Genomic DNA, 54657 nt, shown 5'->3' with positions numbered 1-54657 from the left:
CGCCGCCCGTGCCGCTACCCGCACCGCCGGTTCCGCCGCCCGCGCCGCCTGCCGCACCTGCGCCGCCCGCTCCACCCGGCGAACTCGAGCTCACCGTCGAACTGCCGCCGCCGCGTGCATTGCCGCCTGCGCCACCTGCGCCACCTGCGCCGGAGTCACCGCCGTTGCCGCCTACACCGCCGCCACGACCACCCGCGAAACCGCCGGCCGCGAGGCTGCCGGCCGCGCCGAGCGCGCCCCTGCCGGTGCCGTTGCCACCCTGCGTGCCGCCCGCGTGCGCGGAACCGCCGCGTGCGCCGTTGCCTGCATTGCCGTCGCCGGCCACTGCGCCCGCGTTGTACGCGTCGCCCGCCGTCGCGCCGCCATTGGTCGCGCTGCCGCCGTTGCCGCCGCTACCGCCAGCGCCACCTGCGCCACCGTTGCCGCCCACGCCAATGCCGCCGAAGCCCGCGGCGCCTCTGCCGCCACGTCCGCCCGCCGCACTGCCGTAGTTCGTCGCGACGTTACCGATGTTGGTGACACCGACATTGCTCACGGTGCCATCGAGCCGGCTCAATGCAACGACCTTGGTGCTGTTGTAGGAGTCCTGCCACAGGTTCGCACCGGACGCGATTTCATTAGCATTGCTACCCGTCGCCGTCTGCGTCGCTGCTGCTGTACTCGTCAGCGTGTTGCTGCCGCCCGCGGCCGTCTGGTCGCACGACGAGTCATTGCTACTGCATGGGTTTGCCATCGCGTAACCGCTGAAGCCGAGGGCCAGGGCTGCAGCGGTCGCCAGTAAAGTTTTTCGCATGGGATCCTCCTCAAAGGATGGGGGGCGGCTTGGCAGCACTACGCCAATCCGCGACACTTCCTGCATAGGCGGTGCCATGCGCGCAAACGTTTGACTGAAAAGGGTAAAGCCGCGCTTTTTCGATACGCTCTGTAATTTTTTTAGGGTTTACGCCCGTGTTTTATGTTTCCACTCTGAAACACCCAAATCGACATTGCACCGCAAAATTATTATTTCGCAATCTTTTAATTGATTTAAATTCAATTGCTTGCAATGCTTTTCCGGCCGCTATTCACTAATAAAAAAACGTTTCTCTTTTGTTGGACGGGTCCCCCGTTTCGCCCGGCATGCACCACATCAAAGCGCATACTCTCCTTCACGACGCCTTTCCTGACAAGCCTTCATGGCCGCGCGTACGGATTACCGCGCGAACGCCGAGTCATCTGGCATGCTTCTGAAAACGTATCTTTTACGACTTCCTTAAAATCATGCGGATTCAAAGCAGAATATATTTCTATCCGCCTCGAAGTCTTGCACACTGATATTACAAAGTAAGCATCCTGTGCAAAGTACGCCACCGCACAAACGATAACAATCCTTTAAAAATTCGTTAGTTAACGTTGTTTAATTTCTATTAAAAATGTTAGCATTCGTTTTCGAGAAAATGACATAAATGTGAATGGCAAATTGACGCATCGAATTAATTTCGCGGTACGCCGGGATGAAAAGCCGAGTGCCGCCAATCGTCGCTACCGGAAGCCGTCACGCACCTGTTCGACGACCCACGTCGGGTCGTCGTGCGGCAGATCGTGACCGGCGGATGCATGTTGTCGATGCGGCGCGTGCCACGCCGCCGCGACGCTCGCGGAACAGATCGGATTCACGAGGCCGTCCGCGGCGGATGACAGGATCAACGCACGGCACCGCGGCGGCTGCGGCGCGGCGCGAAACGAAGCCGCTGCCAGCAGCTGGCGCAACGCGTTGATGCGGCTCACCGGCGCGCTGCGGCGAATGTCGACCCATATGTCGAGGTCGTCCGCGAGTGTCAGCCGGTTATTGCAGGTCAACGCGTGAATCGCGCTTTCCACGCCGAGCGGGTCGCGCCAATGCGCGGCGATGCGCATCAGCTGCGGCCATGCTTGCGGCCGCAACCGTTCTTGCGGCGGGTTGAACGGACGCATGCTCGTGTTGATCAGCACGAGCGACTCGATTTCATGCGGATGCCGTTGCGCCCAGTCGGTTGCGACCATTCCGCCGAGCGACATGGCGAGTACCCGGTACGGTCCTGGAACGCCGCGTTCGAACGCGACCAGGCGCGCGAAGCCCACCATATCCGCCACACTGCGATACGAGCGCAATGCGGCAAACTCGCCGTTGCCGGGAAGATCGACCGGCAGCACGCGCGCCCCGCCGAATGCCTCGGTGAGGCGTTGCGGCAGCGTCCCCCAGTGCCGCGATTCGCGCGTGAGCCCGCGCAGCAAAATCCATGCGCTCATACGCGCTGGGTCCGATACCAGAAGTCGAACGCGCGCTGCAGTAGCTGCTGGCGCGCCGCCCCTTGAGGCAGCCAGCGCTGCGGCGAGTAGGCGGCACGCGTCAGGAAGTCGAGCAGGTTCGCATGCCGGCGCAGCACACGCGCCGTGCGATGTGCCTTCACCGGATTAAACATGCCTTGCCGCGAGAAAAGCTGCCGCGGGTTCTTCTTGATCCATATCCACGAGCCCAGTTCGAGCGTCAGCGGCAGAAAGATGCTCGTTGGGGGACGTCGGTCGTAGGCGCAATCCCACAGGTCGCCGTGCAGCAGATACTGATGGCTTTGCGGCTCGAACAGATAGCCGTGATGAGGATGGGCATGCTCGAACATCATCTTTAGCGCGAACATTTCCGGCAGGTTTGGCATCGCGCGACGCGTGCGCGCATAAGGAAACCAGATACTGTCGCGCCAGCCATAACCGGAATGGCAGTCGAGCGCGATGCTGAACGGACGCGACGCCAGTTCGCTTGCCACCACGTGCAGCAACGCAGCCGCTTCCGGCTCCATCGGCGCGCCGCGCCGGCCGCGATACCACGGCAGCCACGCGCCGAGCCGCTGCCCACCGGCAAGCCACGGCACATGCTCGTCGGCATCCTGCGGTCCGTTGCGCATCAGGTCGACCCCATTCGGATTCGCGCGCGTGGCGGCCCACATGCCACCTGGATTGACAATCGGGACAAAGATCAGACGAATCGATTGCAACTGGCGGACGAGCAGTTCGTCCCATTCGAGACGGCCCACCAGCGATCGCATGTAATCGAGCACCAGTTGTGATCCGATGCGTTCGAGCCCGTGAATGCCGCCGAAAAATCCGATCGTGGGCGCAAGCGGATCGGTCGAGCCGATACTCGCTGTGAACACGGCGAACGACCTGCCCCGCACCCTCGTCTCGCATGCGGTTCGAATCTCAAAGAGGGCACTGCCGCCTTCGAGGATAGCCTTCAGCTCTTCGTATTCCGCGAATGAGTCGGGCAAAAAGCTGAGAACCTTTTGCATGGCGGCGCCTGCGTGAAAGGCTGCATTATTGGGGACGACTCATGCACTGACCCCTTCAAATATAGCCTGTTCAGCGCGCGGTTACATGACAGTGATGCGACGCATGCAAGACGCTGTCATGTGATTGACACATGCGTACGAACGGTACGTCGTCAGGCCGTATTCACATTCTGATACATATAGTCGTCTAGACGTTGCGACAGCTTTCACTCAACCGTCATAGTCGCTTCCTAGAATGTGGCCGAACGTTCCGGCGAAAAGCTGGCGTCATTGACAGGACATCTATGGAAGCCATCCGCATCGAACGTTTGAGCAAGACGTTCAGTAACGGCCGCAAAGCGCTCGACGAAATCGACTTGCGTGTCGAGCCCGGCGAAATGGTCGCGCTGATCGGTGCGTCCGGTTCGGGCAAATCGACATTGCTGCGGCATATCGCTGGCTTCACGGCCTCTGATGCGCAACCATCGCAAATCGAAATTCTCGGCCGGCCGATCCAGCAGAACGGCCGCATCGTGCGTGAAGTGCGGCGCATCCGGCGCGATATCGGCTTCGTCTTCCAGCAATTCAATCTTGTCGGCCGCATGACGGTCGAAACCAATGTGCTGGTCGGCGCCCTTGCGCGGCTGCCGTTGTGGCGGCGACTGACGGGCATGTTTCCGCGCGGCGAACGCGAGCTCACGCTAGCCGCGCTGCGTGAAGTCGGTATTGGCGACCACCTGCGCGAACGCGCGAGCAATCTGTCCGGCGGCCAGCAACAACGCGCGGCAATTGCACGCACCCTCGTGCAGCAGGCGCGCATCATCCTCGCCGACGAACCGATCGCGTCGCTCGACCCCGAATCGTCGCGCCGCGTGATGGATATGCTGCGCAAGCTGAATACCGAGCATCGGCTGACCGTTCTCGTCTCGCTGCATCAGGTCGATATCGCGATGCAGTACTGCCCGAGAACGATTGCGCTACGGCGCGGCAAGGTTGTCTACGACGGCCCGTCGGCCAACCTGACGCCGGCGCTGTTGAAGCAGCTGTACGGCGACGATGCGCGCGAACTGCTGGAAGAACCTGCCGATGACGATGTGCCGCACGCGCCGCGGTCGTACTCCTTTGCGCTCGATCCAGCGCATTCAACGTGATGCCGCACCAGCGGACACACGATTCCAAGCTGTTTTATACCGACCCAAACCAACCGGGATTCTGAACTCATGAAATTCTTGCGCTCACTGATCGTCGGCGTAGCTACCTTTGCCTGCGTCGCCGCTCATGCTGAAGACCTTAATTTCGGCATCATCTCGACCGATGCATCCAGCACGCTGCGGCAGCGCTGGCAACCGCTGATCGACGATCTGAACAGGAAGACCGGCCTGCACGTGAAGGCGTTCTTCGCGACGGATTACGCGGGCATCATCGAAGCGATGCGCTTCAACAAGGTTCAGATCGGCTACTTCGGCAACGCGTCGGCGATGGAAGCGGTGGACCGCTCGAACGGCGAAGTGTTTGTGAAGTCTGTCAATGCGAACGGTGTCGGCGGTTACTACTCGGTGCTGATCACGAACGTGAACAGCCGCTTCAAGACGCTCGACGACGTATTCAAGAACACAAAGGACGTGAACCTCGGCTGGGGCGATCCGAACTCGACCTCCGGCACGCTGATTCCCGGCTACTACCTGTTTGCGAAACGTGGCGTGCCCGTGACGTCGGTGTCGTTCAAGACGGTGCTGCCGTCGAGCCACGAGGCGAACCTGCTGGCGGTGATCAACAACAAGATCGACGTCGCGACCAACAACACGCAGGAACTCGACCGCCTGCAAACGCAGCACCCGGACAAGTTCGCGCAGGTGCGCGTGCTGTGGAAGTCGCCGCTGATTCCGAGCGACCCGCTCGTGTACCGCAAGGATCTGCCGCAAGAGACAAAGGAGAAGCTGCGCGACTTCTTCGTCAGCTATGCGAAGACCGATCCGCACGAGAAGGAAGTGATGAAAAACCTGACCAACTATAGCGGCTTTGCAGCGTCGTCGGACGCACAGCTTGTGCCGATCCGCCAGGTCGCGTTGTTCCAGCAGAAGCAGAAGCTCGAGGCTGACACGAGCCTCTCCGATGCGGAGCGCAAGACGCAGGTCGCCGCGATCGATGCCAAGCTGAGCGCACTCAACGACGCGGCCGCGAAGCAATAATGAATAGCGCAGACATCGCCAGCGAACGCGGCACACGGCAGTCGAAAGCAGTCGCGGCGCCGGACGCCGCGGCCGCCGGCAAGCGGAGCTGGGGCTCGACGTTCGGCTGGATCGCATTGATCGCGGTACTCGGCCTGTCGTGGCGCGCCGCGGATATGCGCCCGCTCGATCTGTTCGCGGATGCGGGCAACATGGGGCAGTTCGCGAAGGACTTCTTCCCGCCGAACTTCACCGACTGGCGCATCTATACGCAAGAACTGCTGGTGACGCTTGCGGTTGCGGTGTGGGGTACTGCACTCGCGATTGTCTGCGCGATTCCGTTGGGACTGATGTCCGCGCACAACATGGCGCCGGTCTGGGTCGTCCAGCCGGTGCGGCGCGCGATGGATGCGTGCCGCGCGATCAACGAGATGGTGTTCGCGATGCTGTTCATTGTCGCGGTCGGCCTCGGCCCGTTCGCGGGTGTGCTCGCGCTGTGGGTGCATACGACCGGCGTGCTCGCCAAGCTGTTCGCGGAGGCGGTCGAAGCGATCGACCCGCGCCCGGCCGAAGGCGTGCGCGCAACCGGCGCGACGAGTCTTGACGAGATCATCTATGGCGTGCTGCCGCAGGTGCTGCCGCTGTGGATCTCGTATACGTTGTACCGGTTCGAATCGAACGTGCGCTCGGCGATGGTGGTCGGGATGGTCGGCGCGGGCGGGATCGGCGTGGTGCTCTACGAATCGATCCGCTCGTTCGACTATGCGCAAACGACCGCGGTGCTGCTGATGGTGATCGTGGTGGTGACGGTGATCGATGTGTTGTCCGCGAAATTGCGTGAGCGGGTGATCTGATGGGTGGCATGCTGGAGTAGTCAGTGCCGCAGACGTTGCACCATCTCCCTGATCACGATGTGGCAAATCGCCCGCAAGCACCGCATCTCGCCGCCGAAGGTGGCGGCGAGATGCGACCGCTCAGCGAGTATCACTGCGTTTTCCGCGCTAACCTCAGCAAGCAGCGCGTCCGCCTCGACGGGAATACGCCGAAGCAAATCGTCGATCTGGCGTAATGCGGTCACACGCGTCAGACCCAGCGCGACGCCGGCCTGCACAAGCAGGTCCGCTGTAAAGTCCGCGTAGCGTTGCACGCCTCCTATCGGCCTCGTGAACTCCACAAGGTCCGGCCAACGGCCGCGCGCAGCCAACGGAACATGCGAAGCCGCGCAGTCGCGGGGGCGCGACAGTGGCCAACCAATTCGGACAATGCTTCGAGCGACCAGCCGGAATATTTCATCGTCGCGGCCAGATTGAGCAGTTGGCACCCATCGATTGCGTGGTGCCGTGTCACCGTGCCGTCCTCGCTGAGCTCGCGGTCAAACCGCTTGATCAGGTACACCGGTGCAGGCACATAGCGCCGCTCGATGTCCGGCACATCCAGACCAACGCGGCGCGCGAGCTTCATCACGAACCATTCGTTCACCACCGAATGGGGATAGTCCTGCGGTTGCGGGTGGTTCGGTTTGAGAATATGCGTAGACAATGCCTGCCCACCAGGCTCGAAGATTTGCCCGTCTCGCAGCACGACGGCGAGCTTGTGCTGTGCGCCGGCAAGCGACATTTTTTTGGGTGCGCTATGGGTGAGCGGCACCGCAGGCAGATTGCGGATGCGCGCGTCCAGCTCGGCGTCGCCAAGCAGCCGCAGGCTGCAATCGACATCCGCTGAATCGTCGGCTGCGCGAAGCGTGATTGACCCCGCGGACTCCCGGCCATAGTGTTCAAGAAGCGCGAACGCGTCAGCGATATCGGGTAGTCCCGCATCAGCCGCAAGTAACGCACGGACGCTTTCTTCCGGTAACAGATTGTCGAAATACCATTGCACCGGACGCGTGCTGGCGCCGTCATGCAGCGCGGCGTTCTGAAGCGGCAGATGGGGACTCAGCGGAAAACTGGCCGCGCTGTCGCACCACGACTTCGCGTAGGTGAACGCCCAAAGGTTCTGGTTCTCGTGCAGCGTACCGATCGCCTGCCCATCGAGCGATGCAAAAAGGAGGCGCCCGCTCATACCGGATCTCCCCGGCCGGAGCGCTTGCTGATCCGCCCTGCTTCGGCGGCGGGCAAGCGACGTTCGGCCGCGCGCTGCCGCCTCGCCTCGGCGCGATGCCTTGCTTTAGCCGATTGCGCGTCTAGCAGTTCAGGACCCGCATCGGGAATATCCACGGCCACCTGCACACCCAGCCCTTGCAGGATCTGGAAGAGCTTCCCCCATTGGACGGTTACCGCGCCGCGCTCGGCCTTCACCATGAAGGATTCGCTCACACCGACACTGCCTGCGGCGTCATCCTGACGCAGACGCTGGGCCTTTCTTGCAGCGCGGATGATTCCGCCGATATCGGACGCCCTTTTTAGGGTGTGACGCATAAAGTTGCTCCGGCGCGATTTGTCCGCAAAATATAAGTTTTCAGGACGGATTGAGCACGTCCGGATTCAAGACGAAAACTTTACGTTCGAACAGTATTTCAGAAAATCGGCCAGATTCCAACGTAAAACTGTGCGCTCGCATAGTTTTGGCTTGTTCAAGCCAGCGAAGCAGGTAAAACTGTTCGATCGCACAGGTTTTGGCGAGATTGGAGGTTCAAAACGCCAAAACTGTGCGATCAAACAGTTTTTATGCGCGTCGCGACGATGTTGAAATGGACACCCGGTATGCGCGAGTCAAATGCCCAGCGCACGTGCTCACGTGCTCACGTGCTCACGTGCGAATCATCGTTGCGCGCGCCGCGTGTATTCGAATGTGATCCAGTTTTGTTCTCGCTCACGATTCAGGGACAGTGGTGTTCAATGCCCACCTGGTCCGCATGGTACGAAGACCTCACCAGCGGACCCGCGACCACTTCCTTGAACCCGATGCGCAATCCTTCGTCGCGCCATGCATCGAACGTCGCGGGCGGCACATACCGCCGCACCGGCAGATGAAACTGCGAAGGCGCCAGGTACTGGCCGATCGTCAACACATCCACATCGTGCGCGCGAATATCGCGCATCGTGTCCACCAAGGCCGCGTCGGTCTCACCGAGTCCGGCCATCAAGCCCGACTTCGTTAGCATGCGCGGATGCGCGCGCTTCACGCGCGCGAGCAGTTCGAGCGAGCCCTCGTAGCTCGCCCCGGCGCGCGCGGCACGATAAAGCGATGGCACGGTCTCGACGTTGTGATTGAATACGTCGGGCCATGCGGCCGACAGCGCATCGAGCGCGCGCTCAATGCGGCCGCGAAAGTCCGGCGTCAGCAGTTCGACGCGAATACCCGGCACGCGCTCGCGCAACGCCGCGACACACCGCGCGAAGTGCGCGGCGCCGCCGTCGCGCAGATCGTCGCGGTCCACCGACGTCACCACCACGTAGCGCAACCCGAGTGCCGCCACTGCATCGGCGAGTCGTGCGGGTTCGTCGTTATCGAGCGGCGCCGGCCGGCCGTGCGCGACATCGCAGAATGCACAGCGCCGCGTGCAGACGCCGCCCATGATCATGAAGGTCGCCGTGCGCTGCGCGAAACATTCGCCGATGTTCGGACACATCGCTTCCTCGCACACCGAGTGCAACCGATGCGCGCGCAGAATCGCCGCCATGCCGGCCACCGTTTCGCTCATCATGGGTTTCGCATGCAGCCATCGCGGCTTGGGCAACACGTCCGCGCGCGCAGGCGGCACGATCTTCACCGGAATGCGCGCCAGTTTGTCGCGGCTGCGCAGGCCGTGCTGCCCGAGCGCGGTCGCGCCCGGGGGCAAGGCTTCCGTGTCCCGAACGGCTGCCATTGTCACGTCGCTCCGAAGAAGTCGTTCAACAGCCGGTTCACTTCGGACGCCGCTTCCATGTGCACCATATGGCCCTTGCCGTCCAGCACATGCACGCGGATCTCGCCGGGCAACTCTTGCGCGTGCCGCGCAGGAATGACCTGATCCTGCGCGCCCCAGATCACCATCACGCGCGGTGCGAGCGTGCCGAGCCGATCGCGATAAGTCTTCTGCTGCACGCCTTCGACGAACGCCCGCCCGGCGATCTTCTGCAATGCGTCGTTGACGCCTTCGAGCCGCTTGTACTTCACGACGTCTTCGATCATCTGCCGTGTGACGAGCGTCGGGTCCGCGAACAACTGCAGCAGGTGCGGCTTCAGCGTATTGCGGCTGGTGCCCGCCACGAAGCCCTCGATGTAGGCGCGATTGATCTCGTCGCCGAGTCCCGCGCCGCTGATCAGCGCGAGCGATGCGACGCGCGCCGGCGCTTTCGCGGCGACGGTCATCGCGACGAGGCTGCCCATCGAATGCCCGGCCAGATGCGCGCGCTCGATCCCACGGTCGTCGAGAAACGCGAGCACCGCGTCCGCCAGTTCGTCGGCGCTGCCCGTGTCGACTGCTTTTCCCGACTCGCCGTGACCCGGCAGATCGAGCGCCCAGACCTCGCGGTGCGCGGCCAGGTCCGCATGGTTGAACATCCAGGCGTTCAGGTCGCCGCCAAAACCGTGGATCAATACCGCCGGCGTGCCGCCGCCGTCGCCGATCTTCAGATAGCGCACCGTGCGACCGCCAATCTGCGCTTTCTCCGGTTGCGGTCCGGTTTCGGCATCCGCTGCCGCCGCCGGCACGAAGTCGCGCTGGAATGCGGCAACCGCTTCGTCGATCTGCGCGTCCGGCGTTTCGACATCGGCCACCACGCCAAGCAGCGCCCCCACCGGCAAGGTGTCGCCCTCCTGCGCGATCTGCCGGCGCAAGGTCCCGTCGAACGCGCACTCGACACCCGACGAAATCTTGTCGGTCTCGACATCGAGCAACTCGTCGCCGCGGCCTACCTTGTCGCCGACCGCCTTCAGCCAGCCGTTGACCTGCCCCTGCTCCATCGACAAGCCCCACTTGGGCATCGTAATCATGTGAATCGGCATGGCTCGGTTCCTCGTTCAGTTGCGTGCCTTAATGACCGCGGCGGCGATCTTGTCCGCCGACGGGATATACAGATCTTCGAGCACGCTTGCGAACGGCGTGGGCGTGTGCGGCGCGGTGACAAGCTCGATCGGCGCCTGCAGCGCATGAAATGCCTTCTGCGCGACGAGCGCGGCAATATCGGTGGCAATCGAGCAGCGCGGATTCGCCTCGTCGACGACAATCACGCGACCGGTCTTCTCCGCGCTTTCGAGGATCGTGTCTTCGTCGAGCGGCGACGTCGTGCGCAAATCGATTATCTCGACGTGGACGCCGTCTTTCGCGAGCTGGTCGGCGGCATCGGTCGCGAAGTGCACCATGCGGCCATACGTGACGATTGTTGCGTCGTCGCCTTCGCGCACGATGTTCGCTTCGCCGAACGGAATCGAATACAGCTCTTCGGGCACGTCGCCCTCGCGCCCGTACAGCAGCTTGTGCTCACAGAAAATAACCGGGTCGTTATCGCGGATCGCCTGGATCATCAGGCCTTTCGCGTCATACGGCGTTGACGGACAAACCACCTTCAGCCCCGGCACGTGCGTAAAGAGCGAAGTCAGCATCTGCGAGTGCTGGGCCGCTGCGCGCAAGCCCGCGCCCTGCATCGTGCGGATCACGACCGGCGTGACCGCCTTGCCGCCGAACATATAGCGGAATTTCGCGGCCTGATTGAAGATCTGATCGAAGCAAACGCCCATGAAGTCGATGAACATCAGTTCCGCGACCGGCCGCATCCCGCAGGCCGCCGCACCGACTGCCGCGCCGATAAAGCCGCCTTCCGACAGCGGCGTGTCGAGCACGCGCCCCGGGTACTTGTGATAAAGCCCCTTCGTTACGCCGAGCACGCCGCCCCATGCATCGTGCTCGCCGGGCGCGCCTTCGCCGCCCGCGTTGTCCTCACCCATCACGATGACGCTTTCATCGCGCGCCATCTCCTGGCTCAAAGCCTCGTTGATTGCCTGTGAATAGCTGATCCTGCGTGCCATGTCTGTCTCCTAAGTGCAGTGCTGTCAGGGCCGTTCGCGCGTTACGGGTACGACACGTACACGTCGGTCAGCAGATCTTCGGCGCCCGGAAATGGGGCCGCCTTCGCGTCGCTCACCGCGCCGTCAATCAACTGCTTCACTTGTCCGTCGAGATCGCGCAGTTGCGCCATGCTTAACATCTCCGCCCGCACGACACGCTCTTCGAAGCGCTTCAGGCAATCCTTCTCGTCGCGCAGTTTCTGCACTTCGCCCGGCGCGCGATAGGTTTGCGCATCGCCTTCGAAGTGGCCGAAGTAGCGCGACAGCTTCATTTCGATCAGCGTCGGTCCACCGCCATGACGCGCGCGCTCGATCGCTTCGCCGACCGCTTCGTGCACCGCGAAGAAATCGAAACCGTCGACAATCACGCCCGGCATGCCGAAACCGCTCGCACGGTCTGCAATGTTGTCCGACGCGACCGCCCACGACGACGATGTCGACTCCGCATAGCCGTTGTTCTCCGCGATAAAGATCGCGGGCAGGCGCCAGATCGACGCGAGGTTCATCGATTCGAAAATCACGCCCTGATTCGACGCGCCGTCGCCGAAGAAGCACACACCGACGCCACCGTTCTTTTTGTACTTCGCCGCAAGCGCGGCGCCGCACACAAGCGGGCCGCCCGCGCCGACAATGCCGTTCGCGCCGAGCATCCCCTTCGACAGATCCGCGATATGCATCGAGCCGCCCTTGCCGCGGCACACGCCTGTTTTGCGACCGTAGATTTCCGCCATCATGCCGCGCACATCGACGCCCTTCGCAATGCAATGGCCATGGCCACGGTGCGTGGTCGCGACATAGTCGGCGTCGTTCAGATGCAGCATCGTGCCGACCGCGGACGCCTCCTCGCCCGCGTACAGGTGCACGAAGCCCGGAATCTCGCCGGTCGCGAACTCGACGTGCAGCCGCTCCTCGAACTCGCGGATCGTGCGCATCAGCCGATACGCGTCCAGTAGCTTGTCCTTGCTCAACTGACTCGAAACAGACATGGTGTGTCTCCTTTCCATTGGTCATACCGATCGCCGACCCTATGCGAGCGGGTGCAAAACGACGCGAAGAACGGCGGCCGGCACCGCGTGAGCAGAAGCGGCATGCACCGCGTCCGTTATCCGCGCTGCGCGGCCATCTCGCGCATCAATTGCCGCGACGCCGAGAAGCGCAGCGTGCGGCCCACGTCGACCGTCAACGGCCCGGCCCAATCCAGCGCGATCTCATAGCGGTCGTCGCGCTCTATTTCGATTTCACGTTCACCGTCGAACGCGAGCGTGCCGCGTCCCGCGTCGAGTGGCAGCCATTCGCCGATTTCGAGCCGTTCGCAGGTGCGCATCGTCACCTGCTCGACGCGGCCCGGCGCGAGCGGCGCAAAGACCGGCACGCCGGCTTCCCCGTTACGCGCGAAAGTCAGATGCAAGCCGTGCGACGCACTGCGTTCGACCGGCGCCCATGCGCCGCCGATCGACGACAGTCCGATGCCGTCGGGCGACGCGAACGTGAGAAACAGCGATTCGATATCGGCCGGCTCAGACACCGCGCGCGCACCGATGAAACGCTGCCGGCTCACGCAAACGTCGACCAGCGCAATTTCTTCGCGGCCGCGATTCGGTCCGGCGACGCAACGCACGATCAGCCGCTTGTTGCGCGTCAACGCGACGTCGGGCGGCACGACGCCGGCAGCGACCAGCGCACCGGCAAGGCCGGCGACCGTTGCTTCGCGCATCTCGGGGAACGCGTTGTTGGTGCCGGTCGATAGCGTCAGCAGCGGCACACTGCCGCAATGCGCGGCCACCGCGCGATGCGTGCCGTCGCCGCCGAGCACCGCGATCAGATCGACACCGGCATGCACCATGTGAGCGACGCCCGTGTGCGTATCCGCAACGCTGTCGGTGATCGGCAGATCGAGAAACTCGACATCGGGCCAATGCTCGGGGTTGCCGAGCGCCGCGTGCGTCTCGAGCGCACGGCGCAGCAGCGCGGCGACACCGGTCTTGTCGCGCAGCGTCAGCACGCGGCCGTGGCCCAGCATGCCAAGCCCTGCCAGCAGACGAACGACCATGTTCGCCTTCTCGGCCGTCGGGAAGACGGAAGCGTGCGTCGTGAGCCGGCGGATGTCGCGTCCGGATGCGGGGTTCGCAATCACGCCGACGGTGATAGGCGATGGCAAGGGCTTGTCTCCTGAGCCGCGTGGCGGCGGCTGCTTATCGATGCATGCGATGTGCGGCGCGATGCATCAAGCGTCGCGTCGTTTTTGACGAAGCGCATTACCGCAACACCCATGCCAAACATTCCGCGCGTCGTCCGACAGGCGCTGAACCGCACCCGCCAAGGCTCGCAGCGATTCGCGTGAGCGCATGAAGCGGTTTGCAAACGGGACATGACGCGCTGCAAGATCGCCCAGGTGTCTCACGCAGCGCGCACGCGAAGTATTCCGAACGATCTGCGATAAGCGCTGGCGTCAACACCGGGGGGCCTTTCCGGCCGGATTCGCAATGTCGCTGCTGTCTCACGCGACGCTGAGACGATCGTCTCAACTGTCGCGCGTGCTGCAATGCGAGGGTGATTGCACGGCCCGGATGTGCTACAAGAAATTCCCACTCCAGCGTGCGCCGCCTGACGGGAGCCGAGCCATGCCCTACGTCGCTCAAACGCAGCACATCGATCGTGTACGTGGCGCTATCGAAGGACGCCTGCCCGCGCCGGCCAGTTCGCCCGATGCGCAACGACTCGTGTCGTCGTGGCAGCGCTCATACGAGCAATACCGGCTTGACCCTGGCTCGGTGATCGGACCACGGGTGCTTACGTCTGCGGAATTGCGCGAGGTGCAGGGCAAGGAGGAGGCCTTTCTACGCGCGTCGGGACAGTGCCTCGCGCGGCTGCACGAGATGATTCGCGTCGCCGACTATTGCGTGATGCTGACCGACGCGCACGGCGTGACCATCGACTACCGGATCGATCGCGACCGCCGCAGCCATTTCAAACACGCGGGGCTTTACATCGGTTCATGCTGGTCGGAACAGGAGGAAGGCACGTGCGCGGTCGCGAACGTGCTGACTGATCTCGCGCCGATCACCGTGCACAAGATCGACCACTTTCGCGCGGCCTTCACGACGCTGACCTGCAGCGCATCGCCGATTTTCGCGCCGACCGGCGAACTGATCGGCGTGCTCGATGCATCGGCGGTTCAGTCTCCGGACAATCGCGACAGCCAGCGGCTCGTGTTCCAACTGGTGCGGCAAAACGCGGCGTTAATCGAGGACGGCTATTTCCTGAACCAGACCGCTCAGCACTGGGTGCTGTTTGGCCATCAAAGCCGCAACTTCGTCGAGGCGCAGCCCGAAGTGCTGATCGCGTTCGACGAATGCGGCAATATCGCCGCGTCGAATCGTAAGGCGCAGGAATGCATCGCGGGCTTGAGCGGTCCGCGGCACGTCGACGAGATCTTCGATACGTCCGCGCTTCATTTGCATGACGTCGCGCGCGGCGACACGATCGTGCCGCTGCGTTTGCGTGCGAGCGGCGCGTTGCTCTACGCGCGCATTCGCGAACCGCTGCGGCGCCCGTCACGCGCGATGCATTCGTCAGTCTGCGCAACCGGCTCCGACACTCGCGATCCCGGCCGCCACGCCGACCCGTACGCGCAGCGCGACGTCGGCGCGCTCGGACGCTTTCTGCGCAGCCGCGACGCGCGCGTCGCGCACAACGCGGAAGTCGCGCTGCGCATCGCAGGCAAGCGGCTGCCGATTCTGATACTGGGTGAAACGGGCGTCGGCAAGGAAGTGTTTGCGCATGCGCTGCATGATGCGGGCACACGGCGAGCGCGACCGTTCGTGGCCGTCAATTGCGGGGCGATTCCGGAATCGCTGATCGAAAGCGAACTGTTCGGCTATGCGCCCGGCGCATTCACCGGCGCGCGTAGCCGCGGTGCACGCGGCAAGATTGTGCTCGCGCACACCGGTACGTTGTTTCTCGATGAGATCGGCGATATGCCGCTGAGCCTTCAGACGCGTCTTTTGCGCGTGCTCGCCGAAGGGGAAGTGATGCCGCTTGGCGGCGACACGCCGGTGCGCGTCGATATCGACGTGATCTGCGCGACGCACCGCGATCTGTCGCGCATGGTCGCGGAACGCGCGTTCCGCGAAGACCTGTATTACCGGTTGAGCGGCGCGACACTGCATATGCCGCCGCTGCGCGAGCGTGCGGACGTGCTGGACGTGGTACACGAGGTATTCGAAGAAGAAGCGCAAGGCGCCGGCCATGCGGTCACGCTCGACCCGCGTCTGGCCGAGCGGCTATGCGGCTTCCGTTGGCCCGGCAATATCCGTCAGTTGCGCAACGTGTTGCGCTATGCGTGCGCGGTGTGCGATTCGGTGCGCGTCGAATTGCGCCATCTGTCGCCGGATGTTGCCGCAGTGCTGGCGCCCGGTGACGCGGCGATTCCGTCGCTGGAGAATGTCGGCGACGAGCGCGCGAGAATTGTCGACGCATTGACACGGCACCACTGGCACCCAAACGCGGCGGCGCAGGAACTCGGTATTTCGCGCGCGACGCTGTACCGTCGCATTGCAAGGCTCGGCATAGTTGGGCCGCATCGCGGCTAGCTGTTTGTTCACCGCTAGGTCGTACTTGCGTTAGCCGTGCTGCTTACTGCTCGGCCAGTTTGCTGCGACGGTAGCGGCGGCGTCCGCGTCCCACTTGCTGGGCTTCAGCGGCTTCGGCAGCGTCAGTGCTAGCGAGATCCGCGTAGCGCCCGTGGCGCGCGGCACGTTCCAGCAGCTTCTGCGGGATGGTGGTGGCGAGAAGATAAGTCGTCCATGCGCCGAACGCGACGGTCGCGATGGCCAGAAAAAGCAGTTGCATGATGCCTCCGAAACGCCGCCGCGCGTCTGCGCGGCTGTACACAATCCACCTTACAGGACCCGTGTCGCGCTGGGACGCACACTTTGTCGGATTGGCTTGAATCACAGTTCGGTTGGCAGAAAAGAGACGTATCACGCATGCCGGAGCGCCGCCGCGCGCGCTGCTCAACCGGCGTTGAGCGTCGCGATACGGTGCGCGAGGCGCCTTAGCCGCACGCGCAGTTCCGGCGGATCGAGCACTTCGACGTGATCGGCAAAGCCGAGCAGTTGCTCGGCCGCATAGTCGAGTTGCTCGACGGGCAGCGTGACTTCCTGCCAGCCTGCGTCGTCCGGCGGCATGCTTTGCGCCTGCTCGACGGCCGCGGCGCCGAGCCGGGCGAGCCGCAGCATGCCCTCCTGCGTCAACCGAAGACGCGCCACGTGCTTCAGCAGACTCTTTTCAAACGCCGCGACCGAGCCAGCCCATTCGGTGCGCAAATCGAACCCGGCCGGCCGCTCGAAGGTCTCGTCGAGCACGTTCAGATGCGTGATGTTGGCGACCTTGTAGATGCGTAGCTGCGTGCGTGCCCGCGCAACCAGATACCAGTCGCCAGCCTTCAGCACCAGACCCAGCGGCTCACGAACCCGTTCGCGTTCCGTCTCGCCGTCGCCCGGGTTCGGCGATGCCCGGCTCTGATATTGCATCGCGATCCGCTTCTGGTTCCACACCGCGCCCGCCAGAAGCGTCAGATGAGGCACTTGCGCGGGTCGCCTGTACCACCCGACCGGGTCGATATGTAGCCGCGAGCCGATCCGCGACGCATCGGGCGCCGCATCGGGCAGCGCCGTGACCAGCTTCAGCTGCGCCGCTCGCAATTGCTCGGACAACCCGAGATCGGTCGCGGCGCCGCCGAGACCCGCAATCGACAGCGTCTCGGCCTCCGCCTTCGTGATGCCGGTCAGCCGCGCGCGGTAGCCATCGAGCAGCGCGAATCCGCCGCCCGGCCCGCGGTCCGCATAGACCGGCACACCCGCCGAACTCAGTTGATCGATATCGCGGTACACCGTGCGCACCGACACGTCGAATTCTTCGGCCAGCGACTGCGCGGTCACGCGGCCTTTGACCTGAAGCAACAGCAGCATCGACACGAGCCGGCTTGGGCGCAATTGCGGCCTCCTAAAAAATTCCTGACATCGGTTGTCAGCTATTGACGAGTATAACGGGTGACATGAACGCGCGTTGGCATCTGCCCTTTTGCACTGTTAAGGAGTTGTGGCATGTCAGTGACTTACGTGATTCGTTTTCAGGTCGTCCCGGACAAGCTCGATCGTTTTATGAGCCTGCTGAACGGCGTGCTCGACGCAATGCGCGACGAGCCGAACTTCCATCAAGCGATGCTGCATCGCGATCCGGATTGTCCGCATCGGCTGATGCTCTACGAAACGTGGGAAAGCCACGACGACGTGCTGGAGGAGCAGTTGAATCGTCCGTACCGCCAGGCTTATCACGAGGCGCTACCCGAGCTGCTGGCGAAGCCGCGTGAAGTCACGATCTGGCAGGCGGTGCGTGCGGATCGCAAGCATGGAGCGTTACAGGAATGAGCGCGCCATCGGTGCCCTATGCGGGAGCGGGCCGCCTGAGCGTGATGCAAGGCGCGGCGCTCTATGTCGGCGCCGTGCTCGGCACCGGCGTGATCGCACTGCCCGCACTGGCCGCCGATGTGGCCGGGCCCGCGTCGCTTGTCGCATGGGCCGCGCTCGTGTTGCTGTCGGTGCCGCTTGCCGCGACGTTCGCCGCGCTCGGCGCGCGCTACCCCGACGCGGGCGGCGTGTCGACCTATGTGCGCAATGCGTTCGGCCCGCGCGCCGCCGCGGTGATCGGCTGGTGCTTCTACTTCGCGGTGCCTGCCGGTGCGCCCGCTGCGGCAATGTTCGGTGGCGCTTATGTGGCCGCGGCGTTCGGCGGCGGACAGGTGACGGTAATCAGTACGGCACTCGCGCTGATGTTGATCGTCACTGTCAGCAATGCGTTCGGCGTCGCCGTGTCCGGGCGTTTGCAGCTGATGCTCGCGGTTGTGCTCGTTGCGCTGCTGCTGGCGGCGATCATCGCGTCGGCCCCTCATGCGCGCGCCGCGAATGCGCAGCCGTTTGCGCCACATGGCTGGCTCGCCGTCGGTCGCGCGGCGGCGCTGCTGGTCTGGAGCTTCGCAGGCTGGGAAGCGATCACGCATCTCGCGGCCGAGTTCCGTCGCCCGGCACGGGATCTGCCGCTTGCGACCGGCATTGCCGTGTGCGTCGTCGGTGTGCTGTACATGGGTGTCGCCGCCGCAAGCGTGCTGGTGCTCGGCCCCGCAGCCGGCAAGTCGAGCGCGCCGCTTGCGCAACTGCTCGCAACCGGGCTCGGCGGCAAGGTACAAGTGCTCACGGCCGGCGCGGCGTTGTTGTTGACGCTTGGCACGATGAACGCTTACTTCGCGGGCGCCGCGAAACTGGGTGCAGCACTCGGCCGCGATGGTGCGTTACCGGCATGGCTCGCCGCAGGCAGCCGCGCGGGCGCTGTGCCGCGCCGCAGTCTGCTGGTGGTAGCCGGGCTGGCCATGGTTTCACTGTGCGCCGATGTGGTCGCCGGGCTCGGTCCGAAGCCGCTCGTCCTGCTGACGACGGGTTCGTTCGTCACGGTTTACGCGCTCGGCACCGCGGCCGCGCTGCGACTGCTGCCGAAGCGCAGTTGGGCGCGCCGCTGCGCGACCGTTGCGCTCGTCGCGGTCGCAGCACTGTGCGCGGCGACCGGTTGGTATCTGTTGTGGCCGCTTGCGATTACGGGCTGCGCGCTGCTGTATCTGCATGTGCGCCAGCGCGTGGTCGCTCGAGCTGGCAACAGCGATGCATCGCACTGCGTGCGAATTCGATAACGAGGAATTCGATGCTTCGGCCAAATTTTGTTGACAAGCCTTGCTTCGCAAGACACACTCGCGGACATGCTTACGCTCACCTCCACCGCCGTCGCAGCCGTCATTAAGAACCCAATGCGAGCCATCAATGGCGGGCAATTGGGAGCGTGTGCGCGTTAGCAGTCTGAATTAGCGAAACAGTCCCAAGGCCCCGCCGGCAACGGAAGGGGCCTTTTGTTTTGTGCATGGCTTGCCTTCTGTTCTGATCTCCGGCTCATTCGATGGAGCGCATCATGAACCAGGCAAGCCCGCAATTCACCGATCCTGTATCGGACGTCTCAACATCCGAAGTCTCGCTTGTCGGCGCAGAGAGGCTGCCAAGAGTTGTCGTTCACTTCGAAGTGCAACCGGGCGCGACGCTGTCCTGGCGGGTCGACGCACACTGTGAGCTGAATGTGAAAAGCGAGCGCGTGTGGTTGACGCGTGCCGAGTCGCCGTACGACTACTGGGTGCAGCCGGGGTATCCGATTCAGTTGCGCCGCGGTGAACGCGTATGGATCAGCACGGATGGCAATGTCGCCGCACGTCTGGCGTTGACCACGTATCCGTGCAAACGACGAGGCTCGCTGTTTCGCTGGCTTGAGCGTCTGTCACTGCTGAGCCCGGAAGTGCATGCGCCGAACTCGCGTTGAAGGCTGCCGGTGAAGATCTGCCGCGTCATGCCGCGCGGCAGCCTGGTTTCGTTGAGCTTTGTTTTTATTGCGCCGAGGCCGATGTACCGCTCGGCGTGATCTTCACTGCGGCGGCCGATACGAAGACCGCGTGCACCGTGTCGCCCACCTTCAGATCCTTCAGATCGACATCGGGCCCGACATCGAGTGTTTGCGTTTGATACGCGCCGCGCAGCGTCACGCTGCGCTTCTTGCGATTGATCTTCTCCACGGTCGCCAGCACTTCGATTTGCCGCGCCGACTGATAACCGCCCGACGCCGGCTGATAGGCCTCCGACTCGACACGTTCGCGAATACCCTTGTCGGCCCCTTTCACCTTCTTCGCGGTGACGAGCAACGCGTTCTTGTATTCCGCGTCAACGTTGTCGCCTACTTTCAGTGTGTCGAAGCCCGGCACCTGGTCGCTCACGAGGATGATTGCAGTGCGGCCGCCGGCGCCTTGCAACGTGACAGTCCGCGACGCGGCATCGATGCCGACGATCTTCGCCTGGATATGCACAGGCTGCACCGCACCGACCACGCCTTCAGCGGTACTCGCAAGCGAGTCTTGCGCCCACGCCGGCGGCACCATGCACGCCATCGCGAGCCATGCGGCTACTCCCATCGCTTTCTTCATTTGGGTTCTCCTTCAAGAGCGTTTTCAGTCACTGCCCGTATCGAAAAACAGTTCGTCATCCAGACGAAAACGCATCATAACCCGGTAGAAAGCCGATCGCGCCTACGATTTATCACATTGTGTCAATGTTTGGAATGCCGTTTGAATAGGGAGACGTGTGTGCCGCGTCAACAGCTTGCGAAGCGTCGCTCATACGCGCCGCCTCGCCCGCCGCTCCCTGTTTTGTCACACGCGTTCGAGCGCGATCGCAATGCCTTGCCCGACTCCGATACACATCGTGCACAACGCAAAGCGGCCCTGGGTGCGCTGCAGTTGATACATCGCGGTCGTGACAAGACGCGCGCCGCTCATGCCGAGCGGATGACCGAGCGCGATCGCACCGCCGTTCGGATTGACGCGTGGATCGTCGTCGGCCACGCCGAGCATGCGCAGCACAGCCAGCCCCTGCGACGCGAACGCTTCATTGAGCTCGATCACATCGAACTGATCGAGCGTCATGCCGAGGCGGCCGAGCAGTTTTTGCGTGGCAGGCGCAGGTCCAATTCCCATCACGCGCGGCGCGACGCCGGACGTCGCGATACCGAGCACACGCGCACGCGGCGTCAGGCCGAAACGCTTTGCGGTCGGTTCGTTGGCGAGCAGCAGCGCGGCGGCGCCGTCGTTGACACCCGATGCATTGCCGGCCGTCACCGTGCCGTCGGGCCGCACGACACCCTTGAGTTTCGCGAGCGCTTCAACACTGGTTTCACGCGGATGCTCGTCGCTTGACACGAGCAGCGGGTCGCCCTTCTTTTGCGGGACCGTCACTGCGATGATTTCCTGCGCGAGCGTTCCGTCACGCTGCGCGCGCGCCGCTTTCTGCTGGCTGCGCAATGCGAACGCATCCTGATCGGCGCGGCTCACGTTGAATTCCTGCGCGACGTTTTCGCCGGTCTCCGGCATCGAATCGACGCCGTACATCTGCTTCATGAGCGGGTTGATGAAACGCCAGCCGATCGTCGTATCGAACAGGTCGGCCTGCCGCGCGAACGCGCTGGTCGCTTTGCCCATCACGAATGGCGCGCGGCTCATGCTTTCGACGCCGCCTGCGAGCATGATTCCGGCCTCACCCGCCTTGATCGCGCGCGCCGCGATGCCGACCGCATCCATGCCCGAACCGCACAGCCGGTTGACCGTCGAACCGGGCACGCTCTGCGGTAAGCCCGCGAGCAGCAACGACATACGCGCGACATTGCGGTTGTCTTCGCCGGCCTGATTGGCGCAGCCGTAGATCACATCATCGACCGCGGTCCAGTCGACCTCCTTGTTGCGCTCGATCAACGCCTTGAGCGGTACGGCGCCGAGGTCGTCCGCACGGACGGACGACAGGGAACCCGCATAGCGGCCAATCGGCGTGCGGATTGCATCACACAGGAAAGCTTCGGCCATCTCGATGTCTCCAACGATGCTGCGTCAACGGCCGCTTCGACGCTGCGGCGGCCACTCTCGGCAGTGCTCGCGGCGCACTGCGCGGCGAGCGGAAGTGAAAGTGCGGCGCCCCTTGCGGACCGCCTCGATAAACTGTGTCGATCTGTCGTGTCGACCTTGCCGTTTGTTCTATATACGAACAAACGATCTTATATCGAACAATTTGAGTCATAATAGGCGTGGGCCGAAAAGCGTGTCAAGCGCCCGCTCTACGTCCCGGCGCCCGCGCCGGGACGGGTCGATCCATTGTGAACGCACGTGGGTTCGGCCGCGGCCTGCCTACCCGGCGAAGTTGGCGAATTCCGGCGCATGCGCTATCGTCACAGCTTTTCGTACCGCCTTGCCATTCCGTTGCCCGCCACATGGCCACCCATAAAGACACTCGAGCGTCGCAGCCCGCATCCGCGATGGCGGCGGAGATTCCCGACAAACCGGGCGATTCCTATGTGCAATCGTTCGCGCGCGGCCTTGCGGTGATTCGCGCGTTCAATGCGGAGCGTCCCGCGCAAACACTCACCGACGTCGCCGCCGCAACGGGTCTGACACGCGCCGGCGCGCGCCGCATTCTGCTCACGCTGCAAACGCTCGGTTATGTCGAGGCCGATGGGCGCCTGTTTCAGCTCACGCCGCGCATTCTCGACTTAGGCTTCGCCTATCTGACATCGATGCCGTTCTGGAACGTCGCCGAGCCGGTCATGGAAGAGTTGTCGGCGCAGGTCCACGAAAGCTGCTCGGCAGCCGTGCTCGATCGCACGGAAATCGTCTATGTGCTGCGCGTGCCGACGCATAAGATCATGACCATCAATCTGTCGATCGGCAGCCGTCTGCCCGCATGGTGCACGTCGATGGGACGCGTGCTGCTCTCCGCCCTCGACGAGGCAACGCTCGACGCCACGCTCGACGCGTCGAATCTGCATGCGCACACGCCGCGCACGGTCACCGACCGTCACGAACTGAAACAGGTGATCGCGCAGGTTCGCCGCCAGGGCTGGGCGATTGTCGATCAGGAGCTGGAAGAGGGGCTGATTTCGATATCGGCGCCGATCCGCAACCGGCAAGGCCGCATCATCGCGGCGATGAATATCAGCGGCAACGCGCAGCGCAATTCAGCCAGGCAGATGATGAAAACGTTTCTCGAGCCGCTGCAAAGGGCGGCTCAGAACGTGTCCGATCGGGTCGCGCTGCGCGGGTAGTCAAGCGTCGCGTCAGCGGCCGAGGTAGCGCTCCACGAGCCGTGCCCAGTACGCCGCGCCGATCGGCAGATTGCGGTCGTTGAAATCGTAGTGCGGGTTGTGCACCATGCAGCCATCCTCGCCGACACCGTTGCCAAGACGCAGGAACGTGCCCGGCCGCTGCTGCAGCATGAACGAGAAGTCTTCGCTGCCCATCAGCATGTCCGTATGCGCGACGACGTTGTCGCTGCCGACCAGTTCGCGCGCAACCTCGATCGCGAAGTCGGTCTCCGCATCCGAATTGATGACGACCGGATAGCCTTCGATGTACTCGACGTTCGCCTTGCCGCCGTAACTGGCGGCCTGGCTTTCGGCAAGCTCGGTAATGCGTTTTTTCAGCAAGGTGCGTACGTCGGCGCTAAACGACCGCACGCTAAGCTCAAGCTTCGCGGTGCCCGGAATCACGTTGTTGACGGTGCCCGCATGCATTGAGCCGACTGTCACGACAGCGGGTTGCGCCGGGTCGATGTTGCGCGCGACGATGGTCTGCAATGCCATCACGATGCTCGCTGCGATCACGACCGGGTCGACCGTCATATGCGGCCGTGCCGCATGCCCGCCGACCCCTTCAATCGTGATCACCGCCTTGTCGCCGGCCGACATGAACGGGCCTTTGCGGAACAGGAACTTGCCGGGCTCCGCACCCGGATGATTGTGCATGCCGAACACCGCATCGCAGGAAAAGCGCTCGAACAGGCCATCGTCGATCATCTTCTTTGCGCCGCTGTCGACGCCGCTTTCCTCGGCCGGCTGGAAATACAGATGCACGGTGCCGGAAAAGCGGCGCGTCGCGGCCAGATGCTGCGCGGCGCCGAGCAGCATCGTCGTATGGCCGTCGTGACCGCATGCGTGCATCTTGCCGTGTGTGCCGCTCGCATAAGGAAGGCCTGTCTGCTCGATGATCGGCAGCGCATCCATGTCCGCGCGAATGCCGATGCTGCGCGTGCCCGAACCGGCTTTCAGCGTGCCGACGACGCCCGTACGGCCGACGCCGCGCGTCACCTGCCAGCCCCACTCTTCGAGCTTGCGCGCGACCAGTGCGGCGGTCTCGACTTCTTCGTACGCGAGCTCGGGATGATGGTGAATCTGATGACGGATGTCGCGCAGCGCGGCGGCTGCGGGTTCGAGGTCGGCTACTTCGGCAAAGGGCACTGCATCGTTCATCGGCGGACTCCGTGCAATAGGCGCCGCGCAGCGCGCGGCGAACAGCATGCACTATATCAGCACCATTACTGGTCATTCCCCTTGATCAGGTCGGCCGCAACTGGTGTCAGGAAGCCGAACAGCGAGGTGGACTGTCCGCCTTGATCCAAAAACGACGTGAAGTAAAGTTCCGTGGCCGGCGCGCCCACCGCATCGAAGTTTGCCGGCGACGTATTGCCCGGTGCGATGCCGCGCAGACCCCGGATCGTCAGCGGCTTTCCGGTCGAATCTTTCAGCATGCCGTCGAATTTCCCGGTGGCGAGATCGAAGGCCGCGACCCCGCCAGCGGACTCGCTATTGTCAGTCCCCGACTGGGCGACGAGCAGTTCATGACTGAACGCGCCGAAATCGAGCGGCGCCAACGCGACGCCATACGGCGCGTCCATGAAATCGCCGTGCTCGAGACGCGTGAGCAGCACGCCCGATGTCGAAAAAATATCGACGTAACCGAGGCCGGGTCCCGATACCGGTGTCGTGCTGCTGCTGTCCGGATGCAACGCGTACGTCACGACGATATCGTTGCCGATGGCCTGCACGTTATACGGTGAATAACCGGCCGGCAGACGGTCATCGACAAACGGGCTGTTCTCCGCATAAATACGGTCGCTGTCGAAGCGCCACGGTCCCGCGTCGCCGCGCGGCAATCTGACCGCGCGGAGCGTCGAGTCATAGACGTCGATGCTGTTACGGCCGAAATTCGCTGCATACAGATAGCGCTTGCCGTTCAGAAACGCGCTGGCGATGGCGGGATAGATCGATCCGGGTGCACCGGTTGCGACAATTTCAGCGTGCGTCGAGACCGGTGTTGGGCCTGACGCCGCGCCCACATCGGGGTTCCACCCGGCAATCGCGCCATCGAGTGTGCTGAACAGGAAAGCGGCGGGCTTCCCGGCCGCGACCGGGAAGTCAGTCGGACTGTTGTTGGCGATCGTACCGGCAGGCGATCCTGTCGCCGCAGCCGATCGAGTTGCACGGGCCGGCGGAATCGTCACGACCAGCGCATTCTTCGTGCCGTCGCCGATATAAAGCGTACTGACACCGGTTTTCGAATCCGATACCCACCACTCGGTACTCGAAAAACGCGAGAGCCCTATCGGGTCGCCGAGCTGGGAATCGACCAGTTTCGCGGCTCCCGCGGAATTCGAGACCAGGTTCGTTTGTGTATAGCTTTGAGCCGAGGCGACTCCCATCCACATCGATGCGGATAGCGATGCCGCACTCAGAAGTTTTAGTTTTAGTCTTACACTCATTTAGTACTCCGTTACATTAAGGACATTCGAGGGGCGACATTAGACCGGCACGCGACGCGGCATCCGGTGCCACGCGTGCAACGTCAGATCAACTGGAACGACTGTTATTGCTGAATAACGTAGATCTGTGAGCGGACGAAGGAAGGTAGCGCGTCCGCCGGCCGATTCCAAATTAGGGAATCAAGCACCTATTTGATCAAATGCATCGGTGCGAAATACAGACCACCCGAAGAATGACCGGTCTTTTGCGAACATTGCGCGTCTCCGTATGAGACAGCGCAATGCGCCGGAAAGAGACGCCGCTGCGCCCGCCGGGCTCAGACGATCCCGCGCACGACTTGCACGAAAGCGTGTCCGGCTTCTTCGAGCGCGCCAGAATTGTCGATGCGGGTCAGGCGCGTGCCATCAGGCAGCGAAAACGGCGCGTGTCTCGCGAGCCGCGCGGCGACCTGTTCAGCCGTTTCGCGCGCTCGCGCGCCAAGCCGGGCCGCAAGAATGTGCGGCTGCGCTTCGACATGCACGACTTCCGTGTGCGGATAGCGCTCGAGCACCCGTTCCAGATGTTGCCGCGAACCGTTGACGACCACCGTGCAACCGCGCGCGAGCCACGTATCGAGTTCGATACCGATGCCATAGCGCAGCGAATGGCTCGACCACTCGAGCGCGAAGAGCCCCAATGCGGAACGCGCTTCGAACTCTTCGAGCGTCAGCGCGATATGGTTTTCGTGGCTGCCCGCGCTGCGTGTGATGTAGCGATGCGCGAACACGACCGGCGCACCGGCAACATGACTGCGCGCGAAATGCAGCAGCGAATCCTTACCCGCGCCCGATGGGCCCATTACATAGATCAAACGGCCTTTCATGCGAAGTTCACCTCCGCAGTGCTTCCGAACGCAAACCGCTGCCAGAGCACAAACGGCTCGCCCGGCGCGGGTTCGACGAAAATCGCCATGCCGTCAACGGGCAACGGACCCAGCTGCGACATGCGCGCCTGCCACCATCCGACGATCGCTGCGCGATCCTGCTCGAGGTCGAGCGAGTTCGACAGCGTCATATGAAAACGGAATTCGTCAAACACGTACGGGTATCCCCATTCGACGAGCAGCGCACGCTGCCGCTCAGAGAGCGGCGCAGCGAGACGTCGCTCGAGATCCGCTGCCGGCGGCTTCGCCCGCAACCCCGCGAACGTGCGCAGCGCATCCGCAGCGAGTTCGCGCATGCGCGCGTCGCCGTCGTCGTCGGCCGGTCTCAACGCGACGAAATCGCCGAGCGTCGCCACTGCGACGGGCAAAGCGAAGCCCGTTTTCGTCTGCGTCCAGCGCTGCGCCGCATCAACGAGATCGTGCGGACGCACGCCGTCGGCAAGACGAAATGGAGCAACCAGCGTGCCGTGCCAGCCGTAGCGACGCGGCGCCTGAGTGAGTTCGGCAAGCGCTTGCGACAGCGACGGAAACTCGGCATCCGCTTCATGCGTAGCGCCGCGCTCGGCGTCGCGCCCAAGCCATGCGCAACCTGCATCCCACCATCCGGACGCACGCGGTGGCGCGTAGTAAATCGCGAAGCGCGCGGTCGCACTCCAGCTGCCCGCTGCGCCGGCTGCAGCCGCAGCATCAGCGCCATGTCTATCTGCTCGCGCCGCGTTCATACGTCGTTCTCCACCATCAACTGAACGCGGTCTGCCGCGAAATGCGTAAAGCCGTATTTGATTGGCGTCCCGTCGGTATCGACGTCGACGTTTTCGACCCACAGCACCGGCTGCTGCCGATTGATATTCAAGCGGCGCGCCACATCCGCATCCGGCAGCACGCTGCCGATACGGCTCCATTTGCGCAGGTAGTCGGTCACGCCAAATTCGGCAAGCGCCTTCGTCATGCCGCCCGTCCGTTCAAGCACGTCAGGCAGGTCGGTGAAACGCGCGGCCGGATACCAGCTGCGCGCGTACGTGAGCGGCACCCCGTTCGCTTCGTGCAGCGTGTCCATCCGGTACACCGACACCCCGGCGCGCAACCCCAACGCCTTCGCGACATTAGGCTCTGCCTTCACGCGCGCCGAAGACAGCAGCAAGCCTGACGACTGTTGCCGCCGCAAGTTTTCGGTAAAGCGGGTGCGGCGTCCGATCGTATAGTCGATTGCGCCTGGCTGAACGAACGTACCTCGCCCCTGTTCGACACTCACGAGACCCAGTGCCGCAAGCCCCAGCATCGCGCGGCGGATCGTGTGACGGTTGACGTCGAAACGCTTCGCCAGTTCGGCTTCGCTCGGCAAGCGCCCCTCTTCGCCGAAACCGCTCGCAGCGATTTCCGCCGCAAGAATCTGCTCGATCTGCCGCCACACGGCGACGCCGCCGCCGCGTTCGAGCAGCGTGCCGGGTGTCGCGTCGTCGTTCGATGTCATGGTGCTGTCATTCCCCTCAGTTCAAATAAACAACTCTCAATTGTAGTGCCGAAGCCGTGATAAAAATGTGAATGTACACACCGCACGGCGTCACCACGGCATTTTACTCATAAACGTCTAGACGTTTAGATGAATAGATGGTCAAATATCCGGACATCGACACCACGGAACATCCGATGAGCGACCCTTCCGCCCCCGTTTCTCCCGCCTCGTCATTGTCATCCACGCGTCGCGCGTGGATGGGGGTGTTGGCGCGCACGCCACGCGCCGACCTCGAAGCCTCGTTGCAGCGCGCGCTGAACGGTGCCCCTTTGCCGGCTTTCGACTGGCTACGCCCACCTGAAATCGGCCTTGCAATGGTACGTGGCCGTATCGGTGGCAGCGGCGATGCGTTCAATCTCGGCGAAGCGACGGTGACGCGCGCCACCCTGCGGCTACGCGAGCCGGTGGCGAATGCGCCGGTCGGCATCGCCTGCCATCTCGGCCGCGACCGGCGGCGCGCGGAACTCGCCGCACTGGCTGACGCGCTGCTGCAACTGCCGCAACACCATCCTGATCTGCACGTACAACTGATCGAGCCGCTGGCCGCACGCATCGAAGCCGCACGCGCGGTACGCCGCCAGGATACGGCCGATACGCGCGTCGAATTCTTCACGATGGTCCGAGGCGACTGATGAACACATCGAACAATCAGGCGCACGTCGCGCTGTCCACACCCTCGCCTGCGTCGATGGCCAGCTCGTTGGCCACACTCACCCCGGGCTTCGCCGATCCGGTGCACGACACGCAAGCGGTCTTTCGCACGCTGCTCGATACACTGTCGCGTCCGGGCACAGTTGGCACGGTGCGCGGCGTGTTGCCGGCACTCGGCGCAGCAGGTCAGCGGCCCGCGGCCGACCGCGCCGCGTTCGCCGCACTACTCACGTTGTGTGATTTCTCGACGCCTGTCTGGCTCGCGCAAGCGGATCCGGCACTGGCATCCGCGCTGCGCTTTCACACCGGTGCACCGTTGGTCGATACGCCGCAAAGCGCCGCGTTCGCCTATCTGCACGACGCGGCGGTCATGCCGGCACTGGAAAGCTTCGCGCTTGGCGAACCTGAAGCACCCGAAACGGCGGTGACGCTGCTGATTCGCGTCACCGCATTGACGGGCGGTACGCCGCTCACGCTACGCGGCCCGGGTATCGAAACGACACACGCGATCGCGCCAGTCGGTCTGCCCGAACGTTTCTGGCGCGAACGCGCGGAACTGGCGCCGCTCTTTCCGTGCGGTATCGACTGCTACTTCGTCTGCGCAGACACGCTGATGGGCCTGCCGCGCACAACCCAAGTGGAGCTGAACTAATGTACGTTGCCGTCAAAGGTGGAGAGCGCGCGATCGAAGCATCGTGGCGCCTGCTCGATCAGGAACGCCGCGGCGATACGCGGCTTGCGGAATTGAGCGTCGCGCAGATTCGCGAACAGTTGCGCCTCGCGGTGTCGCGCGTGATGACCGAAGGGTCGGTGTACGACGAAGAACTCGCTGCGCTCGCGATCAAGCAGGCGGCCGGCGACCTCGTCGAAGCCATCTTCCTGTTGCGCGCCTATCGCACGACGCTGCCGCGTTTCGGCTATACGCAACCGCTGCGCACCGACGCGATCCACGCCGAGCGCCGCATTTCCGCGACATTCAAGGATGTACCCGGTGGCCAGCTGCTGGGTCCGACTTACGACTACACGCAGCGTCTGCTCGATTTCGCGTTGCTCGCGGAAGGCGAAGCCGATCGCGCGAGCGCGAGCCTTGAAGCAGAGGGTCGTCCGTCAGGGGCGCGCGACGTCGCGCAAGAGTCGATGCCGCGCGTCGTCGCGCTGCTCGACAAGGAAGGCTTGATCGAACAGGAAACGCCGGCGCCGGGTGCGCCGGAACCCGGCGATCTGTCGCGCGAGCCGCTCGCGTTTCCCGCGAGCCGCGCGACACGCCTGCAAAACCTTGCGCGCGGCGACGAAGGCTTCCTGCTCGCGATGGGCTATGCGACGCAACGCGGCTACTCGCACACCCACCCGTTTGCCGGCGAGATTCGCTTCGGCAGCGTCGCGGTCGAGATGGTGCTCGACGAGCTCGGCGAAGCGGTCGACATCGGCGAGATCGACGTGACCGAATGCCAGATGATCAACCAGTTCGCGGGTAGCTCCGCGGCGCCGCCATCGTTTACACAAGGCTACGGACTTGCGTTCGGCCATTCGGAACGCAAGGCGATGGCGATGGCGCTGGTGGACCGCGCACTGCGCTCCGAAGAACTCGGCGAAGCGTTGAGCTCGCCGACGCAGGATGTCGAATTCATGCTGTCGCATAGCGATAACGTGGAAGCGTCCGGTTTCGTGCAGCACCTGAAGCTGCCGCATTACGTCGATTTCCAGTCCGAGCTCGAGCTCGTGCGACGGTTGCGTGCACAACATCCGGCTACGGCCGCCGCACCGCGCGGCGGCAATGGGACCGACGGCCATCCAGGCCATGGCGCCGCCGCCGCCAACCCGCACGCTCAACAGGAAGAGGCTGCATGAACTCGCCCGACACGCACATCGCGACGCTCGAACAAGAGCGTGCCGCCGAAGGATACAACTTCGCCTATCTCGACGAACAGACCAAGCGCATGATCCGCCGCGCACTGCTCAAAGCCGTTGCGGTGCCGGGCTACCAGGTGCCGTTCGCGTCGCGTGAAATGCCGCTGCCGTTCGGCTGGGGCACGGGTGGCATTCAGGTGACCGCCTCGATCATCGGCCGCGACGATACGCTGAAGGTCATCGATCAGGGGTCCGACGAAACCACGAACGCGGTCAATATCCGCCGTTTTTTTGCGCGCACCGCAGGCGTCCGGACCACGCGCCGCACCGCCGAAGCGACGATCGTGCAGACGCGCCACCGTATTCCCGAAACGCCGCTCACCGACAAACAGATTCTCGTCTATCAGGTGCCGAACCCTGAGCCGCTGTACCGGCTCGAGCCGCGCGTCGCCGAAAGCAGAAAGCTGCATGCGCTCGCCGACTATGGCCTGATCAGCGTGAAGCTGTACGAGGACATCGTGCACCACGGCAGCATTGCGACCACTTACGACTATCCGGTGATCGTCAACCACCGCTATCTCGCGTCGCCGTCGCCGATCCCGAAGTACGACAACCCGAAGATGCATATGAACGCCGCGCTGCAACTGTTCGGCGCCGGGCGCGAACGGCGCATCCACGCCATTCCGCCCTACACCGCCGTGCGCAGTCTCGACTTCGACGATCACCCGTTCGACGTGCAGCGCTGGGACCATGCGTGCGCGCTGTGCGGATCGACGGAAAGCTTCCTCGACGAAATGATCGTCGACGATAGCGGCAAGCGGATGTTCGTCTGCTCGGACAGCGACTACTGCCACGAGCGTCGCGAAGCGCAGGCGCAGTCACAATCGCAGCAGCCTCACAGCCACGGCGCCGGAGAACACGCATGATCGATCAGGCCACCCCGACGTCCGCTCCGACACCCACCCCGCTGCTTAGCGCACGCGCACTCACCAAACAGTACGGCGGCCGCAACGGTTGCAGAAACGTAAGTTTTGAGCTGTATCCTGGCGAGGTGCTGTGCATTGTCGGCGAATCCGGCTCCGGCAAAACGACGCTGCTTAATACGCTCGCACTGCGCACCGAGGCCGATAGCGGTACGCTGCACTACACGGCCGCGCATGGCGCGACGGTCGATCTGCGCACGCTGTCCGAGCCGCGCCGGCGGCTGCTGATGCGCACCGAGTGGGGCTTTGTTCAGCAGAATCCGCGTGACGGGCTGCGTGTGGGCGTGTCCGCGGGCGCGAACATCGGCGAGCCGCTGATGGCGGTCGGCGCGCGCCACTACGGACAAATCCGCGCGCTCGCGACGCAATGGATGGAGCGTGTCGAACTCGACCCGACGCGCATCGACGAATATCCATCGGCGTTTTCGGGCGGGATGCAGCAGCGTCTGCAGATCGCGCGCAATCTGGTCACTGGCCCGCGTCTCGTGTTCATGGACGAACCGACCGCCGGCCTCGACGTGTCCGTGCAGGCGCGTCTGCTCGACCTGCTGCGCACGCTGACCGCCACGCTGCATCTGTCGGTGCTGATCGTCACGCACGATATCGGCGTTGCGCGGCTGCTCGCGCACCGGCTGATGGTGATGCAAGGCGGTGAAGTCGTCGAATCGGGTCTGACCGATCAGGTGCTCGACGATCCGCAGCATCCGTATACGCAAACGCTCGTTTCCTCGGTTCTGCCGGTTTGAGGTCTTTGATGTCATTTACCGAATCCAATGCCGCGCGCGCCATCGGGCGCACGTTCGTCGACAACCCGACGCTGATGCTGCGGGCGGTCGGCGTCGCGAAGACCTTCACGCTGCACGGCCAGGGCGGCGTGCAGATCGACGCTCTCGATGGCGTGTCGCTCGATGTTCAACGCGGCGAATGCGTCGTGCTGGTCGGCCCGTCAGGCGCCGGCAAGAGCACGCTGTTGCGCTGCCTGTACGGCAACTATCTGGCCAGCGCCGGCACGATCGCGCTGCGCGACGATGGGTGCGACGCACAGCACGTTGCGATCACAGGCGCACAGGCACACGAAGTGCTGCATCTGCGACGCAGCGTGGTCGGCTATGTGAGCCAGTTCCTGCGCGTGATTCCGCGCGTGCCGACGCTGACGCTGGTCGCCGAGCCGCTGCTGTCGCGCGGCGTCGCCGAGCCTGAGGCGCGCGAGCGCGCGGCCGCGCTGCTCGCGCGACTGAATGTGCCCGAGCGGCTCTGGTCGCTCGCGCCGGCGACGTTTTCCGGCGGCGAGCAGCAGCGCGTGAACATCGCACGCGGGCTGATCGCGGAACATCCGGTGCTGCTGCTCGATGAGCCGACCGCATCGCTTGACGCGGAAAACCGCGACGTGGTGGCCGATCTGGTCATCGAAGCGCGCGAGCGCGGCGCGGCCATCGTCGGCATTTTTCATGACGAAGACACGCGCGCGAAGGTCGCGACGCGCCGACTTGAATTGAGGCCACCGCTGCGTCATACAGCGGCCATACACTGACATCCAATACCAATACGGAGTCTTCGATGTTGATCAGGAATGCCCGCGTCGTCACGCGGGAGGAAGAATTCACCGGCGTCGTGTGGGTCGAAAACGACGTGATCCGCGATATCTCGCGCGGCACGACGTCCGCGCGCGAATCGGAGGACTGGGAAGGCGATTACCTGCTGCCCGGCCTGATCGAGTTGCACACCGACAATCTCGAGAAGCATCTCGCGCCGCGCCCCGGCGTGTTCTGGAACACCGACGCTGCATTCGTGATTCACGACGCGCAGGTCGCCGCGGCCGGCATCACGACCGTATTCGACGCGCTGGCGATCGGCTCGCGCGCACACAACGGGCCGCGCGAGCGCGGCATTCAGACGCGCTGCGCCGAAGCGCTGCAACGCTTCACCGAGCGCAAGCTGCTGCGCGCCGATCACTTCCTGCACTTGCGCTGCGAAATCGCGACTGGCGATGTGGTCGAGGTGTTCGACGAGCTGTGCTCGCATCCGATGCTGCGGCTCGCGTCGGTGATGGATCACACGCCTGGGCAGCGGCAGTGGCACGACCGCGTCGCATGGCGCCGTTTCCAGGAACGCCACGGCAAGCTCACCGATGAGGAAGCCGAGCGCACGCTGACCGAGCTCGCGGAAGAACAGCAGCGCTATTCCGATGCGAATCGTCGCGCCATCATCGAGCGCTGCAAGAAACTGCAGGTGCCGGTCGCGAGCCACGACGACACCGTCGTCGAGCACGTCGAACAGGCGGCCGCCGAGGGCGTCGTGCTGGCCGAGTTCCCGACCACCCGCGTCGCCGCCGAAGCCGCGCACCGGCACGGCATCGCGACGATCATGGGCGCGCCGAACGTCGTGCGGGGCGGCTCGCACTCGGGCAACGTCTCGGCGCTCGAACTGGCGAAGGCGGATCTGCTCGACATCCTGTCATCGGACTATGTGCCGTCGAGTCTGCTGACCGCCGCGTTCGAACTGGTCGACAAGGCCGGCTGGACCTTGCCGCGTGCGATGGCGACGGTGTCGGCGGAACCGGCCCGTACGGCCGGCCTGCACGACCGCGGCGTGATTGCGCCTGGTTTGCGCGCCGATTTCGTGCGCGTCACGATGATGGACTCGCTGCCCGTGCCGCGCGCCACCTGGCGCGCAGGCGTGCGGGTGGTCTGACTGGGCGGGCGTCCGCGACGCCCCGGTCGCTCCAGCCGCTTCAATCGCGCGTGGCAGACTGCCGCACATCAAGGCCGTCTCGCTGCACTGCCGCCGCGCTTCATCATGCGGCAGTGCAGCGAGCGCGCGCTGGCTGGCTCCCGCGCGATTCACGCTTTCAATCACGCGCACGCGTTACCGCGTAACTGTCAACTTCCTTTCACCCCCCATTTCCCCGCAAATGCGCGTCAGTGCTTGCTTTGCCGCGCCATCGGGGGTTTTACCAGGTCCCTAATATTTTTGGACTGGTAAGCTTGGCGCGCGCTGCTGGCGGCCCGTCAGCGGCCAAAACCACCAAGCCCAGCCGTCATCCGCGGCGGGTGATGTCGCACAGCACAATCCGCGTGCGCGACCATTTAGAACCACTCGGGAGTATTTCAGTGAAAAAACTGCTCGCGGCCTTGACGGTTGCCCTGCTTGCCACCGTTTCGATCGGCGCACACGCCAAAGACTGGACGACGGTCCGTTTCGGCGTCGACGCCAGCTATCCTCCGTTTGAATCGAAAGGCTCCGACGGCAAGCTGGTCGGCTTCGACATCGACCTCGGCAACGAAATCTGCAAGCGCCTGAACGCGAAATGCGTGTGGGTGGAGAACGACTTCGACGGCATGATCCCCGCGCTAAAGGCGAAGAAGTTCGACGGCGTGCTGTCGTCGATGTCGATGACACCGCAACGCGCTGAGCAGATCGCCTTCTCGTCGAAGCTGTTCAATACACCGACGCGTCTGGTTGCGAAGAAAGGCTCGAACATCCTGCCGACTCCCGATTCGCTCGCTGGCAAGTCGGTCGGCGTCGAGCAGGGCACGATCCAGGAAACCTACGCGAAGACCTACTGGGAACCGAAGGGCGCGAAGGTGGTGGCTTACCAGAACCAGGACCAGGTCTACGCCGACCTGATCTCGGGCCGCCTCGACGCAGCGCTGCAAGACGCCGTGCAAGCGGACATCGGCTTCCTGAAGACGCCGCGCGGCGCGGGCTTCCAGTTCGTCGGCAAGGATCTCGAAGACAAGAAGATCCTCGGCGAAGGCGCCGGCATCGGCATGCGCAAGGAAGACGCCGATCTGAAGGTGAAGGTCGACAAGGCGATCGCCGAGATTATCAAGGACGGCACCTACAAGAAGCTCGAGAAGAAGTACTTCGACTTCGACGTGTACGGCAGCTGATCGGCGCCGGCGGCGCGGCTGGGCCGCGCCGGCTGGTGTGAAAGGACGGGCTCCTCGCGGAGCCCGTTTTTGTTTGGCGCGTCGGATCGGATAAGATCGTGCAGTTGGAACTCGCCCGCCCCTCTCGCGTTTCGTTGTGCGCGCTACGGTTCTTACCCTGCAATCAACCACATAGCGCGGCTTGACGCTTTGCCGCCCCTGAATCATGCACACCCAAACTCATCCGCTGATTTCCCCGTCGCTGGGTACCGCCCGCAGTCTGACGAGCTTCCACTACGGCCCCGGCGGCGGACAGAAGGTTTATATCCAGTCGTCGCTGCATGCCGACGAACTGCCTGGCATGCTCGTCTGCTGGGCCTTGCGCCGCAAGCTCGAAGCACTTGAAGCCGCCGGCAAGTTGCGCGGCGAGATTATCGTGGTACCGGTCGCCAATCCGATCGGCCTGAACCAGCATCTGCTCGGGCTGCTGGCAGGCCGCTTCGACACGAACACCGCACAGAATTTCAACCGCAACTTCCATAACCTCGCCGCGCTCGTCGAGCCGATCATCGAAAAGCGGCTCACCGATGACGTCGCGCGCAACCGCTCGGCGATCCGTGCGGCGATGCGCGAAGCGCTCGAAGCGCAACGGCCGCGCACCGAACTCGAATCGCACCGCCTCGCGCTGCAACTGATGTCGTACGACGCGGACATCGTGCTCGATCTGCATTGCGATTGGGAAGCCGCGCTGCACCTGTACACGAACCCGGACCTGTGGCCGGATGTCGAGCCGCTGTCGCGCTACCTCGATGCGAAGGCATCGCTGCTCGCGCTCGACTCGGTCGGCAACCCGTTCGACGAAATTCACAGCTTCTGCTGGTCCGATCTGCGCACGCGCTTTGGCGACCGCTTTCCGATTCCGAACGGCTCGATCTCAGTCACCGTCGAACTGCGCAGCCAGCGCGACGTGTCATATGAGTTCGCGGAGAAAGACGCGCAAGGGATCGTCGAATACCTGACGCACCGCGGCGTAATCGAGGGCACGGCCGCACCGATGCCGCCGCTCGAATTCGCGGCGACGCCGCTTGCGGGCACCGAGCCGATCAGAACACCGGCGAGCGGCGTGGTGGTGTTCCGCGCGGAAGTCGGAAAGTGGGTCAACGCGGGCACGGAGATCGCCGACATCGTCGATCCGCTGACCGATCGCGTCGTGACGCTGAAATGCACGGTGTCCGGCGTGCTTTACGCGCGGCATGTGTCGCGCTTTGCGACCGCCGGCATGGAAGTCGCGCGCGTGGCCGGCGCGAAGGCGTTCCGCACGGGGTCGCTGCTGTCCGCCTGAACCTTGAGCCGCCGCTGACGGCGGTGCGCTGACCCGAAGAAATCGCCCGCTTTAAGCGGGCGATTTGCTTTCAGCGCTTCCTTCCGAGGGTCGGTCATAATTCTTTCACATTACATACATCTATAAGTAATCTGTAGGCGTAACTATAAAAAACGGGCAAAAATTTCCGCAATCCTCTCTAAAAAATGTAGCTTTTGCACTACATTGTCCACAAATTACGCAATTGTCATATTCAGTTACATGCATTCCCGCTAAATTTGCGGGCGACGAAAGACCGGCCGTAAGAGCATGGCAACTGTCGCTGGCATCCTTTTCTAAATCGGAGAATGCATTTGAACAAGAAAGTACTGACCACGGCGCTCCTCGCAACTTTTGCTGGCGCCGCCCACGCGCAAAGTAGCGTCACGCTGTACGGAATCATCGACGCAGGTATCAGCTATGTGAACCACAGCGGTACCAATTCGCAGAAGCTTTTCAAGTATGACGACGGCGTCGCGCAAGGCAGCCGTTGGGGCATGCGCGGTACGGAAGACCTCGGTAGCGGCCTGAAGGCGATCTTCGTGCTCGAAGGCGGCTTCAACAGCGGCAACGGCACGGCTAGCCAGGGTGGCGCACTGTTCGGCCGTCAAGCGTTCGTCGGCCTGTCGAAGGACGGTATCGGTTCGGTCACGTTCGGCCGTCAATACTCGCTGTCGACCGACGTGCTCGGCGGCGCGTACTCGAACGGCGGCAACACGGTCGTCGGCAACTACGCTTACCACTTCAACGACGTCGACCAGTTGACGTCGAGCCGTATCAACAACTCGGTGAAGTTCAGCAGCGCGAACTTCTACGGCCTGACCTTCGGTGCGTTGTACGGCTTCTCGAACCAGGCTGGCGCATTCGGCGGCGCACCGACGACCGGTACGACGGCTAATCCGGCGACCGGCTCGTCACGTACGTACAGCTTCGGCGCGAACTACGCGTACGGCCCGTTCGGTATCGGTGCCGCCTACACGGACATCAAGTTCCCGGCTCTGTCGACGCCGGCGTTCTCGACGAACCTCGCGAACTTCAACCCGGGCACGGGTGCGGGCCCGACGGGTCTGCCGGGCGTGCTCCGCGATCTGCGCACGTTCGGTGTCGGCGGCCGCTATACGTTCGGGCCGGCTTCGGTCTGGGCGTTGTACACGAACACGCTGTTCTCGCCGATCAGCCTGGCCTCGTCGGCCTACACCGCGGTTGACGTGGGCGGCAAGTACGCACTCACGCAAGCGCTGTCGCTGCAACTCGCGTACACGTACTCGCGCCTCAGCGGCTCGCCGGCGAGCGGCCACTGGAACCAGGTCAACGCAGCCGTCGACTACGCGCTTAGCAAGCGTACCGACGTTTACTTCCTGACCGCCTTCCAGGACGCGAGCGGCACCGTCGGCAAGTCGAACCTGCAAGCGTCGATCGGCGACAGCAACTCGTTCTTCGGCAACTCGGGCAGCAACGCGCAGAATCAGCTGGCATTCCGCATCGGCATGCGTCACAAGTTCTAAATCGCCATCGCGACTGGGCCTTGCGCGCAACGCGTACGGCCAGCCTTGGTGGAAGCACGCAAAGACGCCCTTCGGGGCGTTTTTTTATTTGCAGGTCTAGCCAGGCGCGAGTCTGTCATCGCCATATGGTTGCGTTCGCAACATGCGCCGACGCCGAACGCCCGACTGCAGCTCCGGTTTCGCGTCGTCGTGATCGGAATGGAACGACACCGTAGATGCGCTGCGCGCTTCTCCCGCCTACCAGATTCCAGGTATTGCATCTCGATCAGGTTGCTTCTTAAATGGAACGCTTGCGAGCGCTTCGACAGCCTGCGGGACCACGTTATGAACGAGATTGCAGAACGCGACAGGCACTGCATCATCGGGGCGCTGCAGCGCGCATGCGGTATCCCGCCACAGACTCCCGTCCTGTTCTGCGTCGTATCGCCGACCAGCCCATTGCACGACAGAAGCGAGGTGTTCTGGATTCAGGACGCGTCACAGCATCATGGCAGGACGCTTCTTATGCTGATCGAGTTCGCGGCGCGGACGACGTTTAAAAACAAGCCAGGGACCCTCGCTTCGGTCGCAATCTGCCAGTACGGTACGGTTCGCAAAAACTACGCGGAACAGCAACCCTGGAAGGGTGCGCTCGCCTTCATGAAAGCCACATCCGGTCAGTCTCCCGAAGTCTGCTACTACTTCATCGACTCGGCGCAGCAGAACCCCGTAGGTGCGGCCGAACTGTCGACCAAGCGATTCCAGTTCAGGAAGTTCGCAGCCGGAAACCAGCCCCGACTCGATGTTTCTCTGGCGAATATCCCAACGATTCGACAGCCGGTCGATCTGGCCCAGGTGTCGCCAGTTGACGGTACGCATGCGGTGCACCGAATTTACATGGCCGCGGCATTCACCCTGGCTACGCAAATCGACAAGGAAAAGGGGTACAAGATTGCTGCAATCATTGTTGGCTCTAACGGGCAGATCATCAGTTGGGGAACGAATGACTCGCGCAATACAAACAGCCTCGCCCATGCGGAACGCACTGCGATAGAACGCTACCTGCAGTTTCACGGACAGTCACAACTTCCGGACGGATGCCGGATCTACACCACCCTCAAACCGTGCCTGCTCTGTGCCGGATGGATTGCCGACACGACGCAAAACTCGTTATTGGTCTATTACGGGCATCAGGACAATGGCACGCATGCCCGCAATACGGCACTCGACAATAACCATTCCAGCATTCAGATGGAACTGGGATCTGGCACGGAAAAGCCTGTGCGCACCTACCAAGATGTCGAATACAAGGAACCTATTACTTTCGAAAGGCAGAAAAACAAGGTCGGCCCGTACCTGCGTCAGAATCTGCATGCGTATCTGGACAGAACCGTGCGCGGCAATATCGTGCAAACTTTGGACACCGAAGCACCTAGGGAATTCAAACCTGTGTATCAATCACTCATACGGAAACTGGACAAGTATTTCCGCTATGCGAAGGCCGCCGAATTCGATTCCGTACATCTGAATGTGATTGTCGTGCTCCTGCATGTGGTGGAGTTTCTGAAGCTTTTCGCGTTCCAGTTTGACGATCAGCAGATGGAAGAGGTCCAGCGGATGGTGACCGAGATCGAAAAGCTCAACGCGGCATTCCTGGCTTCTATCTCGCAATAGAACCTCTAAACCAGGCCGCTGGCTACGATCATCCTCGGATTCCTCAACGCCATCCCTGCCGCGTGGCAATTTAGGCATAAAATTCCGCATTACGGGATTTGACACAGGTGTCCAGCGGTACGACGCGCCACGCACACCGTGGGCACGCCGAAATCCCCTACGCGCGCCCGGCCAATGCTTCTCTCTTTCTTCCACCCCATGGACATCCCCTTCAATGAGCGCGGTGTATCGGTCACGCGCAACGCGTTGTCTGCAGCCGGTCAGGTCTTTCCGCTGCGGGAAATCGGCGGCGTGCGCGTCGTGACGGTCCGCAAGAACAGGTGGCTGCCCATCGCTATTTCGGTGATCGGTGTGGTGGGCGCGATCGTCGGCGGGCTGTTCGGTTCGCCGGTTGGCATTGTGTGCGGCGTGATGCTGATCGTGGTCGGCTGGATTACGTGGGCCAGCCAGGACGTGACACACCGGTTGATCGTCGAGTCGGGCGGCAGTCAGCGGGAAGCGCTGTCGAGCGTCGATCTCGAGTTCGTCGAACGCGTCGCGCAAACCGTTCGCGACGCACTGCCCACCTCGCCAGTGGCCTGATCACACGGGCAACACCGGGCAAATCCGGCGCAAATAAGGTGTAAAAGTCGTTAACACAAAATTAACCTTCCGCCGCCGCGCTTTTGCACTCGTTTAAGACCCGCGGGGCTACAGTGGACAGGTCTCAACAGCCGTGCCGTCCCCGCTCGCGTCGGCACCTAGATGATGCACGAACCTGTCTCCACCCTTGAACGGCCCGCGTCGCGCGTGTTTCGTACGCCGGCCCCCGCCCCTCAACCGTCCACCTCCTTTGTCACGATCGACATCACGTTGTCCGGCACCTCCTCCGCCGTCGGCCGGCGCGCGTTGCACACCGCACTGGGCACCGATCTGCGCCTCTACGTGATGACCATCGACAAGCGTCATGAACGCATCACGTTCCGCGTCGAAGTGATGTCGCGCACCATCGACGAAGTGATCGGCGCGCTTACCGGCGCCTTGGAGCGTGCCACCATCGGCCGTGTCAGATCGACGGACATCAAACGTCGCCAGGACGCCTAGTCGTCACAAATTTTTGCAGATGCGCCGCGGCGCGCGCGTAGAGTTTGCGGTTTTGTCATCCCGCGTTCCCTGATGCGGACAACGCAAACGCCGCGCGCGCAGTGCGCATGCGTCGAGGCAGCCGTCATAGGGACACGCGTAACCGCAAGGTGTGTCCCATGGGTACGTATTCTTCGCCGCGTCGCACGGCGGCGCGCGCGAGCGCACGAATTGTCGCCATGCTGTCGGCGGCAGTGTTCTCCGGCTGCGGCACGTCAATCACCACGCCGACGCCGCCCGCCCCCACCGCGGGTCTGATCAACAACGGCCGCGACGGCCTGCTGGTCCCGCTGCATGTGGAACGCAGCGACCTTGGCCACGCGCGGCTCGGATTACCCGCACAAATCGACGGCAAACCCGTTTATCTGATGTTCGATACCGGCACACGCGGCGTGCGTGTGCTGTCGTCCGTGCTGCCGCGTACGACCTACCCCGCTGCCGGCGTTCGCACTTCGCTGTCCTTCCCGACCGGTGCGCAAGCTTCCGGGCCGGTGGTCACGGTGCCGTTCAGCGTGGCCGGTACGAAACCCGTCGATATCGCCGCGCAATCGGTTGACGATGTGCGCTGTTTGCCCGGCGCGAAACGTTGCGTGGCAACGGATGGCTACACTGGTGAGTTCGGCTGGGCATTTTCCGGCATTCTCGGCGCCGCCGCGGATGCGCCGGACGACACGTGCTGCACGCAACCGCTGCGCGCATTGCCCGCGCGTATTGGTCAGCGTTATCTTGTGCATCCGGATCTGGCACGGCCGTACCTCGTGCTGAGTCCGTCAAACGCGGTAGCCGCCGGTTTCACACTGCTGCCATTGCGAGTAGCTCAGGACGGTGCGCTGCAATGGCCGATGGGTTGCGTGCAAGTCGCCGACAAGATGCGCTTTTGCGCACCCGTTGTGTTCGCAACGGGTGGCACCGGCATGGTCCGTATCGAGACCGACAAGGCGCCGGACTGGCTCGACGACGACGCCGAAAACAAGGTGCTCAAACAGGGCAACTACAATCTCGCGCTCGGCATCGGCGCATGGGGGCATCGTTTCGACGGCGCTCAGGTGACGATTGCGAAGACCCATGCCGGTGGGAACCGAATTGTGATTGGCCTGATGGCGCTGCAGAACATCGATTTACTGTTCGACTTTACGAACGCGCAGCTCGGCGTGCGCGCCGCGCGCGATATCGAAACGATTGACGGGTAATGGGGCGCGGCGCACGCCGCTGCGCCGCCCCTGCGCGACTTGCGCCGTCTTATTCCAGCTCGAGCGGCTTCACTTGCCAGATGTCGCGCGCGTACTCGGCGATGGTGCGATCCGATGAAAACTGCCCCATACCAGCCACGTTTTCGATTGCGCTTGCCGCCCAGCCGCGTGCATCGACGAAACGCCGGTCGACCTCATCCTGTGCTGTCGCGAACGCGGCAAAATCGGCCAGCACCATATAGTGATCGCCCCAATCGACGAGCGTGTGGAAGATATCCGAGAAGCGCAGCGGATCGTCCGGCGAGAAAAACCCGGTGCGAATCTGGTCGAGCGCCAGACGCAGCTCGGCGTCCCCCTCGTACACCTGACGCGGCCTATAGCCTGTCGCGCGCAGGTCATCCACCTCATCAGCGGTATGGCCGAAGATAAAGATATTCTCACGGCCCACTGCGTCGCAGATCTCGATGTTCGCGCCGTCGAGCGTGCCAATCGTCAGCGCGCCGTTCAACGCAAGCTTCATGTTGCCGGTGCCCGATGCCTCCGTGCCCGCCATCGAAATCTGCTCGGACAGATCGGCGGCGGGAATGATCAGCTCCGCAACGCTTACGCCATAGTTCGGCACGAACACGACCTTCAGCCGATCGCCGATCACCGGGTCGTTGTTCACCTTGTCACTGACGTCGCCGATCAGCTTGATGATCGTCTTCGCCATCCGGTACGCGGATGCGGCCTTGCCGGCGAACATCACGACGCGCGGCACCCAATCGCGCTTCGGGTCCGCGAGAATCCGGTTATAGCGGACGATCACATGCAGCACATTCAGCAACTGCCGCTTGTATTCATGAATGCGCTTGACCTGCAGATCGAACAGCGCGTTCGGATCGAACGCTATCTTCGTATGCTGCGACAGGTGCTGCACGAGGCGCAGCTTGTTTTGCCGTTTCGCCTCGCGGAACGCGTCGACGAACGCTGCATCGTGTTTCAGATCGCGCAGCTTCGCCAGCTCGAACAGATCGCGGCGCCAATGCGCGCCGATCTGCCGGTCGATCAGCGATGACATCGACGGACTCGACTGCGCAAGCCAGCGCCGCGGCGTCACGCCGTTCGTCACGTTAGTGAAGCGCTCGGGGAACATCCTCGCGAAGTCGGCGAAGATATCGCGGGTCATCAGTTGCGAATGCAACTTCGACACGCCATTCACCTTCTGGCTCGCGACGATCGCCAGATGCGCCATGCGCACACGCCGCTGCCCATATTCGTCGACCAGCGAAATGCGGCGAATCATGTCGACGTCATGCCCCGAATGTTCGCTGACGCGCTTTAGAAACTCCGCGTTGATCTCGAAGATGATCTCGATGTGACGCGGCAGCAGGCGCGCGAGCGTCTCGACGTCCCACGTTTCGAGCGCTTCGGGCATCAGCGTGTGATTCGTGTATGAGAACACCTGCTGCACATCTTTCCACGCTTTGTCCCACGGCACACGATGCACGTCGACGAGCAGGCGCAACAGTTCGGGAATCGCCAGCACCGGGTGCGTATCGTTCAGATGCACGGCCACTTTCTCCGTGAAGCGGCCAAACGTGCTGTGCGTGCGCAGATAGCGGCGAATCAGGTCCTGCATCGTCGCCGACACGAAGAAATACTCCTGGCGCAGCCGTAACTCGCGTCCGGCCGACGTCGAGTCGTCCGGATACAGCAGACGCGAGACGTTCTCCGACATATTCTTCGCATCCACCGCGCGCCGGTAGTCGCCCTGATTGAACGCGGACAGATCGAGCTCTTCGGTGGCGCGCGCAGACCATAGGCGCAGCGTATTGGTCGCGCTCGTCGCGTAGCCGGGAATCACCGTGTCGTACGCCATTGCATTCACGTGCTGCGTTTCGATCCATTCAATATGATCGTTGCGCTGCACGGTACGGCCGCCGAAGTGCACGATGTATTGCACTTCAGGACGCGGAAACTCCCACGGATTGCCCGCGCGCAGCCAGTAATCCGGTGCTTCGACCTGCTCACCATTGACGATCTGCTGCCGGAACATTCCGTATTCGTAGCGGATGCCGTAGCCGAACCCCGGAATGCCGAGCGTGGCCATCGAATCGAGAAAGCACGCGGCAAGACGGCCGAGACCGCCATTGCCGAGCGCCGCATCGGGTTCGAGATCGGTCAGCGCTTCCATATCGACGCCGAGACCCGCCAGCGCCTCCTTCATCTGATCGTAGATGCCGAGCGCGAGCAGCGCGTTCGTGAACGTGCGCCCGATCAGAAATTCCATCGACAGGTAATAGACGCGCTTCACGTCCTGCTCGTATTGCAGGCGTGTCGTCTTCATCCAGCGCGCGACCAGCCGGTCGCGCACCGCAAGCGCGGCGGCATGCAGCCAGTCTTGCGGACGCGCGGTGACGGCATCCTTGCCGACGCCGTACATCATGCGATTCGAGATCGAGCGCCGCAGCGCGTCGACGGTACTGTTGAGCTGGTCGAATTCCAGATCCACCGCTGTCATCGAAGCCTCCGGTAAAGCGACGCGGCACGCACCTGGAACGCAAACGGTAAGGCGCAAGCGGCGCGAGCCGGTCTGGTGGATAAATAAGCAGATTAGGACATTTTGCCGTGTCGCGTCATCCGCGAGGGCACTGCGACGCAATGAACATGCCGCGCCGACGCCGGCCTTGCGCTCGCCAGCGGGCAGGAGTGGACCCGCGGCCCGCGCACGGATACGGTGCAAACTGTCACCCGAGTTGCACTAGTATGGAATCGAAAGAAGGCATATCGGCGACAGCGCTGGACGGAGGTCGACATGAACGCGCAAGCGATGCTCGGAATCATTCATGCGCAGGAACTGCTGATGGTGTCGCTGATCCGCGCGATGCCTCCTGACGACCGACGCAAGGTCGCCGACGAATTCCAGCAGCAGGTCGAGCTGGCCGAAACGCCCCATTTGAGCTCTGGCCACGATCGCGAAGTCTCCGACGCGTTCAAGTCGCATATTCGCAAGCTGTCTATCCTGCTGGCCTCCCTCAGTTGATGCAGGCTGGGCTTACGCGGCGCCCGCTCAGGCAGGGGCGGCGCCCGTTCGCGGGCGCGTGGCGGAACAGACCGTTAGTTGCGTTTTTGTCGACCATTGTTGAAGCCATTTTCAGACACGCGACGGCCTGTATCTCCCCAATAAAGATAAAAACTTAACAAAAGAGGACGAAAACCTTAAGGATCCGATACAAGAACAAATGAAAATTGCAAGAATTCATCGCGTCGCAGGTCGCACAGCGGTTACCTGGAAACATCGCGCATGCGCGCCAGTAACCACGCCATTTGGACAGAAACGGACACCCCCAAGCCCAATTCCGACTGGGTCTTGGGTAAGTTCGCACGCCATGGATTGCCCGCGTGATGTACCGCATCCGCAATCTCTCACCATCGATTGATCAATGACCGTCACGCTTCGGAGAACGGAACGCCGGCTCGGCCGGGCGATCTTTACGCGCGTAACAGCTGCTACGTTTGGTGTATCGAAAGTCGATTTCTGCGCGTGGATTTCGCGGCACTGCGATCTGGGAGAGCCTGGTGCGACTGAATTACGATTACATCGTCGTGGGGGCGGGTTCCGCCGGTTGCGTCCTTGCCATGCGCCTGACCGAAGACCCGCTTGTGCGTGTCGCGCTCGTCGAGGCCGGCGGCGCCGATACTGCCGACGAAGTGCAGATGCCGATCGCTTTTCCGAAGCTGCTCGGGACCACCGTCGACTGGAACTATCTGTCGGAGTCAGAGCGAGGCCTCGATGGACGACAGATCAACCTCGCATGCGGAAGAATGCTGGGTGGCACTTCGTCGATCAATGGAATGGTGTACATCCGCGGCAACAGGACCGATTTCGATGGTTGGGTCCACGAGGGCGCACCCGGATGGTCCTATGCCGAGCTGTTGCCGTATTTCCGCAGATCCGAGGGCAACGACGAGCACCGCAGCGCCTTGCATGGCAACGACGGCCCGCTGTCCGTCACCAATGGCCGCTCGAATCACCCGCTGGTTGAGTCCTTCGTTGAAGCGGCCGTTCAGGCCGGCTACCCGCATAACAATGATTTCAACGGTGACGAGCAGGACGGCTTCGGACTGTTTCAACTGAATCAACGTGATGGAAGGCGTTGTAGCGCAGCGGCCGCATACTTGCACCCGGCTAGCGGCCGGCCCAATCTTCACGTGATCGCAGAGTCGCTGGTTACGCACATCCTTTTCCGGGAACACACCGCGCTTGGCATCGAGCTGACCCGGAACGGAAATACGACAACGCTATTCGCCGATCGTGAAGTGATTGTTTGTTGTGGCGCGTACAACTCGCCGCAACTGTTAATGCTGTCCGGAATCGGCATCGCGAGCGAACTGGAGTCACACGGTATCCGTCCCGTTCTCGATCTTCCTGTCGGGGAGAATCTACAGAACCATTGTCGGGCAAACCTCGCTTACCTTAGCGACGTACCTTCGGCCATTCACGCCGGTTCAGCCGCCGACCTTGCGCTCTATCGCGACGAGGGACGAGGCCCGTTGACCTCCAATCTGGGGGAGGGTGGTGGTTTCGTGCGCACCGACCCTGCGCTCGCCGCGCCGGATGTGCAGTTGATGATGGTTCCGGTCGTCGTTCGAGATGGCGAACCCGCTGTATCACCGCTAAACGGCTATTCGTTTGGGCCGTGCGTGCTGAAGCCGACGAGCCGAGGCAAGGTTAGCCTGCGCAGCGCCCGCCCGGACGAAAAGCCCCGCATCGTGCACAATTTCCTGACCACATCGGAGGATTGCGACACTATGGTGGCGGGCATAAGGATTGCGCTGCACATCGCGGCGCAACCGGCGCTGCGCGCGGTATGCCGTGCCGCACATCGGGTTCCCGCATCAGATAGCACGGAAGCAATCCTGTCCTATGTTCGGCGATATGCGCAGTGTTCCTTTCACCCGGCGGGCTCGTGCCCGATCGGTCGGGTGGTGGACGCGCAGTTAAACGTGCTTGGCGTCGAACGCTTGCGGGTTGTCGATGCCTCGGTCATGCCCAGTATCGTCCGAGGTAACACCAACGCGACCGTTATCGCCATCGCAGAAAAGGCGGCAGACTTGATCCGCGGCAGAACGACCTTCTAGTCACACCTGGCGGCAATCGAATTGTCGATGTATTGCCGTGCGTCGGCTTGTTCAGCCGTTCTTATAGCGCAGCCAGATCGCGTCATGCTCCACTTTTTCAATGGACATAAGCTTGAGATACGCAGGTGCGTGCCACTTTTCCATCGCTACTTCAAACGATGACGGATAATCCCTGCGGCCATCCACCAGAGGCAGGATCAATACACTCACTTCGTCGACGAGACGCGCATTGATGAACGTGCCGCACACAAGCGAGCCGCCTTCCACAATCAGCTTTTTCACGCCCAGTTCGCGTGCAAGCGTTTGCACGACCTTGTCGAGATCGATCTCCGACTTCCCACCGAACATGTACGAGACGCCTATAGATTGGAGGTAAGCCAGATAGTCGTCGTCGACCTGTTCTGTCAATACTTCGATGACGTGCGATCTGAGCGCCGTGTTGCTCTTCCACACGACTCGTCCGTTCGGATCGATGGAAATAGCGTATTGATCCGCGTTGCGCTCGACGAATCGATCGGTGCGAGGGATTGCACGTTTTGCGAGACCTTTCGGATAGTCCGTGCCGGGCGAATTCCGTTCCATGATCACGCTTCCACAGGTACCTTGCGAAATCTCTTGCATGGTCACACGTCCGCAGATCCAGCCATCGGCTTCAAACGTGGCAGCAGTGTTTTCATACAGATCAAATGCGAAATCGAGGTTCCAGCCATTCGTCAAACTGCGCCCGTCAAGCGAAGACATCATGTGAACGACAATATGGGGCTTCATGTATAAGGCTCCTGGTGAGGATGTAAAAGCCAATCTGATAAGTCGTGTCGCGATAAGAAGGATCGGACGCTCAAAGCCGATATGACTATCGATATCGCTCATTTGAAAATCGGATAAAACTGATTAGCAGCTTTTAGGCCGTCACCTTTCATTTGCCTTTTCCTGGATCAGGAATCGCTCGCGTGCGATCGCAGACCCGTTAGCGCGGCGCACGCAGCATAGGAAAGATCGGCGGAGCGTCGGCCTTCTGCAATCGCGCCTGCACTTCGAAGCCTTGCCGCTGATAGAACGACAAATTGCGCTCGTTCGACGACCACAGCGATGCGGGCAACCGCGCCGCATCACATTCGCACAAGCGTTGTGCGAGCAGCGACGCTCCATACCCTTTGGCGCGGCATACTGGCTCGACACCGAGCATCGAGAGATACCAGAAGTCGCCGGCCGGGCGGTAGCCATCAAGTTGTTCGATCATGCCTATCACCGCCGCGAGCCGCTGCGGTGCGCAGGCCTCGCTTACGATCGCGAGCACCGATGCGTCGTCGTGATGCGTGCGCGGCGGTGTCCAGCACGCGACCGCGCGGCCGTCGCTGCTCAGTTGCGCGCTGTCCGAAGCGAACGCGTTGCCGGCTATCACGCGAATCAGGCGCGGCGCGTATGTCAGGTACTGCTCCGGACTATCGAACACCCAGCGCATCAGCGGATCTTCGTTGAACGCAAGCACAAGCGTAGCGACGGCGGTGTCGAGGCCCGCCGCGTCCATGCGGTCATGGTTCTGCATCCGTTCCATGAGGCTTCCCTTAGTATTCAAATCGAAATATATCGATCGCCGCCTCACGTCGTGTTCCTTAGTCAAAGCAATCGTGCTTTAACGCTTCTTTATCCAGGGAGCGTGTCAGTGCAGCGAAACGTTCGAGTGCGCCAATCGGACGGCAAATCCATTCGCAAGTCTTATGCGCGTTAGTTTTATTTTCTGTCACCGGTTATCGAGTCGATTGACCCTAAAGGACATTTTTTGTTGACTTGATGAGTCAGGTTCGCTCATGTGAAGTATTGCTTCATGCCTCGCGGCAAGCCGGCTGGCAATGCATGCTGCGCGGCGCAAATCCGTTCGCCGCGTGCCACAAAGGGATACCTGGTCTGGTTCCTGGTATTGTCCGCGCGATCGGATGTATTTAACGTCGCGTGGTCAAGTCCACCCGCCAGCCGTTTCCTCGGACCACTCCTGACGGTAGGCATGGGCAAGCGAACGGAGGCGACACATTGAACAAGTACGAAACGTTGGCGCTCGGCAATACCGGGCAACTGCTGGAGAAATATGCACTGCTCGTCGAGGCCGCTTCGCAGAACATGTTGGCTCCGCCCAATCCAGCCAGCGTGACGCTGCAAAACGAATATGATCGCCTCGGTTTCACTACACCGTCATTGGTGATCGAATGGTGCAGGACAAGAACGGCGTGCACATCCTCATCACGAGTCGAAATCATACCGGTCACACGGAGGACCTCTTCGCCACGCTAAAGCGCAATCAGTTCGGGTCCGGTCCATACCGTCCGGCGGCAAACGTGAAGGGTATCGCCGTCGGTTCGCGCGACGCGAGTGGCTGGACATTCCACTATCAGGTTTGGGCCCAATTGCTGTTCGATGTCTACTCGATACTGGACGGCGACCCAAGCACCTCGCTACGCGTCGACAATCCGCGAGGTAGCCCGGATTTCGAGGGTAGAGTGATCCTGGATCACGGCGAATTGTGGCCCAATGAGACACACCACGCGTGGTAACCGATTGCCATGCGCGTATTCGACGAACGGGACTCGTCGCGCTAGCCGATGCCTGCGATGTCCCCGCTTAGCGTGGCCAGACCACCGCTCTCGGCCGCGGTCGCCTCCTACCGGCATCCATTATTCCCGGCAGGCACGCTAAGCCGACTCCAGCTTAAACACCGCGACCGCGTTACCCAGAACCACGGCCTGTTCTTCGAGCGAACGGGCCGCTGCGGTCGCCTGTTCGACGAGCGCCGCGTTCTGCTGCGTGGTCGAGTCCATCTGCATCACCGCGCGGTTGATGTCTTCGATGCCAGCGCTTTGCTCCTGAGCCGCCGCGAAGATCTCGGTCATGTAATCGCTGACCGTCTTCACGGAAGACACAATGTCGGTCATCGTGTGGCCCGCCCGGTCGGCCAGCGACGAGCCCTCGTCAATCTTTTCAACCGTGTCAACGATCAGCTGTTTGATTTCCTTCGCCGCGCTGGCGCTGCGCTGAGCCAGACTGCGGACCTCGCTTGCGACTACGGCAAAGCCTCGCCCCAGTTCGCCGGCTCGCGCGGCCTCGACCGCGGCGTTCAACGCGAGGATGTTGGTCTGGAATGCGATGCTGTCGATCAGGCCGACGATTTCCGCGATCTTCGACGAATGCGCTGAAATGCCCTGCATGGTCCTCACCACGTCGCTCACTACCTGCCCCCCCAGGGCCGCTGTCTCGGATGCGCGCAACGCCTGCCTGTTCGCCTGATCCGCATTGTCCGCATTGCGCTTCACGGTCGAAGTCAACTCCTCCATGCTCGCAGCCGTACGCTCGAGCGAGACCGCCTGCTGTTCGGTGCGGCGCGACAGATCGGCGCTGCCTGTCGCGATTTCCTGTGCGCCGCCGTTGATCGATTCGGTGCTCGCCCGCACGCTTCGCACCGTGTCAGCGAGCGCGTCCTGCATGGTCTTCAAATCAGCCAGCAGCGCCCCCATCTCGTTGCGGCGCTCGATCACGACGTCGGCGCGAAGATCGCCCGAAGCGATGCGTCGCAGATGGGTCATCAACTGCGCGACGGGACGTGCGACGACCCCGATGAGCATCGCACGAGCGAGAAAACTTATGACGAGCGCGAGCGCCGACACGCCGGCGAGCGCCGCAACCATGAACCTGAAGCGCGCCTGCGCATCGGCATAACGCGATTTCTGCGTGTCGATAACCGCGTTCGCGCGCGCAGTCATTGCAGTCTGATAGGCGTTCGCCAGCGCTTGTGTGTTTTTACCCTGCAGATCCTTGAAGCCACTGAAATTCATTTCGTTTAACGCAGCGAGCGACGGCAGCACCGCGTCTTTGATAAAAGACATGCGTTTCTGTTTCAGCTCGGTCACCGCCGCCAGGGACTCGGCATTCTGCGGTTGAAGCGCGAGGTAATTGTCGAAAGCGCGATCGGACTCGCCCAGGTCGCTACGTGCCGCGGCGAGCAGCTCCGGCTCAGGATCGCCCACGCCGTACAAGGCCATGTAACTGTCGAGAGACACGCGCGCATGCTGAAGCAGCTCGTCGCTCGACTTCAAACTGATCAGGGCGGTCGTGTCGTTCTCATACATCTCGCGCAGCGCATCGTTGCTTTGCTTCAGCGCGCCGACGCCGGCCGCGCTCGCCACCGCCAGAATGACGAAGAACACTGCGATCACGAGCGTAATGCTCGCTCGAATGCTGATGTTCCGTAGCATGCAAGCCCCCCTTTTAATTTATCGTTCTACGATGCGGCGTCGCGAGTTGCTCGACTCGTCGCACTTTCTTTATCACTTGCGTCACGCACAGGCGGAAGGACAACGCGACGGGCATGCGTTGCGTGGCCTCGGTGCGCGCCTGTGATGTCGTTGCACGATCGCCGGCGCGCGGGCTCTGTTCGACCCTACGACGCCCAGCTTCCCCATCGTGGACGCCGGATCATAGCTCGGCGTATTGGCGAACTCCAGATTCGCGCACGCTGTCCACATATTCGGACACTTGCCGCAACCAGGGACGCGAGGATGGCCAACCGCGCACCGGCTCCGGTTGTATTGCCCGGATAGCGGCAGGTTTCGGACCGTGTCGACGACCTGACTCCGCGGGCGGCAACCGAAGCTTCGAGCAAACCGTCACCTCATTTGCCCGAACGCGACACATGGCCGATATGCGCGCGCACGAAGCATCCGGCGCGGTCGGCAGGCGAAGCCTGGCTCGAAAACGAGAAAACAAAAACGAAAGCCTCGGAGCCGTTCGAAAAATCGCTTGATGGCCTGCTCGTCGCGACATCGAAAGCTATTAGAAATACATATTCGAGCCGGAATCCTTCGGGAGAACCTTAACTTTTCTCACGCAAAGAGCGATCGCTCCCATCCAGCAAATATTTGTCATATTACAAATGCAAACTTCGTGTTTTACATTTTTAAAACAGAAAAACATGAAATGTCAGAAAAACGTGTCGCCCGGCACACCCTTCTTTCAATCTTTACCGCAATCCCTCCGTCGTTCCCGCGGCAGTCAGCCGCGCATTCATGTTCGATAACCCACCCCAGCCACATGAAGAAAAACCACTCCATGACGCTTTCCCGAACCGGCATTTCGTGCCTACTGGTCGCGCTGTTCAGCAGCGTGGCCCTGAGCGGATGCGGAGGCAGTGACGATCCCGCCACGCCAGCGCCGACCCAAACGCCCTCCGCGCTGAACACACTCGACGGCAACACGCCGCTCGTGATCGGCCATCGCGGCTTGCCCGGCCTCTATCCGGAGGAAACGCAAGTTTCGTACGAAGCGGCAGCCGACGCCGGCGCCGACTCGCTCGAGGAAGACCTGCACCTGAGCAAGGACTGCGTGCTCGTCGCGCGTCACAACCCGTGGCTTAGCGACAACACGAACGTCGCCGACGTCGCGAAGACCAACGCCGACGTCGCCTCGCGCAAGCGCACCGTGCCCGGCGTGCGCGTGCCGGTCAAGTGGACCACCACACCGACCACCGGCCCCGCCTCCTACCTGAGCGACCTGACCGACCCGGCCGATCCGAAATCGGTGTTGAAATCGCTGATCGTCGATGGCGAGGACCATACCAACGACTGGTCGATCACCGACTTCACGGTGGCCGAGCTCAAGCAATGGATCCGCGGCACCACGTTCGATGCGAAGGACGTGCGCCCGACCGCGCTGAACGGCCAGTTCCCGGTCCTGACGATGCAGGAGGTCTACGACATCGCACGCGCGAAGTCCGTTGTCACGGGCAAGCCGTTCACGATCTATCCGGAAGCGAAGAACCCCTACTGGAACAATCAGCAGGCAATCGCCAACGGCTGCGGTGCGGCCGGCACGCATCCGTTCGAAGACGCGATCGTCAAGTTCCTCAACGACAACAACCTCAACACGCGCACCGCGCCGGTGTTCGTGCAGAGCTTCGACCCGGCGAGCCTGAAGTACATGCGCGCCCAAGGCGTGCAAGCGCGGATGGTGCAGCTGATCGACGGCAACGCCGTCAACTACCAGACGGGCGAGATGATCTACCAGACCAACGACGACTACGCGTTCGTCGACGGCCGGCCGTACAGCTGGACCGTAAACGGCGACCCGCGCTGGTTCGGTGACCTGCTCACCCCGGCCGGTCTCGCCGACGTGAAGACCTATGCCGATGGTATCGGTCCGTGGAAGCCGCAAGTGTTCGCGTGGAAGGTCACGCCGTGGAAGGACACGAACGCCGACGGCACGCCTTTCGCGCCGGCGCTGAGCGACGTGAACTCGGTCGAGCCGACCAGCCTGATCGCCGACGCGCACAAGGCCGGCCTGTTCGTGCACGCGTACACCTTCCGCAACGAACCGCGCTATCTGCCCGGCAAGTACAAGGGTGACCCGGTCGGCGAATATCTCGATGCCTACCGCGCCGGCATCGACGGCGTGTTCTCCGACTTCGCGAACACGGCCGTCGCCGCGCGCGCGCAGTACCTGAAGGAAACGGGCCGCTAACCCGCACATTCGATCCGCTTCCCGGTCGGCATGTCCGCATGGTCATGCCGACCGGTTTACCCTGCACGCGACAGCTTCGCGCGACCGGTTCGGATTCAAAATCAGTCACACACCTGCGGATAGATGACGACCGCCAATAACGCCGTCACAAAGCCATTGATGACTGACGGCAAGACAAAAATTGCAAGGCTGACTGCTTCGCTTTCTTAAACCTTTCATCGCAATGACAACTCTGTCAGCGCGATGCACGTGATCCAGCAAGAATCCCCGGCGTCTGTAACAATTGCGAATCCGCGCCAGCCCGGCCGTTCGCGCCGGTTTGCCGCACTTCGCCCATTCATGCAGAGCCCCGGTTTTGTCAGAACACCGCCCCACCTCCGATCCCACCCGCGTCGCCGATGTACCGATGTCCTCCGGCCACCGCTTCGCGCTGGTGGCGATCATGTTGTCCGTCGCGCTCGCGTCGATCGACACCGCCATCGCGAACACCGCCCTTCCTGCCATCGGCGCCGATCTGCACGCGAAGCCGGCGGCATCGGTGTGGATCATCAATGCGTACCAGCTCGCGATGGTGTCGACGCTGCTGCCGCTCGCGGCGCTCGGCGACATCATCGGCCATCGGCGCGTCTATATCAGCGGGATTGCGCTGTTTACCGCGGCTTCGCTAGCGTGCGCGATGTCGCCCAACCTGCCGCTGCTGGCGATCTCCCGCGTCGCGCAGGGCGTTGGCGGAGCGGCAATCATGGGCGTCAATTC

General features: G+C 62.6%; 49 protein-coding genes and 2 pseudogenes (1 of these 51 only partly in view). 28 read left to right on the top strand and 23 right to left on the bottom strand.

Translation table 11 applies throughout. From position 1 onward, the window contains the following. The 3 genes and pseudogenes from HV796_RS20490 to HV796_RS20480 all read right to left on the bottom strand — a co-directional run. Positions 1 to 793: pseudogene (locus HV796_RS20490) on the bottom strand (hypothetical protein); the annotation flags it as partial. 728 nt (positions 794 to 1521) lie between these two features. After that, a complete protein-coding gene (locus HV796_RS20485; protein WP_175228321.1) occupies positions 1522 to 2268 on the bottom strand; it encodes an alpha/beta fold hydrolase in 747 nt (248 codons plus the stop codon). Further along, positions 2265 to 3302: a M14 family zinc carboxypeptidase gene (locus HV796_RS20480; protein ID WP_175228320.1), complete on the bottom strand. Its 1038-nt coding sequence runs from the start codon at positions 3300 to 3302 to the stop codon at positions 2265 to 2267. The genes HV796_RS20485 and HV796_RS20480 overlap by 4 nt, the downstream gene beginning before the upstream one ends. Positions 3303 to 3586: 284 nt before the next feature. Here HV796_RS20480 and phnC point away from each other — a divergent pair, with 284 nt between their 5' ends. The 3 genes from phnC to phnE all read left to right on the top strand — a co-directional run bounded on the left by phnC (position 3587) and on the right by phnE (position 6303). Next, positions 3587 to 4432 (top strand): phosphonate ABC transporter ATP-binding protein, encoded by an 846-nt coding sequence (gene phnC, locus HV796_RS20475; protein ID WP_175228319.1) that lies wholly within the window; start codon positions 3587 to 3589, stop codon positions 4430 to 4432. Between the two features lie 69 nt (positions 4433 to 4501). Then, complete coding sequence (phnD, locus tag HV796_RS20470) at positions 4502 to 5470, top strand: phosphonate ABC transporter substrate-binding protein (RefSeq protein ID WP_175228318.1); 969 nt, start codon at positions 4502 to 4504, stop codon at positions 5468 to 5470. Further along, complete coding sequence (gene phnE / locus HV796_RS20465) at positions 5470 to 6303, top strand: phosphonate ABC transporter, permease protein PhnE (protein ID WP_175228317.1); 834 nt, start codon at positions 5470 to 5472, stop codon at positions 6301 to 6303. The genes phnD and phnE overlap by 1 nt, the downstream gene beginning before the upstream one ends. 20 nt (positions 6304 to 6323) lie before the next feature. Here phnE and HV796_RS20460 read toward each other — a convergent pair. The 7 genes and pseudogenes from HV796_RS20460 to HV796_RS20430 all read right to left on the bottom strand — a co-directional run bounded on the left by HV796_RS20460 (position 6324) and on the right by HV796_RS20430 (position 13595). Next, positions 6324 to 7510, bottom strand: a pseudogene (locus tag HV796_RS20460) (HipA domain-containing protein). Further along, entirely contained in the window at positions 7507 to 7866 is a 360-nt protein-coding gene (locus HV796_RS20455; protein ID WP_175228316.1) for a helix-turn-helix domain-containing protein, read from the bottom strand. Before HV796_RS20455 ends, HV796_RS20460 begins: the two are co-directional and overlap by 4 nt. A gap of 401 nt (positions 7867 to 8267) precedes the next feature. Then, a complete protein-coding gene (gene lipA, locus HV796_RS20450; RefSeq protein ID WP_175228315.1) occupies positions 8268 to 9257 on the bottom strand; it encodes a lipoyl synthase in 990 nt (329 codons plus the stop codon). A 2-nt stretch (positions 9258 to 9259) separates the two neighbouring features. Continuing rightward, the gene (locus tag HV796_RS20445; RefSeq protein ID WP_175228314.1) at positions 9260 to 10378 is read right to left on the bottom strand and encodes an acetoin dehydrogenase dihydrolipoyllysine-residue acetyltransferase subunit; all 1119 of its coding nucleotides are present in this window, start codon (positions 10376 to 10378) and stop codon (positions 9260 to 9262) included. Positions 10379 to 10393: 15 nt separating this feature from the next. Further along, on the bottom strand, positions 10394 to 11398 hold the full coding sequence (locus tag HV796_RS20440) for an alpha-ketoacid dehydrogenase subunit beta (protein WP_175228313.1): 1005 nt from the start codon (positions 11396 to 11398) through the stop codon (positions 10394 to 10396). Positions 11399 to 11439: 41 nt separating this feature from the next. Then, entirely contained in the window at positions 11440 to 12423 is a 984-nt protein-coding gene (locus HV796_RS20435) for a thiamine pyrophosphate-dependent dehydrogenase E1 component subunit alpha (RefSeq protein ID WP_175228312.1), read from the bottom strand. Positions 12424 to 12539: 116 nt separating this feature from the next. Beyond that, positions 12540 to 13595 carry an ATP-NAD kinase family protein gene (locus tag HV796_RS20430; RefSeq protein ID WP_175228311.1) on the bottom strand — a complete coding sequence of 352 codons (1056 nt, stop codon included), beginning with the start codon at positions 13593 to 13595 and terminating at the stop codon, positions 12540 to 12542. Positions 13596 to 14058: 463 nt separating this feature from the next. On the opposite strand from HV796_RS20430, the gene HV796_RS20425 reads away from it, so the two are divergent. Then, entirely contained in the window at positions 14059 to 16029 is a 1971-nt protein-coding gene (locus tag HV796_RS20425; RefSeq protein ID WP_175228310.1) for a sigma-54-dependent Fis family transcriptional regulator, read from the top strand. Between the two features lie 43 nt (positions 16030 to 16072). Here HV796_RS20425 and HV796_RS20420 read toward each other — a convergent pair whose 3' ends face one another. Both HV796_RS20420 and HV796_RS20415 read right to left on the bottom strand, forming a co-directional pair. Continuing rightward, entirely contained in the window at positions 16073 to 16288 is a 216-nt protein-coding gene (locus HV796_RS20420) for a hypothetical protein (protein WP_175228309.1), read from the bottom strand. Between the two features lie 164 nt (positions 16289 to 16452). Continuing rightward, positions 16453 to 17433, bottom strand: a complete 981-nt coding sequence (locus HV796_RS20415; protein ID WP_175228308.1) for a helix-turn-helix transcriptional regulator — start codon at positions 17431 to 17433, stop codon at positions 16453 to 16455. Between the two features lie 111 nt (positions 17434 to 17544). On the opposite strand from HV796_RS20415, the gene HV796_RS20410 reads away from it, so the two are divergent. From HV796_RS20410 to HV796_RS20400, 3 genes are all read left to right on the top strand, one after another. Then, entirely contained in the window at positions 17545 to 17868 is a 324-nt protein-coding gene (locus tag HV796_RS20410; RefSeq protein WP_175228307.1) for a putative quinol monooxygenase, read from the top strand. After that, positions 17865 to 19178: an APC family permease gene (locus tag HV796_RS20405; protein ID WP_175228306.1), complete on the top strand. Its 1314-nt coding sequence runs from the start codon at positions 17865 to 17867 to the stop codon at positions 19176 to 19178. Before HV796_RS20410 ends, HV796_RS20405 begins: the two co-directional genes overlap by 4 nt. Positions 19179 to 19450: 272 nt before the next feature. Further along, complete coding sequence (locus HV796_RS20400; RefSeq protein WP_175228305.1) at positions 19451 to 19849, top strand: DUF2917 domain-containing protein; 399 nt, start codon at positions 19451 to 19453, stop codon at positions 19847 to 19849. A gap of 64 nt (positions 19850 to 19913) precedes the next feature. Here the strand turns inward: HV796_RS20400 and HV796_RS20395 are convergent, their stop codons facing one another. Together HV796_RS20395 and pcaF are read right to left on the bottom strand one after the other, a co-directional pair. Then, positions 19914 to 20504, bottom strand: a complete 591-nt coding sequence (locus tag HV796_RS20395; protein ID WP_175228304.1) for a hypothetical protein — start codon at positions 20502 to 20504, stop codon at positions 19914 to 19916. Positions 20505 to 20729: 225 nt separating this feature from the next. Continuing rightward, entirely contained in the window at positions 20730 to 21932 is a 1203-nt protein-coding gene (gene pcaF, locus HV796_RS20390) for a 3-oxoadipyl-CoA thiolase (protein ID WP_175228303.1), read from the bottom strand. A gap of 446 nt (positions 21933 to 22378) precedes the next feature. Between pcaF and HV796_RS20385 the strand changes: the two genes are divergently transcribed. After that, positions 22379 to 23164 (top strand): IclR family transcriptional regulator, encoded by a 786-nt coding sequence (locus tag HV796_RS20385; RefSeq protein ID WP_175228335.1) that lies wholly within the window; start codon positions 22379 to 22381, stop codon positions 23162 to 23164. Positions 23165 to 23176: 12 nt separating this feature from the next. Here the strand turns inward: HV796_RS20385 and HV796_RS20380 are convergent, their stop codons facing one another. The 5 genes from HV796_RS20380 to phnF form a co-directional block, all read right to left on the bottom strand. Next, entirely contained in the window at positions 23177 to 24367 is a 1191-nt protein-coding gene (locus HV796_RS20380) for a M20 aminoacylase family protein (RefSeq protein ID WP_175228302.1), read from the bottom strand. Between the two features lie 65 nt (positions 24368 to 24432). Beyond that, positions 24433 to 25656: a TIGR03118 family protein gene (locus HV796_RS20375; protein ID WP_175228301.1), complete on the bottom strand. Its 1224-nt coding sequence runs from the start codon at positions 25654 to 25656 to the stop codon at positions 24433 to 24435. 317 nt (positions 25657 to 25973) lie between these two features. Beyond that, on the bottom strand, positions 25974 to 26519 hold the full coding sequence (phnN, locus tag HV796_RS20370; RefSeq protein WP_175228300.1) for a phosphonate metabolism protein/1,5-bisphosphokinase (PRPP-forming) PhnN: 546 nt from the start codon (positions 26517 to 26519) through the stop codon (positions 25974 to 25976). After that, positions 26516 to 27301, bottom strand: a complete 786-nt coding sequence (locus HV796_RS20365; protein WP_175228299.1) for a DUF1045 domain-containing protein — start codon at positions 27299 to 27301, stop codon at positions 26516 to 26518. Before HV796_RS20365 ends, phnN begins: the two co-directional genes overlap by 4 nt. Further along, positions 27298 to 28050, bottom strand: coding sequence for a phosphonate metabolism transcriptional regulator PhnF (gene phnF / locus HV796_RS20360; protein ID WP_175228298.1), 753 nt, complete (start codon positions 28048 to 28050; stop codon positions 27298 to 27300). Before phnF ends, HV796_RS20365 begins: the two co-directional genes overlap by 4 nt. A 176-nt stretch (positions 28051 to 28226) precedes the next feature. On the opposite strand from phnF, the gene phnG reads away from it, so the two are divergent. From phnG to HV796_RS20290, 14 genes are all read left to right on the top strand, one after another. Then, positions 28227 to 28724 carry a phosphonate C-P lyase system protein PhnG gene (phnG, locus tag HV796_RS20355; protein ID WP_175228297.1) on the top strand — a complete coding sequence of 166 codons (498 nt, stop codon included), beginning with the start codon at positions 28227 to 28229 and terminating at the stop codon, positions 28722 to 28724. A gap of 56 nt (positions 28725 to 28780) precedes the next feature. Beyond that, a complete protein-coding gene (gene phnH, locus HV796_RS20350; RefSeq protein ID WP_175228334.1) occupies positions 28781 to 29395 on the top strand; it encodes a phosphonate C-P lyase system protein PhnH in 615 nt (204 codons plus the stop codon). Beyond that, positions 29395 to 30591 carry a carbon-phosphorus lyase complex subunit gene (locus HV796_RS20345; RefSeq protein WP_175228296.1) on the top strand — a complete coding sequence of 399 codons (1197 nt, stop codon included), beginning with the start codon at positions 29395 to 29397 and terminating at the stop codon, positions 30589 to 30591. Before phnH ends, HV796_RS20345 begins: the two co-directional genes overlap by 1 nt. Further along, entirely contained in the window at positions 30588 to 31517 is a 930-nt protein-coding gene (locus tag HV796_RS20340) for an alpha-D-ribose 1-methylphosphonate 5-phosphate C-P-lyase PhnJ (protein WP_175228295.1), read from the top strand. Before HV796_RS20345 ends, HV796_RS20340 begins: the two co-directional genes overlap by 4 nt. Beyond that, on the top strand, positions 31514 to 32320 hold the full coding sequence (phnK, locus tag HV796_RS20335; protein WP_175228294.1) for a phosphonate C-P lyase system protein PhnK: 807 nt from the start codon (positions 31514 to 31516) through the stop codon (positions 32318 to 32320). The genes HV796_RS20340 and phnK overlap by 4 nt, the downstream gene beginning before the upstream one ends. Before the next feature lie 8 nt (positions 32321 to 32328). Beyond that, a complete protein-coding gene (phnL, locus tag HV796_RS20330; protein ID WP_175228293.1) occupies positions 32329 to 33105 on the top strand; it encodes a phosphonate C-P lyase system protein PhnL in 777 nt (258 codons plus the stop codon). After that, complete coding sequence (locus tag HV796_RS20325) at positions 33102 to 34265, top strand: alpha-D-ribose 1-methylphosphonate 5-triphosphate diphosphatase (protein WP_281369803.1); 1164 nt, start codon at positions 33102 to 33104, stop codon at positions 34263 to 34265. Before phnL ends, HV796_RS20325 begins: the two co-directional genes overlap by 4 nt. Before the next feature lie 419 nt (positions 34266 to 34684). Then, complete coding sequence (locus tag HV796_RS20320) at positions 34685 to 35467, top strand: ABC transporter substrate-binding protein (protein ID WP_175228291.1); 783 nt, start codon at positions 34685 to 34687, stop codon at positions 35465 to 35467. Positions 35468 to 35672: 205 nt separating this feature from the next. Further along, on the top strand, positions 35673 to 36788 hold the full coding sequence (locus HV796_RS20315) for a succinylglutamate desuccinylase/aspartoacylase family protein (protein ID WP_175228290.1): 1116 nt from the start codon (positions 35673 to 35675) through the stop codon (positions 36786 to 36788). 332 nt (positions 36789 to 37120) lie between these two features. Next, positions 37121 to 38311 (top strand): porin, encoded by a 1191-nt coding sequence (locus HV796_RS20310; RefSeq protein WP_175228289.1) that lies wholly within the window; start codon positions 37121 to 37123, stop codon positions 38309 to 38311. A gap of 324 nt (positions 38312 to 38635) precedes the next feature. After that, positions 38636 to 39964 carry a Bd3614 family nucleic acid deaminase gene (locus tag HV796_RS20305; protein WP_175228288.1) on the top strand — a complete coding sequence of 443 codons (1329 nt, stop codon included), beginning with the start codon at positions 38636 to 38638 and terminating at the stop codon, positions 39962 to 39964. Positions 39965 to 40162: 198 nt separating this feature from the next. After that, complete coding sequence (locus HV796_RS20300; protein WP_175228333.1) at positions 40163 to 40546, top strand: DUF6232 family protein; 384 nt, start codon at positions 40163 to 40165, stop codon at positions 40544 to 40546. A 162-nt stretch (positions 40547 to 40708) separates the two neighbouring features. After that, complete coding sequence (locus tag HV796_RS20295; RefSeq protein WP_175228287.1) at positions 40709 to 41047, top strand: hypothetical protein; 339 nt, start codon at positions 40709 to 40711, stop codon at positions 41045 to 41047. Between the two features lie 158 nt (positions 41048 to 41205). Then, positions 41206 to 42276, top strand: a complete 1071-nt coding sequence (locus tag HV796_RS20290) for a hypothetical protein (RefSeq protein ID WP_175228286.1) — start codon at positions 41206 to 41208, stop codon at positions 42274 to 42276. Positions 42277 to 42325: 49 nt separating this feature from the next. On the opposite strand, the gene HV796_RS20285 is transcribed toward HV796_RS20290, so the two are convergent. Then, a complete protein-coding gene (locus HV796_RS20285; RefSeq protein ID WP_175228285.1) occupies positions 42326 to 44779 on the bottom strand; it encodes a glycogen/starch/alpha-glucan phosphorylase in 2454 nt (817 codons plus the stop codon). Between the two features lie 294 nt (positions 44780 to 45073). Between HV796_RS20285 and HV796_RS20280 the strand changes: the two genes are divergently transcribed. Together HV796_RS20280 and HV796_RS20275 are read left to right on the top strand one after the other, a co-directional pair. Next, a complete protein-coding gene (locus HV796_RS20280; protein ID WP_175228284.1) occupies positions 45074 to 45301 on the top strand; it encodes a hypothetical protein in 228 nt (75 codons plus the stop codon). A gap of 476 nt (positions 45302 to 45777) precedes the next feature. Next, complete coding sequence (locus tag HV796_RS20275; RefSeq protein ID WP_246355952.1) at positions 45778 to 47400, top strand: GMC family oxidoreductase; 1623 nt, start codon at positions 45778 to 45780, stop codon at positions 47398 to 47400. Positions 47401 to 47451: 51 nt separating this feature from the next. On the opposite strand, the gene HV796_RS20270 is transcribed toward HV796_RS20275, so the two are convergent. Together HV796_RS20270 and HV796_RS20265 are read right to left on the bottom strand one after the other, a co-directional pair. Beyond that, on the bottom strand, positions 47452 to 48168 hold the full coding sequence (locus tag HV796_RS20270; protein WP_175228331.1) for a dihydrofolate reductase family protein: 717 nt from the start codon (positions 48166 to 48168) through the stop codon (positions 47452 to 47454). Between the two features lie 199 nt (positions 48169 to 48367). Beyond that, entirely contained in the window at positions 48368 to 48955 is a 588-nt protein-coding gene (locus tag HV796_RS20265) for a GNAT family N-acetyltransferase (protein WP_175228283.1), read from the bottom strand. A 473-nt stretch (positions 48956 to 49428) separates the two neighbouring features. Between HV796_RS20265 and HV796_RS43410 the strand changes: the two genes are divergently transcribed. Together HV796_RS43410 and HV796_RS43405 are read left to right on the top strand one after the other, a co-directional pair. Beyond that, the gene (locus HV796_RS43410; protein ID WP_217477947.1) at positions 49429 to 49686 is read left to right on the top strand and encodes a hypothetical protein; all 258 of its coding nucleotides are present in this window, start codon (positions 49429 to 49431) and stop codon (positions 49684 to 49686) included. A 44-nt stretch (positions 49687 to 49730) separates the two neighbouring features. Further along, on the top strand, positions 49731 to 49946 hold the full coding sequence (locus HV796_RS43405) for a hypothetical protein (protein ID WP_217477946.1): 216 nt from the start codon (positions 49731 to 49733) through the stop codon (positions 49944 to 49946). 138 nt (positions 49947 to 50084) lie between these two features. Here the strand turns inward: HV796_RS43405 and HV796_RS45410 are convergent, their stop codons facing one another. After that, on the bottom strand, positions 50085 to 51641 hold the full coding sequence (locus HV796_RS45410; protein WP_175228281.1) for a methyl-accepting chemotaxis protein: 1557 nt from the start codon (positions 51639 to 51641) through the stop codon (positions 50085 to 50087). Positions 51642 to 52494: 853 nt separating this feature from the next. Between HV796_RS45410 and HV796_RS20250 the strand changes: the two genes are divergently transcribed. Both HV796_RS20250 and HV796_RS20245 read left to right on the top strand, forming a co-directional pair. Next, complete coding sequence (locus HV796_RS20250) at positions 52495 to 53901, top strand: glycerophosphodiester phosphodiesterase family protein (protein ID WP_175228280.1); 1407 nt, start codon at positions 52495 to 52497, stop codon at positions 53899 to 53901. 406 nt (positions 53902 to 54307) lie between these two features. Further along, positions 54308 to 54657, top strand: the beginning of a protein-coding gene (locus HV796_RS20245; RefSeq protein WP_175228279.1) for an MFS transporter. 1084 nt of this gene lie beyond the right edge of the window; 350 of the gene's 1434 nt are visible here — the first part of the coding sequence; the start codon lies at positions 54308 to 54310; its stop codon lies beyond the right edge, outside the window.

It is taken from the genome of Paraburkholderia humisilvae (assembly GCF_902859855.1).
Taxonomy (GTDB): domain Bacteria; phylum Pseudomonadota; class Gammaproteobacteria; order Burkholderiales; family Burkholderiaceae; genus Paraburkholderia; species Paraburkholderia humisilvae.
This window is presented reverse-complemented; position numbering and strand designations above follow the sequence as displayed.

Coding starts and splice junctions, on each gene's coding strand:
- HV796_RS20385 (WP_175228335.1), top strand. CDS start 22,379: ATGGCGGCGGAGATTCCCGACAAACCGGGCGATTCCTATGTGCAATCG.
- phnG (WP_175228297.1), top strand. CDS start 28,227: ATGAGCGACCCTTCCGCCCCCGTTTCTCCCGCCTCGTCATTGTCATCC.
- HV796_RS20435 (WP_175228312.1), bottom strand. CDS start 12,423: ATGTCTGTTTCGAGTCAGTTGAGCAAGGACAAGCTACTGGACGCGTAT.
- HV796_RS20300 (WP_175228333.1), top strand. CDS start 40,163: ATGGACATCCCCTTCAATGAGCGCGGTGTATCGGTCACGCGCAACGCG.
- HV796_RS20285 (WP_175228285.1), bottom strand. CDS start 44,779: ATGACAGCGGTGGATCTGGAATTCGACCAGCTCAACAGTACCGTCGAC.
- phnF (WP_175228298.1), bottom strand. CDS start 28,050: ATGACATCGAACGACGACGCGACACCCGGCACGCTGCTCGAACGCGGC.
- pcaF (WP_175228303.1), bottom strand. CDS start 21,932: ATGGCCGAAGCTTTCCTGTGTGATGCAATCCGCACGCCGATTGGCCGC.
- HV796_RS20420 (WP_175228309.1), bottom strand. CDS start 16,288: ATGCAACTGCTTTTTCTGGCCATCGCGACCGTCGCGTTCGGCGCATGG.
- HV796_RS20365 (WP_175228299.1), bottom strand. CDS start 27,301: ATGAACGCGGCGCGAGCAGATAGACATGGCGCTGATGCTGCGGCTGCA.
- HV796_RS20250 (WP_175228280.1), top strand. CDS start 52,495: ATGACGCTTTCCCGAACCGGCATTTCGTGCCTACTGGTCGCGCTGTTC.
- phnH (WP_175228334.1), top strand. CDS start 28,781: ATGGCCAGCTCGTTGGCCACACTCACCCCGGGCTTCGCCGATCCGGTG.
- HV796_RS45410 (WP_175228281.1), bottom strand. CDS start 51,641: ATGCTACGGAACATCAGCATTCGAGCGAGCATTACGCTCGTGATCGCA.
- HV796_RS20395 (WP_175228304.1), bottom strand. CDS start 20,504: ATGAAGAAAGCGATGGGAGTAGCCGCATGGCTCGCGATGGCGTGCATG.
- HV796_RS20445 (WP_175228314.1), bottom strand. CDS start 10,378: ATGCCGATTCACATGATTACGATGCCCAAGTGGGGCTTGTCGATGGAG.
- HV796_RS20405 (WP_175228306.1), top strand. CDS start 17,865: ATGAGCGCGCCATCGGTGCCCTATGCGGGAGCGGGCCGCCTGAGCGTG.
- HV796_RS20485 (WP_175228321.1), bottom strand. CDS start 2,268: ATGAGCGCATGGATTTTGCTGCGCGGGCTCACGCGCGAATCGCGGCAC.
- HV796_RS20340 (WP_175228295.1), top strand. CDS start 30,588: ATGAACTCGCCCGACACGCACATCGCGACGCTCGAACAAGAGCGTGCC.
- HV796_RS20455 (WP_175228316.1), bottom strand. CDS start 7,866: ATGCGTCACACCCTAAAAAGGGCGTCCGATATCGGCGGAATCATCCGC.
- HV796_RS20265 (WP_175228283.1), bottom strand. CDS start 48,955: ATGGAACGGATGCAGAACCATGACCGCATGGACGCGGCGGGCCTCGAC.
- phnN (WP_175228300.1), bottom strand. CDS start 26,519: ATGAAAGGCCGTTTGATCTATGTAATGGGCCCATCGGGCGCGGGTAAG.
- HV796_RS20290 (WP_175228286.1), top strand. CDS start 41,206: ATGGGTACGTATTCTTCGCCGCGTCGCACGGCGGCGCGCGCGAGCGCA.
- HV796_RS20280 (WP_175228284.1), top strand. CDS start 45,074: ATGAACGCGCAAGCGATGCTCGGAATCATTCATGCGCAGGAACTGCTG.
- phnL (WP_175228293.1), top strand. CDS start 32,329: ATGTCATTTACCGAATCCAATGCCGCGCGCGCCATCGGGCGCACGTTC.
- phnK (WP_175228294.1), top strand. CDS start 31,514: ATGATCGATCAGGCCACCCCGACGTCCGCTCCGACACCCACCCCGCTG.
- HV796_RS20380 (WP_175228302.1), bottom strand. CDS start 24,367: ATGAACGATGCAGTGCCCTTTGCCGAAGTAGCCGACCTCGAACCCGCA.
- HV796_RS20375 (WP_175228301.1), bottom strand. CDS start 25,656: ATGAGTGTAAGACTAAAACTAAAACTTCTGAGTGCGGCATCGCTATCC.
- HV796_RS20305 (WP_175228288.1), top strand. CDS start 38,636: ATGAACGAGATTGCAGAACGCGACAGGCACTGCATCATCGGGGCGCTG.
- HV796_RS20480 (WP_175228320.1), bottom strand. CDS start 3,302: ATGCAAAAGGTTCTCAGCTTTTTGCCCGACTCATTCGCGGAATACGAA.
- HV796_RS20295 (WP_175228287.1), top strand. CDS start 40,709: ATGATGCACGAACCTGTCTCCACCCTTGAACGGCCCGCGTCGCGCGTG.
- HV796_RS20315 (WP_175228290.1), top strand. CDS start 35,673: ATGCACACCCAAACTCATCCGCTGATTTCCCCGTCGCTGGGTACCGCC.
- lipA (WP_175228315.1), bottom strand. CDS start 9,257: ATGGCAGCCGTTCGGGACACGGAAGCCTTGCCCCCGGGCGCGACCGCG.
- phnE (WP_175228317.1), top strand. CDS start 5,470: ATGAATAGCGCAGACATCGCCAGCGAACGCGGCACACGGCAGTCGAAA.
- HV796_RS20410 (WP_175228307.1), top strand. CDS start 17,545: ATGTCAGTGACTTACGTGATTCGTTTTCAGGTCGTCCCGGACAAGCTC.
- phnD (WP_175228318.1), top strand. CDS start 4,502: ATGAAATTCTTGCGCTCACTGATCGTCGGCGTAGCTACCTTTGCCTGC.
- HV796_RS20440 (WP_175228313.1), bottom strand. CDS start 11,398: ATGGCACGCAGGATCAGCTATTCACAGGCAATCAACGAGGCTTTGAGC.
- phnC (WP_175228319.1), top strand. CDS start 3,587: ATGGAAGCCATCCGCATCGAACGTTTGAGCAAGACGTTCAGTAACGGC.
- HV796_RS20345 (WP_175228296.1), top strand. CDS start 29,395: ATGTACGTTGCCGTCAAAGGTGGAGAGCGCGCGATCGAAGCATCGTGG.
- HV796_RS20400 (WP_175228305.1), top strand. CDS start 19,451: ATGAACCAGGCAAGCCCGCAATTCACCGATCCTGTATCGGACGTCTCA.
- HV796_RS20425 (WP_175228310.1), top strand. CDS start 14,059: ATGCCCTACGTCGCTCAAACGCAGCACATCGATCGTGTACGTGGCGCT.
- HV796_RS20270 (WP_175228331.1), bottom strand. CDS start 48,168: ATGAAGCCCCATATTGTCGTTCACATGATGTCTTCGCTTGACGGGCGC.